This window comes from Ochrobactrum sp. A-1, assembly GCF_022488005.1.
Lineage (GTDB): Bacteria > Pseudomonadota > Alphaproteobacteria > Rhizobiales > Rhizobiaceae > Brucella.
Genome location: NZ_JAKVQC010000007.1, coordinates 288,357 through 346,027, shown reverse-complemented (window position 1 = coordinate 346,027; position 57,671 = coordinate 288,357). Strand labels below are relative to the sequence as shown.

Genomic DNA, 57,671 nt, shown 5'->3' with positions numbered 1-57,671 from the left:
TGAGCGATCCTTCATCAATATCCGCCAGAACCACGCAAGCGCCCTCGCCTGCCAGCCGTTCCGCTGTGGCAAAGCCGATGCCGCCAGCGCCGCCGGTAATGAATGCAATGCGCCCCGCGAGGCTCTTCGGCTTTGGCATGCGCTGCAGCTTGGCTTCTTCAAGCAGCCAATATTCGATATCGAAGGCTTCCTGTTCAGGCAGGCCCTGATATTCCGATACGCCGGATGCACCGCGCATCACATTGATAGCGTTCACATAAAACTCACCAGCGATGCGCGCAGTCGCCTTGTCGCGCGCGAAGGACAGCATGCCGACACCGGGGATCAGGAAAATCACCGGATTGGGATCGCGCATCTTCGGCGAATTGTCATGCTTGCACGCCTCGTAATAGCGCTTGTAATCGGCGCGATAGGCTTCCAGTGCACCCTCAAGTCCGGCAACCACGGCGTTGATATCGGGCTTGGCCGGATCGAAATTAACGACCAGCGGACGGATTTTGGTGCGCAGGAAATGGTCCGGGCAGGAGGTGCCGAGTGCCGCGAGCGGATGCAGCTCTTTCGAGTTCACGAATTCCAGCACGGCATCCTGATCATCGAAATGACCGAGCTTGCGCTCATCCTTGCCGATCAGTCCGCGAATTTCCGGCATCAGCCGCGCTGCAATGGCCCGGCGCTCGGAAACTGGGAGGCTCTGCGCGACAGCACCACCGAAAGCAGGCTTGCCTGCCGTCTTCTGGTCCAGCCATTCAATGGCCTTGTTGATGATGGCGAGCGTGGTTTCGTAACAAGTTTTCGCATCATTGGCCCAGGTGAAAAGCCCATGACTTTCAAGGGCAACACCCTTAGCGTTAGGATTTGACTTCACGAAGGCTTCAAGGTCGAGACCAAGCTGGAAACCGGGACGACGCCACGGCAGCCAGCCGATCTCATCGCCGAAAACCTCGGCCGTCAGTTCACGGGAGTTTTTGGAGGCGGCGATTGCGATGATCGCATCGGGATGCATGTGGTCCACATGCTTGAAAGCGACAAATCCATGCAGCGGCGTATCAATGGAAGCGGCGCGCGGGTTGAGATTGAAGGTGCAGTGCGGCAGGAAACCGACCATGCGGTCCTCGTCCTCGACACCCTTATAGATGCCTTTCAGCGCGTCGAGCTTGTCCTGATAAAGCGTGGCGAAGCCGTCGAGCTTGATCGTGCCGACATCGCCGCCCGATCCCTTGACCCAGAGAACCTGAACCTTTTCGCCGGTCAGCGGGTCGGCTTCCTCGACCTTTGCAGACGTGTTGCCACCGCCGTAATTGGTGATGCGCTTGTCGGAACCGAGCAGATTGGAGCGGTAAAGCAGCTTGCCGGGTTCATCCATCGTTGCCGCCTTAGCGTCATCCCATCGGTTTTCGAGAAGCCTGCTTTGGGCCACCATGTCATCCTCCCAAGTCTGTTATGGTCAACCGCAATCCGCATATCCGTCCCATGCAAAAGCGATCATGTTGCGGCAGATATGACGTATCAAACGAATTGCTGTCAATCACAAACGATCATAATCAATCATTAATGTGATTATTGTGCACCTTTGTGATTGTTTGTGATTGACAGGCGCGACATTTATGCCCGATACAAAGACAAGGAGGAGCCATGCACGAAAGAGAGCGCCACCGTATCATCCTGAGTGCTGTTCAGGAAAAGCCGGTGATTACCATTCAGGATCTGGTGGAACTGACGGAGGCGTCGGAAGCGACACTTCGCCGGGATATTGCGTCGCTCCATATGCAGGGCAGGATCAAGCGCGTACGCGGTGGTGCAGAGGCTATTCATCCGCCGCAGTTCGGCAATCTTGCGGGCCGTCCTTTCAAGGTTTCGGAATCGGAAAATGCAGATCGCAAGCGCGCAATAGCTCGTGAAGCGGTTGCGCTGTGCGAGGAAGGCGACAGCATCATCATCAATGGCGGGTCCACGACTTTCCAGATGGTGCATTATCTTGCTCCGCGCCGCCTTCAGGTGCTGACTAATTCGTTTGCCATTGCTGAACATCTTCTGCGCCAGTCGAAAAGCACAGTGATCGTGCCCGGCGGCGCGATCTATCGCGACCAGAGCCTGATCCTGTCGCCATTCGATAATGACGTCATCCGCAATTTTTACGGACGGCGCATGTTCATGGGCTGTCAGGGTGTCAGCCCGCTTGGCGTGATGGAATCCGATGCGCTGATCATCCAGAGCGAACAAAAACTGATGGGCCAGGCGGATGAACTCGTCCTGATGGTCGATTCATCGAAATTCACACGCCGGTCCAGCCTCATTCTCTGTCCTCTCGACCGGGTCAGCACGCTGATCACTGATGATGGCATTTCCGATGAGGCGCGGCGGATGGTGGAAAATGCGGGTATCCGGCTCATTGTGGCGCAGGTTTCCGCAAATACCGGCAAGGGCGGCGAACAAGGGGATTCTGTCGAGGTTGCCTGAGCCGGAACAAGCGAAACATATGTCTTTATACTGGGAGGAACGAGACATGAAACTTTTCAAGAAACTCGCATTAGGCACTGCGCTGGCTGTCGCCTTCATGGCTGCCCAAGCGCAGGCCGCCGATATGAAGATCGGGCTTGTCGCAAAATCGCTCGGTAACGGCTTCTTCGAAGCCGCCAACAAGGGCGCGCAGGAAGCTGCCAAGGAACTTGGCGGCGTAGAAGTCATCTATACCGGCCCGACCACCACGACGGCGGAAGGTCAGATCGAGGTCATCAATTCCCTGATCGCGCAGGGTGTGGACGCCATCGCCATTTCGGCCAACGACCCGGATGCTGTCGTCCCTGCCCTGAAGAAGGCCGCACAGCGCGGCATCAAGGTGATCTCGTGGGATTCGGGCGTCGCACCTGAAGGTCGTATCGTCCACCTCAACCCGTCTTCCAACGAACTGATCGGCAAGATGTGCCTCAAGCTCGCAGCCGATCACCTGCCGGATGGCAAGGGCGATTTCGCGATCCTGTCTGCTACCACCACTTCGACCAACCAGAATATCTGGATCGGCGAGATGAAAAAGCAGCTCAAGGATTTTCCGGGCCTCAATCTGGTGACGACCGTTTATGGTGACGACCTGGCCGACAAGAGCTACCGCGAAGCGCAAGGACTGCTGACTTCAAATCCGAATGTGAAGGTCATCGTGGCACCGACGACCGTTGGCGTCCTCGCTGCCTCGCAGGCCGTGAAGGATGCAGGCAAGATTGGTGATGTCTATGTGACCGGCCTTGGTCTTCCGTCCGAAATGGCCGGCGCCATCAAGTCGGGCGCAACCAAGGAATTCGCCATCTGGAACCCGATCGACCTTGGCTATTCGGCAACCCAGATTGCCTATCATCTCGTAAAGGGTGATGCCGATGGCAAGCCGGGCTCGGAAATCGAAGCCGGGCGCATGGGCAAGATCAAGATTGGTGACAATGGCGAAGCCGCAATGAGCGATCCATTCGTCTATGACGCGTCGAATATCGACGAATTCTCCAAGGTCTTCTGATCGGTAAGCGCGTCCCGAAAAGTGGAAACCGGTTTTCGGAAAAGATGCGCGTCCAAAAAAAGCGGCATTGGATATGCAACCCCCAATGCCGCCTATCGTTTTCCAAACCCGACTTCAGGTATCTGCGATGAATGCAGCCTTTCAATCCAGCGGCCCATCCGGCGGAGAGCCGACGCTTGCCGCCACGGATCAGCCCATTCTGGAAATGCGCGGCATAGCCAAGACGTTTCCGGGGGTGCGTGCGCTCGATGACGTGAACATCGCGCTTTATCCCGGCAAGGTGACGGCCCTGATCGGAGAGAATGGCGCTGGCAAGTCCACGCTTGTGAAAATCCTGACTGGCATCTACCAGCCCGACGAAGGCGAAATCCTTATCGACGGCAAGCCGGTGCATTTTGCAACCGCACAGGATGCGACCGATCACGGCGTAACGGCCATTCATCAGGAAACCGTGCTTTTCGACGAATTGTCGGTGGGCGAAAACATCTATCTCGGCCATGCGCCTCGCACGAGGTTCGGTTTCGTCAACTGGAAGGCTGTCTATGCCCGTTCGCAGGCCTTGCTGTCCTCGCTGGAAACGACGGTCAATGCGCGCATCAAGTTGAAGGAACTGTCCATCGCCCAGCGCCATCTTGTCGCCATTGCCCGCGCGCTGTCGGTGGATTCGCGCATCGTCATCATGGACGAGCCGACTGCAGCCCTGTCGCGCAAGGAAGTGGACGACCTGTTTCGCATCGTGGCGCGCTTGAAAGCACAGGGCAAAGCCATCCTGTTCATCAGCCACAAATTCGATGAAGTCTACGAAATCGCCGATAATTATGCGGTTTTCCGCGACGGGCACGCCGTCGGACATGGCACGCTTGCCGATACGCGGCAGAACGATATTGTGCGCATGATGGTCGGGCGGTCTGTCGAACAGGCTTTCCCCAAGCAGGATGTCGCCATCGGCAAGCCGGTGCTCAAGGTCGAAAATTATTCGCATCCAACCGAATTTCGCGACATTTCCTTTGAGCTGCGCAAGGGTGAAATCCTTGGCGTCTACGGTCTTGTCGGCGCTGGACGTTCGGAATTCGCACAATCGCTGTTCGGCATTACCAGGCCTTCCCATGGCCGCGTGACGCTCGAAGATCGCGAGATCAGCATTCACCGCCCCGGCGATGCGGTGGCGCATGGCATCGTCTATGTGCCGGAAGAGCGTGGGCGCCACGGCGCCGTGCTGCAACTGCCGATCTTCCAGAATGTATCGCTGCCGTCGCTCGCCCGCACTTCGCGCAATGGCTTTCTGCGCATGGCGGAAGAACTGGCATTGGCGCGCAAATATGCCGAGCGTTTTGACCTGCGCGCCGCCGCACTTTCGGTCCCTGTAGGCACCCTTTCCGGCGGCAACCAGCAGAAGGTCGTCATCGGCAAGTGGCTTGCCACCAAGCCGAAGGTCATCATTCTCGACGAGCCGACCAAGGGCATCGATATCGGTTCCAAGGCTGCTGTCCACGCCTTTATCAGCGAACTCGCCGCCGAGGGGCTCAGCATCATCATGATCTCGTCGGAACTGCCGGAAATCATCGGCATGTCTGACCGCGTGATGGTCATGCGCGAAGGGCTGATGGAAGGCGTCTTCGAGCGCGCCAACCTCGATGCGGAAGTGTTGGTGCGCGCCGCCACTGGAAACACGGAGTAGATGATGAAACAGTTGCTCAAGCAGCGCGAACTCCTGCTCCTTGTCATTATCGCTCTTCTGGTGGGGCTGTTCGCAAGCCGCGCTCCGGGCTTTGCCAGCGTGCATAATCTGGCGAATATTTTCAACGATACGTCCATCCTCATCATTATCGCACTTGGACAGATGGCGGTCATCCTGACCAAGTCCATCGATCTGTCGGTCGCCGCCAACCTTGCCTTTACCGGCATGGCCGTGGCGATGCTGAATGCCACCTATCCGGGCCTGCCGCTCGTGCTTCTGATCGTGCTGGCAATTGGCATCGGTGCGGTTCTGGGCGCGATCAACGGCATTCTGGTCTGGAAACTCAACATTCCGGCGATTGTCGTCACGCTTGGCACGCTTACCATCTATCGCGGCATGGCCTTCGTACTCTCCGGCGGCGCGTGGGTGAATGCGCATCAGATGACCGCGCCATTTCTCAACACGCCGCGCACGCCTTTTCTTGGCCTGCCGCTTTTAGGCTGGACGGCGATCCTCATTGTTGCGCTCGTCTATGTGCTGCTGACGCGGACATTCTTCGGACGTGCGCTTTATGCCTCCGGCGGCAACCCGACCGCCGCCGTCTATACCGGCATCAATGTGGGCCGCACGCGCTTCTTCGCCTTCGTGCTTTCGGGGGCGCTTGCTGGGCTTTGCGGCTATCTCTGGGTGTCGCGCTATGCCGTCGCCTATGTGGATGTGGCCGCCGGATTCGAACTTGACAGCGTTGCGGCCTGCGTCATTGGCGGCATCTCGACACTTGGCGGGATAGGTTCTGTCGCCGGTGCGGTTCTTGGCGCCCTGTTCCTCGGCGTCATCAAGAACGCCCTCCCCGTCATCAACATATCGCCCTTCTGGCAGATGGCGATTTCCGGCTCTGTCATCATCTTGGCCGTTATCTTCAACGCAAGGCAGGAAAAGCGGCGCGGACGCATCATCCTGCGCGACAAGGCTGCAAAGACTTATGAGGAGGTTGCGGCATGAACAACGAACAGCGCCGTCACATTCCGGACCGGCTCGGAACGCCCTTCTCGCGCATCTTCGCAAGCTGGGAAATGCTTCTGCTTGGTGTCGCGATTGCGATTTTCATCGCCAATTCCTTCGCCTCGCCCTACTTCCTCAATGCGTGGAACCTGTCGGATGCCACGTTCAATTTCACCGAAAAGGCATTGATCGCCTTTGCGATGACGCTGCTTATCATCTCTGGCGAAATCGACCTTTCGGTCGCAGCCATTATCGCGCTTGCCTCGACGGCCATGGGCGCGGCGGCGCAAGCAGGTGTCGGTACCCCAGGCCTCGTGATGATCGGCATCGGCACCGGTCTTGTCTGCGGCGCGATCAATGGCGGGCTGGTTGCCGGGCTGAAACTGCCGTCCATCGTTGTGACCATCGGCACGATGAGCCTTTTCCGCGGCATTTCCTATATCGTGCTGGGCGATCAGGCCTTTGGCGGTTACCCGGCAAGCTTTGCCTATTTCGGACAGGGCTATGTGTTCTGGGTGATCTCTTTCGAATTTGCGCTGTTCGTTCTGTTTGCCGTGCTGTTCGGGGTGCTGCTGCACTGGACCAGCTTCGGACGCCGCATCTATGCCATCGGCAACAATGAATTCGCGGCGCGCTTTTCCGGCATTCCGGTTGAGAAAACCAAATTCGTACTTTTCCTGATGACGGGCGTGATGAGCGGCATCGCCGCCGTCTGCCTGACCTCGCGCCTCGGCTCGACGCGTCCGTCCATTGCGCAAGGCTGGGAACTGGAAGTCGTTACCATGGTCGTGCTGGGCGGCGTGTCGATCCTCGGCGGTTCCGGCACTATCGTCGGCGTGGTGATCGCCGCTTTCGTGATGGGCCTCGTGACCTTCGGGCTCGGGCTTCTCAACGTGCCGGGCATCGTCATGTCGATTTTCATCGGCCTCCTGCTCATCGTCACCATTTCTCTGCCGATCCTCTTCCGGCAGTTCAAGGGGAGACGCGCCGCATGACTGGCGAACGCTACGCATTCCGCATGAAGCTCAATCCGGGCATGGAGATGGAATATCGCCGCCGTCATGACGAGATATGGCCGGAACTGGTCGAACTTCTGCACGAGGCAGGCGTGTCGGACTATGCCATCTATCTCGATGAAGAGACCAATAACCTGTTTGGCGTTCTGACACGTAAGTCCAACCATGGCATGGCCGCCCTGCCCGATCATCCAGTGATGAAAAAGTGGTGGGCGCATATGGCAGACATCATGGCGACAAACCCGGACAATTCGCCGGTTTCCGTGGACCTCAAGCCAGTCTTTCATATGCCATGAAGCGCATCGCCATTCTCGATATCGGCAAGACCAATGCCAAAGTCGTGGTGCTCGATGCGGCAAGCGGCGAGGAGATCGTTGCAAACCGCATGTCCAATACGGTGCTGCGCGATGGCCCCTATCCGCATTATGACATCGAGGCGCTGTGGCGTTTCTTTCTGACAAGTCTCGCGGAATTTGCGCAAGAGCAGGGCTTTGATGCGATCTCCATCACGACGCATGGCGCAGCGGCGGCTCTCGTCGCAGAAGATGGCACATTGGCGATGCCAGTTCTCGACTATGAACTCGACTATTCGGCTGAAACCCACGCAGCCTATGCCGCGATCAAACCGAATTTCCGAGATACATTTTCGCCGACCCTGTCGCTCGGCCTCAATCTGGGTGCGCAGCTTCACTATCTGAAGATGACGTTTCCCGATGATTTTGCGCGCACGCATTTCATATTCACTTATCCGCAATATTGGGCCTGGCGCCTGACCGGAGTTGCCGCAACGGAGGTGACGTCACTTGGTTGCCACACCGATCTATGGCTGCCGAAGAAAGCCACCTTCTCGCCCCTTGTTGACCGGCTGGACATTCGCGACAAGTTCCCACCGCTTCGCTCCGCCTTCGATGCACTCGGTAACCTGCTTCCGGAAATTGCACAGGAAATCGGCCTGAAAATGCCTGTTCCGGTGCGTTGCGGCATTCACGACTCCAACGCATCGCTGCTCGCGCATCTGATGGATCGGGAAGGCCCGTTCTCGGTCGTCTCAACCGGGACGTGGGTTGTTAGTTTCGCCGTTGGCGGCAATTTTGATGGGCTGGACCCGGAACGCGATACGCTGGCCAATGTCGATGCCTATGGACGTGCCGTTCCATCCGCCCGTTACATGGGCGGGCGTGAATTCGACATCATGACCGATAGACTGGCTGTCCCACCGGTCACCGACCTGCCCGAAATTGTAACAAAGGTTCTGGCGCAGCAAACCATGGCGTTGCCTTCAGCCGTACCCGGTTGCGGCCCCTATCCAAATTCCAATCTTCACTGGATCAATGCCGATACTGCCAATGATGCGGAGCGCTATGTTGCCGCTTGTATCTATGCGGCGCTGATGACGGAAACCTGCCTTCACCTTTTGGGTGCTGATGGGCCAGTTATCGTCGAAGGGCCGTTTGCCGGAAATTCAGTCTATCTTGAAGCGCTGGCAAATTTTACGGGACGTGATGTCGAAGCCGTATCAGGATCAACTGGCACGTCGCTTGGTGCCGGATTGCTGGCGGGGGCAGCCGTGCCGGAAAAACACGGACGGATTTTCAGGCCGGGCAACGACGTCTATACCGCCTACCGAAAGCAATGGATTAGGAATACATTGTAAATTACTGAAATAAGAACGAATAAGCCCGGAAGATGCGAACGCTTTCCGGGCTTATTTTATTCAGCTTAGCGCCTTCTGCCGCGTCTCCACATCAATGAAGAAGGCGATAATACCGGCCAGCGCCAGAAGTCCGGCAAACAATGCCACTGCAACATAGAAGCTCTGGCTGATGACGAGCGCCAGCGCGGAGGGCGCAAGCAGGCCGCCGAGGCGGGCCATGGCGCCTGCCGCTCCCATGCCGCTTGCGCGCAATCCTGTCGGATAAAGTTCCGGCGTGAAAGCATAGAGTGCGCCCCATGTGCCAAGCAGGGCAAAGCTCATGATGAGAATGGATGCACCGACGACGGCAGAGCTGTTGGCCACTGTAAAGAGAGCGCAGGCAGCGGCGCTGATGAACAGGAACGCGATCAGCGTTTTCTTGCGTCCCCATGCTTCAACGCCATAGGCCGCGAGTGCGTAGCCCGGCAATTGGGCCAGTGCAACCACGACAAGGAAGCCATAACCGCGGACGAAGCCGAAACCATCACCAGCAAGCTTGGCCGGAATCCAGGTGAAAATGCCGTAATAAGACACTGAAACGAGGAACCAGATTGCAAGCGTCGTCAGCGTGCGCTGGCGCAGATTTGGAGACAGAAGCTTTTCGCCTGTCACCATAAGGGGCGCTTCAAGCCGGGCCTTCGGCGGCAGCTCCGGCTTGCCGTTACGGCGAAGCACGCGGTTCATCACCGATTTGGCTTCTTCCGGGCGTCCCGACTTCAATAGATGCATCGGGGATTCCGGCACCCAGAGGCGCAGCCATATGCCGATAAGGGCGGGCGCTGCCGTGACAACGAAGATATAGCGCCAAGCATCCTCTACGCCTGCAAGGCTGGTGGCCCATGCCGCAAGGGCGATGATAACAGTGCCGACCGCCCAGAAACCTTCGAGCATAACCAGCCATCGACCGCGATTTTTGGCCGGAAGGAATTCGGCCATCATCGCATAGTCAACTGGCAATGTTCCGCCGACTGCCACGCCGGTCATGAAGCGCAGGGCGAGCAAAATACCGAAACTTGGCGCAAATGCCGAAAGCAGTCCGAATATCGCATCGCAGGCGACAGTGATCAGAAGCACGCGACGGCGACCATATTTATCGGCCAGTCGTCCGAATACGGCTGCACCGATCAGCATGCCAAGGAAGAACAGCGTTCCGGTCTGCAATGCCTGTGGAATAGTCAGCCCAAATGTCTTTGCAATGGCTGCGCCGGTAAAGCCTACGGCCAGCACCTGCATGGCATCGGCGGCCCAGACAAGACCGAACACACCCAGAAGACCGCGTTGAAATGCGCCCGCACCTGCCTGATCGAGCGTCTGTTCGATGGTAACTTTCATGCCGCGATGTGTCCCCTGCTGCCGGCTGAATATATGCTGCCTTTTACAGCGCCGACGATGGGCTGCTGTCAATCGCCCTTTTCAGATATTGCCCGATCTTTTGCCTGCAAATATTCCCAGAAGCTCTCGGCATGGGCTGGAAGTGCCGCATCGTGACGATAGATGCGGACCTCGACCGTGAAATCCCAATAGGGATCAGTTGAGGCCGGTACGAGTTCGCCGCGCTGCAGTTCATCATAGATGAGGCTTTCGGGCAGCCAGGCCATCCCCCAGCCTGCAAGCGCCATGGCCTTCAGACCGATCGACATGGTGTTTTCGTGCACCACCTGACGCTTGAACGCGGTACCGGATGCAAATTTCTGCGACAGGGCAGCGCCAAAGAAGGAAAAGTCGCCATAGCTCAGATATGGCAGCGGTTCCCCGCTGGCGACCGCGTGATCGAGGATCGGGCCTGTCGGTGATGGGCGTGAGACCGGCATCAGCCGTTCGGTGCCGAGCACGATATAAGGAAATTGCGTGCGGTCGATCAGGATGGGCACGAAATTATGCGCATAGGTCAGGAAGAAGTGAACCTCTCCTTCCGTCAGCGTCGCGATAGTATCCTCAAAACCGCCGCGATCCGGACTGAGCAGGGAGCGGATGCCGCCAACATCGTCGTCGATTTGTTTCAGCCAATGCGGAAAGAACGTGACCGTCAGCGTGTGCAGCGCTGAAAATGTGAGGACGGGATTCTGAACTTCACGGCTCGGCTGCAGCGCCTTGCGCGTGTTGTAGAACTGGCGAACCGTATCCTGCGCGACAGGCAGGAAGGTTCGTCCCTCGCGGGTAAGCTCGGCAGGAAAAGTCGCGCGATTGACGAGTGTAACACCCAGCCAGAGTTCAAGCTGTTTGATGCGGCGGGAAAATGCGGATTGCGTCACATGACGGGCATCTGCCGCGCGCGAGAAACTCGACGTTGCCGCCAGCGCGATGAAGTCTTCCAGCCATTTCAGTTCCATTGGGTCGGGCCTTCTCTAGGGGAGTAGGGGAATAAGGGAATAGGTGAGTAGAGCATCAGAGGGGAATTCGCTGCCCCACATACTCCCTAACTCACCTATTCCCCTACTCCCTTACCCCTTATGCAATTTCTGCATAGTGATTGCAAAACATAGCATTGGCGGCTCCAAAGGTTTTTCCCTACCGTCGCACCAGGGCTTGTTAAACGCGCATCTGTTCCGAAAATTGCTTCACGCTTTTCGGGGTGCGCACAATCAATCACATAGATGTCCGAGGACGTGTTTTGGCCAGGGTAATTTATTTGAACGGCGCTTTCGTTGCTGAGAACGAAGCGAAAGTGTCGGTGTTCGATCGCGGCTTTCTTTTTGGTGACGGGATTTACGAAGTCAGCGCTGTCATCGATGGGCGTCTTGTCGATAACGAGCTTCACCTCGCCCGTCTGGAGCGTTCCGTCAAGGAACTCGGAATTCCATTGCCTGCTTCGCTTGACGACATTCGTGCGGCGCAGATCGAGCTGATGAAACGCAACGAACTGCATGAAGGCGTCGTCTATATGCAGGTGACACGTGGCGAAGCCGAGCGCGATTTCGTTTATGCCGACGGCATCAAGCCGAATTTCGTCATGTTCACGCAGGCCAAGAACCTCGCCAACTCGCCATCGGTCCAGAATGGCGTGCGCGTGGATGTTGCGCCCGACACGCGCTGGGCGCGCCGCGACATCAAGACCGTCATGCTTCTCGCGCAGGTGCTGGCGAAGAAACAGGCCAAGAGCAAGGGCTATCATGAAGTCTGGCTGGTCGAAGACGGTTTCGTCACTGAGGGTGGCTCATCGACGGCGTTCATCATCACCAACGACAATGTGCTGGTAACGCGGCCGAATTCACACGCCATCCTGCCCGGCTGCACGCGCCGCGCCGTCATCAAGATCGCGGAAGAACAGAACCTTCGCATCGAGGAGCGCCTGTTCACGGTCGAAGAGGCGAAGGCCGCCAAGGAAGCATTTCTCACAAGCGCATCAAGCTTCGTGACGCCGATCATCGGCATTCAGGATCACGCGATCTCCGACGGCAAACCGGGGCCAATCACCCGCCGCCTGCAGGAGATTTACATGGATATGGCTCGCACGGGCGCGGAGCCGGTACTTCAACCTTAACCTCAACAAAAGAAAGCAAGAGGGGACAATGACAATAAAAAGACTACTAAAACAGACGGCCTATGGCGCAGTTTTCGCCAGCGCAGCGGCGCTGGCAGGTGCGGGAGCCGCATCGGCAGCAACCGAAGGCTACGGCGATTGCCCGCTGACGGGTGAAAAGGGTTCGGCCAAGATCAATCCGGCGGTTGAAGGGCAGTTTACTGTCATCATCAACCTGCCTGCCCTTGGCCAGTTCAACGGCGATACGCCGGACAGCATCAAGGACGGCTATGAATTCTGCATGGCGGTCAACATTGCGCATCGTCTGGGCCTCGACAAGGTAAAGCTCGTCAACGCCTCGTTCGACTCCATTGTTGCCGGTCAGAACAAGGATTACGACATCGCGCTTGCGCTGATCTCGGTTACCGAGCCGCGCAAGAAGGTCGTGGATTTCTCCGTTCCTTACATGAATTCCGATTACGGTGTTGCTGCACGTGCCGACAAGCCGGTTACCGAAGCCGACATGAAGACCGGAAAGATCGGAACACAGGCCGGTACGACGCTGGTTCCTTTCGCACAGGATACGCTGAAGGTCGCAAGCCTCGACGTGTTCGACGATACGGCTTCCATGTTCACCGCTCTTGCCGCTGGCAAGGTTGATGCCGTGATGACCGACCTCTCGATCATTCTCGGACAGGTGCAGAATTCCAACGGCAAGCTGGCAGTTGTCGGCAAGTATACGTCCGGCGGCGAGACCGCAGGCATCTACCCGAAGGGTTCGGAAAATAAGAAGGTCATCGACCAGCTTATCGAGGACATGAACAAGGATGGCACGCTGAAGAAGCTTGAAGCTGCCTATCTGCTTCCGTCCTGGGGAATGTCGCCTTCCGACGTTCCGCTCTGGAAGCCATGATCTGACGGTTTTCGGGTCGCAATCGCAATGCCGGTTGCGACCCGGACTGATCGGCACTCAGTATCCGATTTTTGCGGCTGGCGTTCCCGATCGTCGGGACCGTTTCCCCATCTGTTTCAGCGAGAATAAACCATGTCTTATCCGGCACCGGATGCAAGCGCGGAACGCGCGCGGCAATGGCGTGTCCGAAACAAGGTTCGCACCCATGGCGGTCGTTCCCTGTTCGCTTTTGTCTTTTCCTTCCTTACCCTTCTGGCCTCGGGCCAGACGGTCTATAGCGTTTCGAGCTATACGATCTCGCAGGGCTGGCCTGAATTGCCCGTTGTGGCAGTCGGCATAGTGCTGCTGCTGGCACCGCTTGCTGTCCTCTGGTTTGCCTGGCGTGCCGTGCAGATTTCGGGCGAAGCGGGAAAGAGCGCCGATATCTACCGTGGACGCGAGCTCGGCGCACGGGCGTCCGATCTTTCCTGGCAGGTGATTTCCTATGCGGTAGCGGTTCTTATCATCTGTGCTGGCGCGTGGTTCATGATCGTCAATGACGCAGCCGTCAGCCGAACCTTCTTCGACGTCAGCCTGATCGTCAAATCGGCAGGTACGGTGCTGAAAGCCTTCGGCACGAATATCGTCATCTTCTTCGTATCGGCCATCCTGATCCTCGTCTGGGCGCTCGTCATCGCCATTGCGCGCACGCTGCCGAGCAAGGCTGGCAAGCCCATCCGCGTGCTTGCAACGCTCTACAGCGATCTGTTTCGCGGACTTCCGGCCATCATCACGATCTATCTTATCGGTTTCGGCCTGCCTCTGACCGGCCTGCCGATCCTGAAGGATCTGTCCTCCAACGCCTATGCCATCATTGCGCTGACGCTGACCTACGGCGCCTATACGTCCGAAGTCTATCGCGCGGGCATTGAAAGCGTACATCCAAGCCAGATCGCGGCAGCGCGTTCGCTCGGCCTCTCCTATGCGCGCACCATGCGCTATGTGGTCGTGCCGCTTGCCGTGCGCGGCATCATTCCGCCGCTGATGAACAATTGCATCAGCTTGCAGAAAGACACAGCACTGGTCGCCATCATCGGCACAATCGATGCCTTCAACCAGTCGAAGATCATCGCCGCGAACTATTTCAACCTGTCGGCTGTCACCACCGTCGCCATTCTGTTCATCGTCATCACCATTCCGCAGGCCCGCTTTGTGGACCGCCTGATCGAACGTGATCGCAGAAAAATGCGCTCGAGCATGTAAGGGGGACGGATAATGGCACTCGTAGAAATCGACAAGGCAATCAAGCGCTACGGCTCGCTGGAAGTTCTGTCCGGCATCAGCCTGGACATCGCGGAACATCAGGTCGTGTGTCTGATCGGACCTTCCGGCTGCGGCAAGTCCACGCTTTTGCGCTGCATCAACCGGCTTGAGACCATCGACGAAGGCGAAATCCGTCTGCATGGCGACAGGGTCACCGGAGCGGGCGTGGACCTCGACATATTGCGTCGCGAGATCGGCATCGTGTTCCAGGGATATAATCTGTTTCCGCACATGACGGTTATGGAAAATGTCACGCTGGGGCCAACAAAAGTACTGGGCATGCCGGTGAAGGAAGCCGAGGAAAAGGGTCTGGCGCTGCTGGCGCGTATTGGCCTCGATCACAAGGCAAAGGAATATCCGGATCGTCTGTCCGGCGGACAGCAGCAGCGTGTGGCGATTGTGCGCGCGCTCCTGATGGACCCGACGCTCCTGCTGCTCGATGAAATCACGTCTGCGCTCGATCCAGAACTGGTGTCGGAAGTGCTCGACATCGTGCGCGACCTTGCCAAGAAGGGCATGACGATGGTGCTCGCCACGCATGAAATGGGTTTTGCCCGCGAGGTTGCGGACAAGGTCTGTTTCCTGCAAAACGGCAAGGTCTATGAAGAAGGCCCACCGTCGCAGATTTTCGGCAATCCGCAAGGCGAGCGCACGCAGGCTTTCCTCAAACGCATTATCGAGGCCGGGCGTCTCTGACGCCCTGCCCCCAACTTCTGACCGGGAAAGACCATGACAGGCAAGGCACGCGACTACGGCATCATCTGCGGCATCATGCAGCCGGGCGAACAAAACGCCATAACCGATGTACCGGGCGTGCGCGTGGGGCACCGCACCTTGCGCAACGGCGATATCAATACCGGCGTGACGGCAATCATCCCGCATGACGGCAACATGTATCGCCGCAAGGTGCTGGCGGCCTGTGATGTCATCAACGGTTTCGGCAAGAGCACTGGCCTTGTGCAGGTCGAGGAACTGGGCACGCTCGAGACGCCGATCCTGCTCACCAACACGTTTGGCGTCGGAACCTGCGCCAATGCGTTGATCCGCGAGGCGATTGCGGGCAATCCCGATATCGGGCGCACCACGGCAACCGTCAATCCTGTCGTTCTGGAATGCAATGACGGTCCGCTCAATGATATTCAGGCGATGGCCGTCACGGAAGCTGACGCGCAGGAAGCCTTGAAGATTGCCGGAACGGATGTTGGCGAAGGCAATGTCGGTGCGGGAACCGGCATGAGCTGTTTCGGCTTCAAGGGGGGCATTGGTACCTCCTCACGCCGGTTCGAACTTGATGGCAAGGTTTATCACCTCGGCGTTCTGGCGCTGACCAATTTCGGTCGGTCCGGTGATCTGGTTCTTCCAGACGGACGCAAGCCCTCGCCGAAAGCAGACGATCAGCCCGAAAAGGGCTCGGTCATTCTGGTGCTTGCGACCGATGTTCCGATGGAACACCGCCAGCTCAAGCGCGTGACCCGTCGTTGCGGCGCGGGACTGGCGCGTCTCGGTGCATTCTGGGGGCACGGTAGCGGCGATATTGCCATCGGCTTTTCAACAGCAGTGACCTTCGATCATGACGAAGCGCGTGATGTGGTCGAGATTGCGGTGCTCAACGAAAACCGTATCGATACGTTGTTTCGCGCAGCAGTTGAATCCACGCAGGAAGCCGTCCTCAACTCCATGTGCATGGCTGAAGCGATGCGCGGACGCGCCGCAAGTCGTCGCTCCCTTGCGGACTGGCTGGAGAGCCAACCGGCGTAGGCGCCCTGGACGCCGATAGTTTCCACACAAAACCCTGATATTTTCTGTGCATTGTCACATTTGACTTCGATCATTCACTGATGATCGGGAATGAAGGATGGCATTATGCTCCCAATCCGCGACTCGGCGCGACCCATGGCATACTCCCACTACCTTGGACTGCCTAGGCACAACCGTTGCAGGTATAAAGGCGCTTCGTTTTCGGAGCAGTCATATGCTGAATCGATGACAGCTCGGAAATTTCAGGACCAACTTTTTGACGATATCACTTGTTCGCCTGACTGTATTGGGAAGCATCCTGCCATTGCTGGCGGCATGCGTTACCGTTGGTCCCGACTACCAGAAACCGAATGTGGTGACGCCTGCCGGATGGAACAGCAAGGCTGACAAACGCGCCCCGCTATTGGGCGACTGGTGGAAAAACCTGAAAGACCCGGTTCTGGATCAGCTGATAGCTGATGGAATTGCTGGCAGCCCGGATGTGGCAACTGCGAAGGCAAAGGTGCGGCAGGCCCGGGCCAATTATACCTCGGCGGGCGGCACGCTTTATCCGCAACTCAATGGTGACGGAAGCTACAAGCGGTCGGACGGCCCCAATGTGACGGCTTCAAACCAGTCAAGCATGGGCTTCAACACGACGTGGGAACTCGATCTTTTCGGCGGCAACAAGCGCGGTGTGGAAGCGGCTTATTACAATGTCGAATCCGCAAATGAGCAATTGCGCGCAGCGCTTGTCACGCTGATCGGTGACATCGCCACCAATTATGCCAATTTACGCGGCACGCAGGCCAGTATCGCCATCGCACAGCGTAATGCTGCATCGCAGCGGCAGACAGTGGCGCTGACGCGCAGCCAACTGGAAGCCGGACAGATTTCGCAGGTCGATCTTCTGAACGCCGAGACACAAGCCGCGACGACTGAATCGCAGGTTCCGGGACTACGGATCAGCTACGCGCAATATCTCAACCAGTTGTCGGTCTTGACCGGCCGGTCTTCGTCGGCGCTGGCGAGCGTTCTGGACAAGTCGCGTCCGATCCCATCAATCCCGCGCAAGGTTTCTGCCGGATTGCCTGCCGACCTGTTGCTGGGCCGCCCGGATGTTCGCGCTGCAGAACGGGACTATGCAAGCTCCAATGCCAGTGTCGGCCAGAAGCAGGCCCTGCTCTATCCGAGCATTTCGCTCACCGGAAACATCAATACGGGTGGTACCAATTTCGGTGATCTTGGCAGGCTGTCGACGATCAGTTGGGCCTTCGGTCCCAGTTTGACCGTTCCGATCTTCCAGGGCGGAAAATTGAATGCCGATGTGGACGCGGCGCGCGCAGCGCGCGACCAGTCGTTCATCGCCTATCGCAAGTCCATTCTGACAGCGCTCAGCGAAGTTGAAAATGCCAGCGTATCGCTCAATCAGAACCGTCTGCGCGTTGGCCAGTTGCAGAAAATCGTCAGCAACAGCCGCAAGATCAATGAGCTAACGCTGGAGCAATACAGGGCAGGTACGAAAAGTTTCGTGGATGTGCTGACTGCACAGCGTGATCTCTTAAGCGCAGAAACCAATCTCAGTCAGGCCCGGACCGATCTTGTCCTGAATTATGTCGCCCTGCAGAAAGCATTGGGCGGCGGCTGGAACGGCCTTATTGACGTCGCGAAACCTGAGGTCATCGATGGCTACACAGGTCCCCGCGTCGTCAAGACGACGCCCCTTCCTCCGCTGACAACCGATAAGAGACCACTATGAAACCCAAGTCGAAACGGCGTTTTCGCTGGCGTCTATGGCTGGCCATCCTCATCGCATTGCTGATCGTCGGCTATTTCGTCGTACGTTCCCTGACGAAAGAAGAACCTTTGCCCGCTACGACCGTAATCAAGCGGGGCGACATCGAAAGTTCGGTTCTTGCCACTGGCACATTACGACCGAAAAATCTGGTTGCTATCGGCGCGCAGGCAACCGGTCGTATTCTTTCTCTCAAAGTGAAGCCGGGCCAGCAGATCAAGGCTGGCGACGTCGTTGCGCTGATCGACTCGACCAACCAGCAAAACGAGTTGAACAAGGCTCAGGCATCGCTGCGCCAGAATGAAGCCACGCGCGCCCAGAATCTGGCCGACCTTGAACTTGCCAGACTGGATCTGGCCCGAAACGAGATGATGATCGGCAAGAATGCCGTCGCACGCGCCGAATACGACAAGGCGGTCAGTACCGTAAAGTCGAAGGAAGCGCAGGTTGCCAACAGCGAAGCGGCAATCGCCGCGGCGAAAGTCGACGTTCAGATCGCCGAGACCAACCTCGCCTATACCCGCATCACCGCGCCGATTGATGGAACGATCCTTGCGACGGTGGTTCAGGAGGGACAAACCGTCAACGCACAGCAGAGTGCGCCGACGATCGTCATTCTCGGCCAGCTCGACACGATGACCGTCGAGGCGGATATATCGGAAGCGGACATCACGCAGGTTCGCGAGGGAATGCCGCTTTACTTCACCATTTCCGGACAGAACCTCAAACGTTATGAAGCCAAGCTTGAGAAGATTGAACCGGCGCCGGATTCCATCGTGAGCGACAAAAGCTTCACGACAACAGCCGCGAGTTCTTCCAGCGCGGCGACCGCTTCGGCCATTTATTACAAAGGTATTTTCAGCGTCCCCAATCCGGACGGCCTGCTCAGAACCTATATGACAACCGAGGTTCACATTTTGCTTGCCAAGGCGGCAAACGCATTGATCGTGCCGGTGACGGCCCTCAAGGACACGAACAAACCCGGCAAGTACACGGTTCGCCTGGTGACTGCTGCCAACAAGATCGAGGAACGAACGGTTGAAACCGGCATTACCGACAAGATCAACAGCGAAATCCTTTCAGGCCTGAACGAGGGGGATAAGGTTGTGACTGACAATCAGGTTGTCACGCCTGCCCCAGCCGGTATCTGACATGAGTGATGCGCCGCTGCTCTCGCTCAAGGGCGTTTCACGACATTACCCGTCGGGCGACGACTTCACGACGGTCCTGAACCATGTGAATCTGACCATCGAGCGCGGCGAGATGGTAGCAATCATCGGCGCGTCCGGTTCGGGCAAGTCCACGTTGATGAACATTCTTGGCTGTCTGGATCGTCCGTCGGAAGGTGAATACCTGATCTCCGGTCGTGCGACTTCGGAGCTTGAAGCGGATGAGCTGGCCCAGCTGCGGCGCGAGCATTTCGGTTTCATTTTTCAGCGCTATCATTTGCTCGGTGAACTCGATGCCATTGGCAATGTCGAGATTCCAGCGATTTACTCGGGTCAGAGAAAAGACGAGCGGCGGAAGAAGGCAGAAATGATACTTCAGCGGCTCGGTATGGGTGACCGCACCCATCACCGGCCAAGCCAGCTCTCCGGTGGCCAGCAGCAGCGTGTATCTATCGCCCGCGCGCTCATCAACGATGCAGATGTCATTCTGGCGGACGAACCGACCGGCGCACTCGACAGTCATAGTGGCGAGGAAGTCCTGGGAATTCTTCAGGAGTTGAATCGTGAAGGGCGCACCATCGTCATCGTTACGCATGACCGGCAGGTTGCCGCGCGGGCACAGCGCATCATCGAAATCCGCGATGGTGAAATCATTTCCGATACGAGAAATGGGGAGGCTGAGCGGTCAGTGACTTCCGTACCGGTTGAGCAGGAACCTGCGAGACCAAGTTTGCTTGCCGGAATGCGCGACCGCTTCAACGAGGCTTTCGCGATGGCGCTTCGCTCGATGAATGCGCATCGGCTCCGCACATTTCTGACGATGCTCGGCATTATTATCGGTACGGCATCGGTCGTTTGTGTTGTGGCGCTCGGGCAAGGATCACAACAGCAAATTCTGGAACGGATCAGCGATCTTGGCACCAATACGCTCTACATCAGTCCCGGCAGGGGATTTGGCGATCTGAAAGCAGCCCAGATTACGACGCTCAATCTGGGTGATGCCGACGAGATCGCAAAACTGCCCTATGTCGTGGCTGCGACTCCATCCGATACGACCAGCTCCACCATTCGCGTTGGTGACAAGGAAGTCAGTGTCTCTGTCAATGGTGTCGGTTCGGAATATTTTGCCACCCGCAACAGCAAGCTGCTCGAAGGTCGCTTCTTCGATCAGCGCAGCGTTGACGATCTGGAACAGGTCGCGGTTGTCGATGAAACTGCCAAGACGACCCTTTTCCCGCATGAGGTCGGCTCTGTGATTGGCAAAATTATCCTTTTGAAGCAAGTGCCGGTGCGTATCGTCGGGGTCGTCAAAGCCGAGGACCGGGGACCGGGCTCGGCACAGACTCTGGAAGTCTACCTGCCCTATTCGACCGTTAAAACGCGCATGACCGGTTCGCGCTCATTGCAGATGATTGTGGTTCGCGTTGCCGACACGATGGACCCGTCCGAAGCCGAAAAACTGATTACGGCATTTCTGACCAAGCGACATGGTGAGAAGGATTTCTCCGTTTTCAATACGGATAGCCTGCAGAAGACCATTCAGGCCACAACTGCAACACTTGCCCTTCTGGTATCCAGTATTGCAGGCATATCGCTTTTCGTCGGCGGCATCGGCGTGATGAACATCATGCTTGTGGCTGTTTCCGAACGAATCAACGAGATCGGTGTCCGCATGGCAATCGGCGCGCGCCAGAGCGATATATTGCAACAGTTCCTGATCGAAGCGGTTCTTGTCTGTCTCATCGGTGGAGTGCTTGGGGTTCTCATCGCGGCAGGATTCGGCCTGCTTTTCGCGCAGTTCAGTTCGATGTTTCAGCTCATCTATTCACCGACATCCATCGTGATTGCGCTTGTCTGTTCAAGCCTGATTGGCATTGGATTCGGTTTCATTCCGGCCCGCAATGCCTCCAGGCTCGACCCGGTTGTGGCGCTTGCCCGAGACTGATCATTGAGTCTGCCAACCTGAGTCCCTTCTGCGGTCAGGCCGCACTTTCAGGTCGCCGAATTAACAGGCGGCATAAACTACCTTTGATTGTTGTTTTGCGCATAAATTAATATAAGAAATTACTTTATCATGTTGATAATAATGGAAATAGACATGCAACCGAGGGTGTTTATATCTCGGTTTCGGCTCTTGTGAGAATGCAGGTACCGCAAGAAATTTCTGTCTTTTAGGTCGTTTCGGAAGGGGGTTGTTAACCTTCATTTTTTATTACTTGGGCTCATTCAGGCGACAGTATCTATGGTTCAGGTATCATGCGTAATTTGAGAGAAAATTTCCCCCAATCGACAGGAAATCGTGCAGAGAACGCCCAGGACCCGAAGCTGCCTCGCGGCCAGACGGGAAGTCACAATCCGGCCAGTGACGATGCCTGGAAAGTTCATTTTTCGCTCGGCGCGAATGTTCGCTTTACCCGTACGCCGGAAGTCGAGCTTCTGCGCCGTCGCGGCGAGGAGCTTCCGAGCATCAATGAGCGCTCACAGACGAACGCGGCCGAAGCTACGCCTGCCATCAGCGTTGGGGAGGTTGCCGAGGCCCAGCCCATGGCTGTCGCAGAACTCCAGAAGACCGTGTCGCAGGGCATGGTTCGTTCGCCGGTCGCACCGGTGCCACCTGCGATGCCTGCAGTTACCGTCGCTGCCGCCGTTGCTCCGGTACAAACCGTTTTGAAAGCAGCTCCAGTCGTGGCCGAAACTGTAAATCCAGCTCAGCCATCGGCCTTCGCCTATCTTTCCGATTTCGCTTTCTGGGAAGGCTGCAATATCGATACGGCACTTGTGCCTGCGGAGCCGCTCGTTTCTGCCGTTCCGGCAGAGCCTCGCAAGCCTTTGCCTACTGTTGAATCCATTCTGGCACAGTTCCGCATTCGTGAATGGAACAAGCAGCCAGAGCTGGTTGCCGTGGCTCCTGTTCAGCCAGTCGCAGAAACCCCGGTCGTCCCTGCAGCTTCCGCACCGCAGGAGATCGTCGCACCGGAACCTGTTGCCGCAGTCGAGATCGAAACGCCTGCTCCGCAGCCGGTTGTGGCCACGCCTGAGATTGCTCCCGAAGTTGCCGGTGAAGCTACCGAAGACGAAGTCGTGCTCACCGTTGCGGAAGCCGAAGAGCATGTTGTCGAGGAAGTAGTGGCTCCGGAGCCAGCCATCGAAAAGCCTGCTCCGGTCAAGGCAGCGCCTTCGATTGCATTGTACCAGCCGCAGCCCCTCCCCCGCGCGGAAGCGCCGGTGATGCATGGCGAGTATGAATTCCCCCCACGTGATCTCCTGCAGATGCCGCCTGAACAGGACGGAAATGTCATCACGCAGGAAATGCTGGAACGTAGTGCGGGATTGCTGGAAAGCGTGCTGGAGGATTTCGGCGTGCGCGGCGAGATCATCCATGTCCGCCCCGGTCCCGTCGTCACGCTCTATGAGTTTGAACCGGCGCCTGGCGTAAAATCCTCGCGTGTCATCGGCCTCGCCGACGACATCGCCCGCTCCATGTCGGCGTTGTCCGCCCGCGTCGCGGTCGTTCCAGGCCGCAATGTGATCGGCATCGAGCTGCCGAATGCCAATCGCGAAACCGTTTACTTGCGCGAAATGATCGACAGCCGCACGTTCGAGGCATCGAACTATCGTCTGCCGCTTTGCCTCGGCAAGGGTATCGGTGGTGAACCGATCATCGCAGAACTGGCCAAGATGCCTCACCTTCTGGTGGCGGGCACGACCGGCTCGGGCAAATCGGTTGCCATCAATACGATGATCCTTTCGCTGCTCTACCGCTTCAAGCCGGAAGAATGCCGTCTGATCATGGTTGACCCGAAGATGCTGGAACTGTCCATCTATGACGGCATTCCGCACCTTTTGACCCCGGTTGTTACCGATCCGAAGAAGGCGGTCGTCGCCCTGAAATGGGCCGTGCGTGAGATGGAGGAGCGCTATCGCAAGATGGCCCGCCTCGGTGTCCGCAACATCGAAGGCTTCAATGCCCGCGCCGCCTCGGCCAAGGGCAAGGGCGAAACCGTGATGTGCACGGTCCAGTCCGGCTTCGACAAGGAAACGGGTGAAGCGACCTATATTCAGGAAGAGCTCGACCTGACGCCTATGCCTTACATCGTGGTCATCATCGACGAGATGGCCGACCTGATGATGGTTGCAGGCAAGGACATTGAAGGTGCAGTCCAGCGTCTTGCCCAGATGGCCCGCGCCGCTGGCATTCACCTCATCATGGCCACGCAGCGTCCATCGGTCGATGTCATCACCGGTACGATCAAGGCCAACTTCCCGACCCGCATCTCGTTCCAGGTTACCTCGAAGATCGACAGCCGTACCATCCTCGGCGAAATGGGTGCCGAGCAGCTTCTCGGTCAGGGCGACATGCTGCATATGGCAGGCGGCGGACGCATCGTCCGCGTCCATGGTCCGTTCGTTTCAGACGAGGAAGTGGAAAAGGTGGTCAATCACCTCAAGGAACAGGGACGCCCGGATTATCTGGCGACCGTGACGGAAGACGAGGAAGACGAAGACGCAACGCCGGAAGCGACTGTTTTCGATGCTACCTCAATGGGTTCGGAAGATGGTGATGATGTGTATGAACAGGCAATCAAGGTCGTGATGCGCGACAAGAAGTGCTCCACGTCCTATATCCAGCGCCGCCTCGGTATCGGTTACAACCGCGCCGCCTCGCTCGTGGAGCGGATGGAAAAAGACGGCCTGGTCGGCCCTGCCAATCATGTGGGCAAGCGCGAGATCCTGACAGGGAGCCGGGACTGATCGCCGCCAAATCCAGGTTAAAGAGTGGCCGGATTGCAGATGCGATCCGGCCTTTTGCTGCGCCTTGCCAATGGCTTAGAAACTGTTGCAGCAATGCGCTTGTCAAGATGTAAAATTTGGTTAATACTTAGTTCATTCGTACATTCTTGATAATCGGTCGAGACAGCTTCGAGAGTTGTTTCGCGCCCAGAAAACAGGGAGAATGATCGATGAAAAGCATTATTATCGGTCCTGCCACGAGTGAAAAGGATCGTACTGTCACACAGCAGATTTTGCTGCGTATCCATGAGCAGATGCCAAAGCCCTCAGAAGACAAGACTCAGGTTTGCAACGTGTTGCGCCTATCGAAGGGCGGCTACTCTCACCGTAGACGCAGAATTCATAAACTTGCCTGATAACGAAGCGATATATTAGAAAACCTGCTCAGCGCCACGCATTCAAAGCGAATGCGGTAGGCGCTGTAATTTTATCATCACAAGATAGTCAGTGCTGAAGATCGAGTGCGCGATAAAGCTCGGTATCCTTTGCTTCCCCGCTTATACGTTCAGCGAGAATCCGCCCCGTCGTCGGCCCGAGTGTAAACCCTTGATGACCGTGCCCGAAATTCAGCCACATGCCCTTGTGTCGCGGAGCCTCCGCAACGACGGGCAGCATACGGGGCATACAGGGGCGACTGCCGAACCACGACGTCTTTTCCGTAGGAGCGCCGATGTCGAAAAGCTCGTTTATGGCCTTGATAGACCTGTTAAGCTGCTGATGGCGAGCCACGCTGTTCAAAGGTGTCAGTTCGGCCCCGGTCAGGATGCGCAAGCCCGCATCCATCGGCGTTGCCACTGTTGAATTGTGTACGTCGACGATTGGAACCTTCGGCCCGGTGCCTGAAAAATGCTGATGGTATCCGCGCTTGATAACAAGTGGAATTTTATAGCCGAAACCGCGAAGGACTTCCGGGCTCCATGGGCCCAGAGCAAGAACAACGTGGCGTGCGCGATGTGGCCCTTCGGTTGTGTCAACCTGCCAGCCGGAACCATCCTGCCGCAAACTGCGCGCATCGCCGTGCAGAAAGATTCCCCCGCGCTTTACGAAAAGGCCAACATAGGACTGAACGAGAGCGCCCGGATCGGAACAGGACCAGGGATCGGTCCAATGGATGGCCCCGGCCGGATCAGTCTTCAACGAGGGTTCAGCAGCGCGGACAGCCTTGCTGTCCTCAATGATGCTCGCAACGCCGAACTCCTGTTTTTTTCTCTCCGCATCACGCGCGGAAATATCAAACGAACGGGCGGAACGATGCAGCTCACGCAGTCCGGTCCGCCTTATCAGGGTCTCGGCTCCTGAAGCTTTGATCAATGGAGCATGATCGTCGGCAGCACGCCGGATCATACGCGCATAGAACTGCGAAGCTGTGCGGTGACGCCCCGCTTCCGAATTGTGCCAGTAGCGCGACAGGGCGCCAATCTGTCCCGGCATATCGCGAAGCCGCCATACAACCTGATTATTGGCACCGAATGCAGCCTTCAGCAGATCCAATGGGGCGCGTGGCAAGGCATAGGGGCTTACGGCTTCTGTCTGGATTATCCCGGCATTGCCATAACTCGTTTCGGTTCCCGGACCGCTTCGGTCGACAAGAAGAACGGACCAGCCCCTTTCCTGCAGGGCGAGCGCCGCGCCGACACCCACCATACCGGCACCAAGAACGATGCAATCCGTCATATCCAGCTACTTCTCAGAAATGGTACGATTCTCTTTGCGCCAGTATGTAAAATCCGGCCTGCGACTGACAAGTTCGATGATCACGTTCTTTTGTGGTCCAACCCTTTCTTGGCATTGAATTTTTGTTATAGAAGGCCACTTTCTGCATCAGGCTCTGCTGGCTGCCGTGATTGAAGGACAAGATGATGCCCTCCCCCGAAAATGAACAAACGGTCCAGAAAACTTCTTCCCGGTTCTTCCTTGTTTTGATGTCGGTGCTGGGGGCCATCTTCTTCATCGTTTTCATGGGGCTGGGCATCTGGCAGGTTGAGCGCCTGCAATGGAAGCTCGATCTCATCGCAAGGGTTGATGCGCGTGTTCATGCCGAGCCAATTGCAGCGCCGGGTCCGGACGATTGGGCCAATGTCAACCAGAAGGATGACGAGTATCGTCATGTCATGCTGACCGGCACCTATCTGAACGACAAGGAAGTGCTGGTTCACGCGCTGACCGAACGAGGCGCGGGCTATTGGGTCCTGACGCCGATGCGTTCGCCCGATGGCGCGCTGACTTTCATCAATCGTGGCCTGGTTCCAAACGACAAGCGCGATCCGTCATCGCGGCAGGAAACGCAAATTGCCGGTGAAACGACCGTGACCGGCTTGCTACGTATGCCGGAACCGGATGGGTTCTTCCTGCGCCCGAACGACCCGGCGCGCAATGACTGGAATTCGCGCGATGTCGCGGCCTTTGCGCAGAAGGAAAATCTGGGGCCGGTTGCGCCCTATTTCATCGATGCCGATGCAACTGCCAGCGCAGGAGCGCTTCCCATCGGTGGGCTGACGGTCGTGAAATTCCGTAACAGCCATCTTTCCTATGCAATCACATGGTTTGCGCTTGCTGCCATGGTTGCGGGTGCCGCCATTTTTCTCTGGCGGCACGAGCGCAAGTCAAAAGGTTAGATGTGTAACGCGTGGCCGAGAGCTTTCATGCTGGCTTCAGCAAAGCCCTCGCTCAATGTCGGATGTGCGTGGATCGTAGCGGCGATGTCTTCCAATCTTGCCCCCATCTCCACCGCTTGCGCGAAGGATGATGAAAGCTCGGATATGCCGACGCCGACAGCCTGAATGCCGAGAATGAGGTGATTATCCGCACGTGCAACGACGCGGATCATGCCATCTTCGCGTTCGATGGTCATCGCCCGACCGTTGGCCTGAAACGGGAAAATACCGACCTGAATTTCATGACCAGCCTTGCGGGCTTCCTCCGGCGACTGCCCTACAGTGACGATTTCCGGATCGGTGAAGCAGACGGCAGGAATGCAACGCTTGTCCCAGACCTGATTTCCACCTGCGATAATTTCCGCCACCATCTCGCCCTGTGCCATGGCACGATGCGCAAGCATTGGCTCGCCGGTCACGTCACCGATGGCATAGACACCGCGCATGGAGGTGCGGCAGCGCTCATCGATACGGATGAAACGTCCGTCCATATCGAGGCGGATTTCGCTCAAGCCCCAGCCATCGGTCTGCGGCTTACGGCCTACTGTAACGAGTATCTTGTCGGCCTCGATGGACTTCGTAGCGCCATCGGCGGTGAGAACTTCTAGCCCCGTCTCATCCTTTGATAGCCCCTTGGCCGAAGTGCTGGTCAGGACTTCAACACCGAGTGCCTTCAGGCGTGCCATGACCGGACGCGTCAGTTCGGCATCATATTGCGGCAGGATGCGATCCGTCGCTTCCACCACAGTAACCTTCGCGCCAAGCTTGGCAAAGGCCGTGCCGATTTCCAGCCCGATATAGCCGCCGCCGACAATGGCGAGCTTTTCCGGAATTTTTTCCAGTGACAGCGCTTCAGTGGACGAAATGACTTTTCCGCCAAATGGCAACGCCTGAATTTCGACCGGGACCGAGCCGGTTGCGATCACGATGTTTTCGGCATGGATCGTCTGACGGCCTGTATCGGTTTCGACGAGAACGGTCTTCCCGTCGAGAAAGCGAGCTTGCCCATGGAACATGCGCACGCGCGACCGTTTGAGGAGGCCTGCCACGCCGCCATTGAGGCGGCTCACGATACCGTCTTTCCATTCTAGCGTTCTGGCAAAATCGATGGCCGGATTTTCTGCCGAAATACCGAGTGCGCCCTTTGACGCGAAGACAGAAAGCCGGTGGAATTCGTCGGCTGCGTGGATCAGCGCCTTGGACGGGATGCAGCCCACATTGAGGCAGGTGCCACCCAGCCGTGTCTTTTCCACTAGCACTGTGTCGATGCCAAGCTGGCCTGCCCGGATGCCGCATACATAGCCGCCGGGGCCGCCGCCGATAATCAGGAGTTTGCAGGAAATCTCACTCATTCGATCAGCCTTCTACAAAAATCATGGCAGGCGTCTCCAGAAGGCTTTTCAGCTTCTGCACGAAGACCGCTGCATCCCAGCCGTCGATCACGCGATGGTCGAAACTACAAGACAGGTTCATCATCTTGCGCGGCACGAACTGTACGCCGTCCCACATCGGACGAACGGCCATCTTGTTGATGCCGACGATTGCGACTTCCGGGCGATTGATGATAGGCGTCGTGGCGATTGCGCCGAGCGGCCCAAGCGATGTGATGGTGATGGTGGAACCGGTCAGTTCCTCACGCTTCGCCGTGCCGTTGCGCGCCGCGTCGGTAACACGCGACAATTCCGAAGCCGCCGCGAATACACTCATGCTTTCCGCATGGCGCACGACCGGCACGATCAGGCCATTCGGCGTTTGCGTGGCAATGCCGATATGCACGCCACCAAACTGGCGGATGATGTCGGCCTCGTCATCGAAATGCGCGTTTAGGCCGGGCTGTTCCTTCACGGCTTTCACGATCGCGCGGATGATGAACGGCAACAGCGTGAGGCGCGGACGGCCTTCCTTCTGCTCGTGATTGAGCTTGGCGCGAAGCTCCTCGATCTGGCTGACGTCGACTTCTTCAACGATAGTAATATGCGGAATATGGCGCTTGGCCTCGGCCATACGTTCAGCAATCTTGCGGCGAAGGCCGATAACCTTGATCTCGTTGACCGAACTATCGGCTGCGTAACCTGACAGAGCCGGTGCTGCGCCTGTTTCCTGCTGGAAAAAGAGGTCGAGGTCTTCATGCGTGATACGCCCCGCCGGACCTGTTCCGCGAACACGACGCAGATCGACACCTGCATCACGGGCCCGCAACCTGACAGACGGTGTGGCTAGTGGCCTTTCGCCCTCACCGCGTATTGGGCCAGCGCCGGTGAATGGTCGACCTGCACTCTCACGCTTCGGCGCAGCGGGCTTAGGAGGAACCGGCGTCTGCAACAGAACCGGTGTTTCAGGAGTTGGTGCTGGTTGCGGCTTGACCGTTTCCACGGTCGCTGGAGCCGGATTTTCCCCGGTTTTTTCGACGGGCTTTTCTTCCGTCGCACTGCCCTCGATCTCCAGACGGACGAGTTCGGAACCCACGGCGATCTTCTCGCCGACTTCGCCATTGATGGCGATGACCTTGCCGCCGCGTGACGATGGAATTTCCACCGTTGCCTTGTCGGTCATGACAGCTGCGAGAAGATCATCCTCACGCACGACATCGCCGACCTTCACATGCCATTCGACAAGTTCGGCCTCGGCAACGCCTTCACCGACATCGGGGAGCTTGATTGTAAAATGTGCCATGCTTCCCTCCCCCTCAAGATTCCATGATGGATGTTAGCGCGCGACCTACCCGGTCCGGACCGGGGAAATAGGCCCATTCCTGCGCATGCGGATAAGGCGTATCCCAACCGGTAACGCGGAGGATTGGCGCTTCCAGATGATAAAAGCAGTCGCGCTGGACGAGTGCGGCAAGTTCTGCACCATAACCGCAGGTCAGCGTCGCTTCGTGCACGATAACGCAGCGCCCGGTCTTCGTCACCGACGCCATGATCGTGTCCGTATCGAGCGGGAGCAAGGTGCGAAGATCGATAATCTCCGCATCGACGCCGGTTTCCTCGGCGGCTGCAAGCGCCACATGGACCATGGTGCCATAGGCAAGCACCGTCACGTCATTGCCCTCGCGGCGAATGGCAGCCTTGCCGAGCGGCACGGTATAATAGCCTTCCGGCACATTGCCGAGATCATGCTTCTTCCAGGACGTCACCGGACGGTCGTGATGCCCGTCGAAAGGACCGTTATAAAGCCGTTTCGGTTCGAACATGATGACGGGGTCAGGGTCTTCGATGGCCGCCAGCAGCAACCCCTTGGCATCGGCAGGTGTAGACGGCATAACTGTCTTCAGGCCCGACACATGGGTGAAAAGCGCTTCCGGGCTCTGGCTGTGCGTCTGGCCGCCATAGATACCGCCGCCGGATGGCATACGGATCACGATGGGACAGGTGAATTCGCCCGCCGAACGATAACGCAGGCGCGCAGCCTCGGAAACGATCTGGTCATAGGCCGGGTAGACATAGTCCGCGAACTGCACTTCGATGCAGGGGCGAAGGCCGTAAGCGGCCATGCCGATAGCGGTGCCGACAATGCCAAGCTCGCTGATCGGCGCATCGAAGCAGCGTTCCTTGCCGTATTTCTTCTGGAGGCCAGCCGTACAGCGGAAAACACCGCCGAAATATCCGACATCCTCACCGAACACGACGACTTTCTTGTCGCGTTCCATGGCGATATCGTGGGCGTTCTGGATCGCCTCGATCATGGTCATTTTGCTCATGGATTAAAACCCCGCTTCCTGACGCTGGCGGATGAGATGCGGCGGTGTTTCAGCATAGACATCCTCAAACATGTCGCGCATCGACGGCTTGCGACCGTCATGCAGCGTACCAATGGCTTCCGCTTCGCGCTGTGCGGCAACCACGAGGTCCATCACTTCGGCCTCTGCCTGCTTGTGACGTTCATCCGACCAGACGCCGCGCTTGATAAGATGGTTCTTGAGCCGCAGGATGGGGTCGCCGAGTGGCCATGCATCGCTTTCGGCCTTGGGCCGATAGGCGGAAGGATCATCCGAGGTGGAATGTCCGCCGGCGCGATAAGTCACGTATTCGATGATGGTCGGTCCGAGATTACGCCGGGCGCGTTCTACAGCCCATTTGGCAACCGCATGGACGGCCAGATAGTCGTTGCCGTCAACGCGAAGCGCCGGAATGCCGAAACCGTGCCCACGAGCTGCGAAAGTGCCGGAGCCACCGCGCGCAATGCCCTGAAAAGTGGAAATTGCCCACTGATTGTTGACGATATTCATCACTACCGGGGCTTTGTAGGTCGAAGCAAAGACCAAAGCTGCGTGGAAATCGCTTTCGGCGGTGGAACCGTCGCCAATCCATGCGGCTGCGATCTTCGTGTCGTGGCTGATAGCGGACGCCATGGCCCAGCCGACGGCCTGCGTATATTGCGTCGCGAGGTTGCCGGAAATGGTGAAGAAGCCATGTTCCTGTGACGAGTACATCACCGGAAGCTGGCGCCCTTTCAACGGGTCTTGTTCGTTGGAGAAAATCTGGTTCATCATCGTGACGAGCGGGTAATCGTCGGCAATGAGCAAACCCGCCTGACGATAGGTCGGGAAATTCATGTCACCCTTGCGCAATGCCTTGCGGAAAGCGCAGCTGACCGCCTCCTCGCCCAGATGCTGCATATAGAACGAGGTTTTGCCCTGACGTTGCGCCATCATCATGCGCGCATCGTAAGCGCGCAGGATCATCATGTGGCGAAGCCCGTCTTTCAGCTCATCGTCGGTCAAGGTGCCTGCCCAGGGACCAACCGCCTCGCCTTCGCGGTTCAAGACGCGGATGATGCTGAAAGCCAGATCGCGCATTGCTTCCGGCTTTTCATCGATTTCCGGTCTACGAACGCTTCCCGCACGCGGGATTTTGACATGGGAGAAATCCGGTGCATCGCCAGGCCGCCATTCAGGCTCGGGAACATGCAGGGATAGTACGACATCATCGCTCATGCGGGTAACCCTCGAAACTGGCCGCGCAACTGGCCTCGGGAACTTACAGAATGTCGAACGGGGGAATATTGGATTGGTTCCGTGCGTTTCGGAACCCCTATTGCCGGCACTGTTGTTCACATCTGCCGACCTTGCTCCTCCCATGCGACATGGCGCCGATTTCCTCCTTCGGCACCATCCACTTTCAGGGTGGAACGGGTTCAAAAATAAAGCAAGATTATTTTTCGACCGCTTCGGCACTCTTTTGTGAAACCGGTTCGCTCTTGCTTGGAGGAGAAGTAAGGTGCGCCGGACGAAACAAGCTTATTTCCGTGATTTAAATGGGATTTTAAGTGGAATGTTTCGCTGCCATATACCGCAATAATATTGCTTTTGATTGACGATAGCGTCAGTACCTGTTGGTACTGTTTCAGCTGTTTTGAGCGCGGTTTTCGTTTCTGACAGATTCAGCATGAGGCGTTTTGTCCATATATCCCGGCATGAATAGCAGCCATCGGACGATATCGATTCTTCAAAAAGAAAGCCGCACCCAGAGGGTACGGCTTCGAATGGATCTATGAAATGTTCGGTTCAGCGGATCGCTTTACCGTCCGCATTAAATCGATGCACCTTGCTGTCATCAGGCGTAATGAAGATTACGTCGCCTTCATTGTAATGATGTTCGCCAAAGAGCCGTACCGTTATCAGACCAGCAGCTTCAGTTTCGACGTAAAGGATCGTATCGGCGCCGAGATGTTCAGCATGGATGACCTTGCCTTTCCATTTGCCGCTCTCGCGGCTGACGGAAATGTGCTCGGGGCGGATGCCGACAGTCTTCGCTTCAGTGTCACCAACACGGGTGCCGTCCACGAAATTCATCTGCGGCGAGCCGATAAAGCTCGCGACAAAGAGATTGTCCGGCTTGTTATAGAGTTCCATCGGCGAGCCGATCTGCTCGATGCGACCGGCATTGAGGACGACGATGCGGTCGGCGAGCGTCATCGCCTCAACCTGATCGTGCGTGACATAAATCATCGTCGCCTTGAGCTCGCGGTGCAGCTTGGCGATTTCGAGCCGGGTCTGAACGCGAAGCGCAGCGTCGAGGTTCGACAGCGGTTCATCGAACAGGAACAGTTCCGGTTCGCGTACCAGTGCACGACCGATGGCGACGCGCTGGCGCTGTCCACCCGACATTTCAGCGGGGCGGCGACCCAGATAAGGGTCCAGCGCCAGCATTGCCGAAGCCTTGGAAACGCGCGTTTCGATTTCCGACTTGGGCGTGCCTGCCTGCTTGAGACCAAGCCCCATATTGTCCTTCACCGTCAGGTGCGGATAAAGCGCGTAGGATTGAAACACCATAGCGATACCGCGCTTGGACGGCGGCGTGACGGTTACGTCCTCACCATTGATGAGCACCTGACCGGAAGAAACGTCCTCCAGACCCGCGATGGAGCGCAGAAGCGTTGACTTGCCACAGCCGGAGGGGCCGACGAAGATGATGAACTCGCCGTCCTGCACTTCAAGATTGATATCTTTCAGAACTTCCTGTGCACCGTAGCGCTTGTGTATCGATTTGAGTAGCAGCGATCCCACGTAACAAATTCCCTTAGAGCATTTCCAGCAAAAGTGCGAAGCGGTTTTGCGTAGGATAATGCGTGAAAACAAAGAGATAGAGCGGTTCCACGATTCCGTTTTAACTGGAACCGCTCTAAATTCTACCGGCTTACAGTTTGACAGGCTGGCCCGAGCGCACGCTTTCATCTGCCGCAAGGCAGATGCGCAGCGATTGCAGCGCGTCATCCATATGTCGGTTGAGATCGATATCTTCAGCTATGGCCTTCAGCATGTAGGCCTGCTCGCGCTCACACAATTCCTGATGTCCGGGCTCGTCGGCCATGGAGAGGTCCGTATCCGGTTTCAGGAACTTGCCGTCCGCCCCGCGCTCTGCACGATGAACACGGATTGTCGAGGTCTTGGTGTGCGCGTCCACATCGTCGGATTTTGTCACGGCCTCGTTCATCACGATCGACACGCAGCCATTCGGCGAGATGACATCCTTCACGAAGAAGGCTGTTTCCGACATCATCGGTCCCCAGCCTGCCTCGTACCAGCCGATCGTACCGTCATCGAACAACACCTGAAGATGGCCGTAATTGTACATGTCCGGCTTGATCTCGTCGGAGAGCCGCAAGCCCATGCCGCGCACTTCCACGGGCTTGGCATCCGTGATCTGGCACATGACATCGACATAATGCACGCCGCAATCAACGATAGGCGACGTGGTGTTCATCAGGTTCTTGTGCGTTTCCCAGGTTGGGCCGCTGGATTGTTGGTTGAGGTTCATGCGGAAGACGTAAGGTCCGCCAAGCTGGCGTGCTTCGGAGATAAGCCGCATCCAAGATGGATGGTGGCGCAGGATATAACCGATCACGAGCTTGCGTCCGTTGGCCCGTGCGCAGTCGATCACCCGGCGCGCATCCTCAACCGTCGTTGCCAGTGGCTTTTCCACGAACACATGCGCGCCCTGCTCAAGCGCCGCGACGGCATAATCCGCGTGGCTTTCCGAATAGGTGGCAACGCAGGCCAGATCGGGCTTCAGTTCCTTCAATGCTTCATGGAAGGAAGGATGGATTTCATAGCCTGCCAGTTCATCGGGCACGGCAACCTTGGTGCGATTGACGAGACCAATAATCTCGAAGCCGGGATTGCGGTGATAGGCGAGCGTATGGCTGCGGCCCATATTGCCGAGGCCGGCGGAAAGAACACGAACAGGATTTTGCATTGCAGAACTCATTTTACAGCCCCCGCGGTGATGCCGCGGATCAGCTGCCGCGAGAAGATGACATAAAGGATGAGGATCGGGAACATCGCCAGCGAAAGGGCCGAAAGGACGGCATTCCAGTTGGTGACGAACTGACCGATGAACAGCTGCGAACCGAGCGTCACCGTCTTGGTGGCTTCACTTGGCGCAAGGATCAGCGGGAACCAGAGATCGTTCCAGATCGGGATCATGGTGAAGACGGCTACAGTAGCCATGGCAGGCCGGATCAGTGGCAGCACCAGCTTGAAGAAGATCGCATATTCCGACATGCCGTCTATTCGCCCGGCATTTTTCAAATCGTCGGAAACGGTTCGCATGAACTCCGACAGGATGAAGATCGCCAGCGGCAGGCCTTGTGCAGTGTAGACGAGGATCAGCGCTGTCAGCGTATTGACCAGACCCGCAGCCACCATGCCCTGCAGCAATGCAACCGTGCCAAGCCGGATCGGGATCATGATGCCAATGGCGAGGTAAAGTCCCATCAGCGTGTTGCCCTTGAAGCGGTATTCGGCAAGCGCAAAGGCTGCCATCGCGCCGAACAGGATTACGAGAAAGATGCTCACCACAGTGACGATGGCGCTGTTCTGAAAATAGGTCAGGAAAGAACCCTGCTTCAGAACCGTTTCATAACCGATGAGGCTGAAACTTTCGGGCGTTGGAAACTGCAACGGCGTGCGGAAAATCGCATTGCGGTCCTTGAACGAATTGATCAGCGTCAGTGCCACCGGAAACACGGCGATCAGCATGTAGAAGATCAGGGCCGCATGGACGAGAGTGGTGCGAATGGGCGATGTACGTGCTTTCGACATGGTCTCGTCCTTCAGAACTGATAGCGGCGCATACGGCGCTGGATGCCGAACAGGTAGAGCGACACGCCTGCCAGGATGATGAGGAACATCACGGCGGCGATGGTTGCGCCCATGGACGGATTGCCAAGCTGCAGCTGGAAGCCGAAGAAAGTACGATAAAGGAACGTGCCCAGAATATCAGTCGATTTGTCCGGACCAGCAAGCGCGCCCTGCATCGAATAGACGAGGTCGAACGCATTGAAGTTGGCAACGAAGGTCATCACCGAGATCAGGCCGATGGACGGCAGGATCAGCGGCAGCTTGATCTTGAAGAATTGGCTCCAGCCGGTGATGCCGTCGCATTCGGCCGCTTCAATGATTTCATCGGGAATGTTCAGAAGGGCTGCATAGATCAGCATCATTGGAATGCCGACGAACTGCCAGACCGAGACGAGCGACACAGTGACAAGGGCGGTATCCGCCTTGCCGAGCCATGGACCGAACAACCATTTGAGACCGACGAGGTCCATCATCCACGGTGCGACGCCCCAGATCGGCGACAGGATCAGTTTCCAGATAAAGCCGACGATCACGAAGGACAGCAGCGTCGGAAGAAAAATCGCCGTGCGATAGAAGGCAGCAAAACGCAGCTTCGGCAGTGACAGCATGGCTGCCAGCAGAATGCCGATCGGGTTTTGAACAAGCATGTGAATGCAAAAGAATATAACGTTGTTTTTTAACGCATTCCAGAAATCGCGCGACCAGTTAGGATCACCGAAAAGCGCCTGGAAATTCGCGAACCCCACAAAAGCGCGCTGTCCGTCGACGACATTGAAGAATGCCTGCCGCAAGGTCTCGATCAGTGGCAGCACCATTACCGCCGTATAGATCAGGACACAGGGCAGAAGAAATACAAGTATATGCCAACGCCTCGGGCGCTTGTGCACGATACCTGTCATGTCGGCAGATTGGCTCATATAGGCATTCGCTCTTCAAGAGCATTTCCAGCAAAGGTATCAACCGTTTGCGTTCGGAAATGCGTAAAACCGATGGTTAGCGTTCTCGTTCACGAGAATGCGTGCAAACCGGGAAACCATATTTCCCATCCCTGCCCGCTCGCGTCATTTTAAACTGACACGGAATGCACCGATTGCAAAACAGCATGTCGATGCGTCAGATGAAAAGATATGGGCGGCGCGCCCCCGCGATCGCCGCCCATATTATCCCGCGTTTTTTACTTCGCAGGCTTGTACCAGCTATCCAGGCCTTCCTGCAGCTTCTTCGCGGCATCTTCCGGCGTCACAGTGCCGTTGATGACGTTGGCCGACTGAACCCAGGTTTCATTTTCGAGGTTCGGCGTGCCACGCGACAGGATCTGGTAGGTCGAACGAATAGTCGGCTTGCACTTTTCGCGCCAGGAAACGAATTCCTGCGCCAGTGGATCGCTCATCTTCACAGCCGTAGAGTTCAGGCTGAAGAAGCCCGGCAGCGCATTGGCGTAGATTTCAGCGAATTCAGGCGAAGACACCCAGTTCAGGAAAACCTTTGCCTGTTCTGCGTGCTTGCTCGAAGCATTGAGGCCGAGACCGATATCGTTGTGGTCGGAGATGTAGCAGGTATCGCCTGCATTCTTGACCGGCGGCGGGAAGGCACCCATCTTGAACTGTGCCTGCGTGTTGAACAGGCCGATTTCCCACGAGCCAGCCGGGTAGATGGCAGCACGACCGAGCGTGAACAGGTTCTGGCTGTCCGGATAGGTCTGTGCTTCGAAGCCGTCGCCCAGATAGTCCTTCCACTTGGCAAGCACTGCAAACGGCTCGACCCATTGCGGATCGGTGAGCTTTTCGGTGCCTGCGATCAGAGCCTTGCGGCCTTCTTCGCCCTTCCAGTAGGTCGGTCCGATATTCTGGTAGCCCATGGTCGCGGCTTCCCACATATCCTTCGTGCCCATGGCCATCGGGATGTAGTTGCCGTCAGCCTTGATCTTGTCGAGCATCGCAAAGAATTCAGCCTCGGTGGCCGGCGGCGTAATGCCGAGCTGGTCGAAGGCGTCCTTGTTGTAAATGAAGCCGTGAATGACCGAAGCCATTGGAACGCAGAAAGTCTTCGACCCGTCGTCGGTGGTCCATGCGGACTTGGCGACGTCCGAGAAGTTCTTCATGCCTTCGAGATCGGTAAGATCGGAGAGCTTGCCCTTGTTGAACAGTTCGAGTGAGGTGTCGAACGGACGGCACGAAATCAGGTCGCCGCCTGAACCGGCGTCGAGCTTGGCATTGAGGGCCGCGTTGTATTCAGTCGGCGCGCTCGGTGCGAAATTGATCTTGATGCCAGGGTTTTTGGCTTCAAAAGCTGGAATGATCTTTTCCTGCCAGATTTGCAGATCGTCGTTACGCCAGCTTTCAACCGTCAGCGTGACGTCTTCGGCAAGCGCAGCCGATCCCGACGCCAGAAGCGTGGAACCCAGCAGCATGAGTTTCAACGTATTACGAACCATTTGACCTTCTCCCGTTTTTAGAGCGCAGATGCGCAAAAGAGGCGAAAGTACGCCAGACCGTTTCGGTACGATCGCTCCTCGCGTTGCGGGAAAAGTACCGGCCCCCGCCGGTGATCTCCATCCCAAATCCGCGTGCTCCTCGCCCTCAGCGGCATTGCGCTCCCCTTCTGCTGAAATTAATGCCAAAAACGTACCAATTGTCCAGAGAAGTTTACAACTTTCGTGCAGAAAAATTTAAAATGGTCGTTTTTCTCGAATTTTATCAACGAATTAATCAAATTTTTCACAAGCCGACAAATCTGCTTGGTTAATGGTATTTTTTTGGTATCTTCAAGTCGGAGGTATCTTCATGACTGAATTCTTCATCGGCGTTGACGGCGGTGGCACGGGATGCCGCGTCTTGGTGGCGGATGGCGACGGTGCGATTCTGGGTTCAGGGCGCAGTGGTTCTGCCAATATCGTCACCGATCCGCAGACGGCGCTGATTAATGTGATCGCGGCGATCGACAACGCTTTTGACAATGCCGGGCTGGACAAGGCGCATTATGCGACCAGCCATGCGGTTCTCGGTCTGGCAGGCGGTAATGTCGAGGGTGCAGGCACCCCGATAGAACGTGGTCTGCCCTTCGCGCACTCCAATGTGGAATTTGACGGCGTGATCGCCCTGCAAGGCGCGCTTGGCGATCAGGACGGGATCGTCGCTATTCTCGGCACAGGCACGGCCTATATCACGCGCCGAAACGGTCGCATCCATTCGGTCGGCGGATGGGGCTTCCCTTTGAGCGACCTTGGCAGCGGTGCACGGCTCGGCCAAAGCCTGTTGCAGGAAAGCCTGCTCGTGCATGATGGCATTCATCAGCGCACACGCCTGACGACGGACCTTTTGAACGAGTTCGACAACAATCCGGATAATCTGGTCGAATTTGCCTGGACTGCGAAGCCCGGCGATTTCGGCAAATATGCTCCGCGTGTTTTCCAATATGCGAGCGAAGGCGACGAAACCGCACGGATGTTACTGGAGCGCTCCGCTGCCTATATCAGCGAAACGCTCGACGTGCTGATCAAACAGGGGGCAGAACGCATCAGTCTGCTGGGCGGCATGGCGCCGCTTTATGTGGAATGGCTGCCGCCACACCAGCAGAAGCTTCTGGTCAAGCCTGCGGCTGATGCCTTGACCGGCGCCCTTCAGCTTGCCCTCAAGCGATATGGGCCGCAAAATGGAAAGGCGCGCGAATGAGTGGAAATTTCAGCGCTTTCCTGCCCAAGAACCTGCAGGGTTCTGCGCCGTCCTCCGGCGGGCCGCTCTATATGCAGCTACGTCAGTCGCTGGAGGCTGCAATCCGCGCCGGACAACTGATTGACGGCGAAGCCCTGCCGCCGGAACGCGACATTGCGGAATATGCCAATATCAGCCGCGTGACAGTACGCAAGGCAGTGGACGATCTCGTCAAGGCCGGGCTTCTCGTGCGCCGTCATGGTTCGGGCACGTTCGTCGTACGCCCAAGCGAGCGCGTGCAACAGTCACTCTCCATGCTTACTTCGTTCACCGAGGATATGGCGCGCCGCGGCATCACCACGCAATCCCGGTGGCTGGAACGTGGTCTCTATTACCCCTCACCCGAAGAGATGATGAAGCTGGGTGTTTCTTCAGAGACGCGCGTTGCCCGCCTCGGGCGTCTGCGTATTGCGAGTGATATGCCGCTGGCCATCGAACGAGCAAGTCTTTCAAGCGAAATCCTGCCCGATCCAGATGCTGTAAAGGGCTCGCTTTATGCTGAACTGAGCCGTACAGGGTTTCGTCCCGTTCGCGCTGTCCAGCGTATAGCGGCCTGCAACATCAAGGATCCCGACGCACGTATTCTGGGCGTCAAGGAAGGCGATGCGGGTCTGTCCATCGAGCGACTGTCCTATTTGCCGTCAGGTCGTGTGGTGGAGTTTACAAAATCGCTTTATCGCGGCGATGCCTATGATTTCGTGGCTGAACTGACAATACCGCAATCTTGAACGACAGGTTCATCAAGGAAAACGGCCCGTTTTCGGGCCGTTTCTAAATTCGTGTCAATGGTGTTTCTTGCCTTCACGTGCCAGATCAGCCGTCGGATCAGCCGCCAGGCGCTTGCGCGCCCGGTCGTCCATCAACTCGTACCACATGGCATTGAGCACGGCGAAAGCCGCCGCAAGCGGAAGTCCCAACAACCAGGAAAAATACCACATATCGCTTTCCTTTCTAGGTTGGTTAGAGCGCATGAATAAGATGCGCGGTGAAACGAAACTTATAGAGCGGCGATCTGATGTAATCAGATCGCAAAGCGCTCTAATAAGCGTGATTACTATCGTCTTCGACCATTTCCTTATCCACCTTGCCCCACAGGACCTTGTAGACCCAAGACGTGTAAATGACGATCAGCGGCAGGAAGATGAGCGACACAACCAGCATAATGAACAGCGTCATATGGCTGGATGACGAATCCCATACAGTCAGGCTTGAACGCGGATCGAGCGACGATGGCAGAATGAACGGGAACATCGACACGCCCACCGACGAAATAATGCCGAAGATCGATAGTTTTCCGAACAGCAGCGGCATGAGTTCACGACGGCTGCGCAATGCGATGAAGACTGCAAGTGGTCCCAAAATGCCAAGCGCCGGGGCGATCAGCAGGACAGGATAGTTCACATAGTTAGCGAACCATGCACCATGATCCAGTTCAACAGTCTTGCGTAGCGGATTGGATGGCCCGTCTGTGACGATAGCACTTGTGATCCGATAACCCGAAATCCAAAGCCAGCTGACGACGCCAGCCAATACATAGAGCACAATCGTCAGAACAGCCGCGATACTGCCGTAGGACCGGGCACGCGCCTGAATATCACCGGTCGTTTTCAACACCAGCCACGAAGCGCCGTGCATGCTGAGCATAGTCACCGAAAGCACGCCGCAAAGCAGTGCAAACGGATTGAGCAGACCGAAGAACGAACCTTCATAGAAAATCTGAAGATCGTCGGCGAGACGGAACGGAACGCCTTGCAAGACATTGCCTACAGCAACGCCGAAAATGAGGGCGGGAACGAAACCACCGATAAACAGCGCCCAGTCCCAGCCTCTCCTCCAGGCCTCACTGTCTCGCATAGACCGATATTTGAACCCGACCGGGCGCAGGATAAGCGCGAACAGGATGACGAACATCGCCAGATAGAAGCCCGAGAAAGACACCGCATAGAGCGGTGGCCAGGCTGCGAAAATCGCACCACCCCCGAGGATCAGCCAGACCTGGTTGCCTTCCCATACCGGGCCGATCGTATTGATGATGATGCGTCGCTCGATATCGGTTTTACCGATGACGGGCATGAGTATGTCGACACCGAGGTCGAACCCATCCATCGCGGCAAAGGCGATCAGCAATACACCGAGCAGTACCCACCAGATGATGCGCAGGGTTTCATAGTCCAACAAATCGCTGAGTATCATGATCCTTACTCCGCAGGTGCAATGCTTGCCGGGGCGAGAATTGCTTCCGGCTTGCTGTCGGGTTCAGGTCCAGCCTTAATGGCACGGATCATCAGGGCCATCTCGATGATGAAGAGAACCGTATAGATGGCCACGAAACCGAGTATGGTCAGCAATACGGTAGATGCACCGAGATTGGAGACACCTACCGCTGTCGGCAATATGCCTTCGATGACCCAAGGCTGGCGACCGAACTCTGCAACGATCCAGCCCATTTCGGCTGCGATCCATGGCAGCGGTATCGCAAACACGGCGATCCGCAACAGGAACGGGTAACGGTCGAGTTTACGACGAGCGGACAGCACAAAGAATGTGCCCGTCAGCAGAATCAGGAAGAAGCCGATGCCGACCATGATGCGGAAGGCCCAGAACAAGGGCAGGACGCCGGGAACGGTGTCGTTTGCGGCCTGCGTGATTTGCGCATCGGTTGCCTGACGCGGATCATCGACATAACGCTTCAGCAGAAGCGCATAGCCCATCCACTGGCTGTTATCAGCAAAGACGTCCTTGACTTCCTGCGGTACGGCGTTCGTATCGCCAGCCGCGCGGATTTTCTGCAAGGCGTCATAGGCGACGATGCCGTTGCGGATATGGTTTTCCGCGTTCTGGACAAGATCATTGATGCCCTGGATAGGGGTCGTGAGAGAACGAGTACCGATCAGGCCCATGACCCAAGGAATATGCACTGCGAAATGGGTTTCACGCGCTGCCTGGTCCGGGAAGCCGAATACGGTGAACGAAGCCGGAGCAGGTTCTGTTTCCCACATGGCTTCGATAGCAGCGATTTTCATCTTCTGGTGTTCATTGGCCAGATAACCGCTTTCATCGCCGAGCACGACAACAGACAGCGAGGCCGCCAGACCGAAGGATGCTGCAATAGTCAGTGAACGTTTGGCAAGCTCTACCGAACGGCCCTTGAGCAGATACCAGGCCGAAACACCAAGGACGAAAATGGATGCCGTGACATAACCGGCGGAAACCGTATGAACGAATTTGGCCTGTGCGACCGGGTTCATCAGCACCGCGAAGAAATCGGTGATTTCCATACGCATGGTTTCGGGATTGAATGCTGAGCCAACCGGATTCTGCATCCAGCCATTGGCGATCAGAATCCACAAGGCCGAGAAATTGGAACCAGCCGCGACCGCGTAAGTCGCCATGAGATGCCCGACTTTCGACAGGCGGTCCCAGCCGAAAAAGAACAGCCCCACGAAGGTCGCTTCAAGGAAGAAGGCCATGAGGCCTTCGATGGCCAGCGGTGCGCCAAAGATGTCGCCGACATAATGGCTGTAATAGCTCCAGTTCATGCCGAACTGGAATTCCATCACGATCCCCGTTGCGACGCCCATGACAAAGTTGATGCCAAAAAGCGTACCCCAAAATTTCGTCATCTGCCGCCAGATGAGTCGCCCCGTCATAACGTAAACGGTTTCCATGATGGCAAGCAGCACGGAAAGACCCAAGGTCAGAGGTACGAAGAGGAAGTGATAAAGTGCCGTGATTGCAAACTGCAATCGCGACAGGGAGACAATATCGAGTTCCATCTCTTTAAGCCGGTAACCCGGCCCTCCTGGTGTTATGAGCTACGCTTCCAGCGCGGCCCCCTTTTGAACGCGGCGGCTTCTTAGAACCCGTACTCCGCTTCAACTTCAAATATCGGTCCAGATATGGACACGGACTTCAAATCATTCTCCATGCCCGCGCTGCTCACCTCATGGTCTGGAGGATTTCGCCAAAGCGCGGCGAACTCTTACCTACGGACTCAACTAGAGCGCCTTGATTTAAAACAATGATCCGTTCGCAAATTTGCGCTTCGCGGCGGATATGCGTGGCTATCAACAATGTGCGTGAACCTGCCTTGATCTTGAGGCGCTCAAGAACATCCCGTGCTGTCGCAGCATCCAGACCCTCGGTCGGCTCATCCAGCAGCCAGAGCGGAACATGGGTCAGAAAAAGGCGGGCCAGAGCCAGACGTCGCGCCTGTCCGCCCGAAAGCCCCAGACCACCCTCGCCCAGCATTGCATCCAGCCCGGCAGGCAATTCGGCGATGAACGCGCCAAGGCCTGCGGCTTGCAATGCATCCACCAGTTCCTGATCGCTCGCATCAGCGCGCGCCAGCCGGAGATTGTCGCGAAGACTGTCCTGAAAAAGTTCGGTTCGTTGCGTGAGGAGACGGGCTGGCACAACTGCGACACTGCCCTGATCAGCCGGAATTTCCCCGGCGAGGAGATTGAACAAGGTCGACTTGCCTGCACCGCTTGTACCGACAATGGCAACACGCTCGCCCGACGCAATATCGAGATCGAGGTTTTTCAGCGCATCGCGGTCGGCGTCATCGTGACGAACAGACACGTTTTTCAGGTGAACGGCCGTGCCATTCTCCGGCTGCTTGGGCGCCGCCAATTCGACATCGTCGTGCAACTGCGGGGCGACGCGCTTTGCAGCGAGTATCGTGCGTCCAAGTTCCATCGCACCGCGCCGCAAGGCCGAAAAAGGTTCCATAGCCCCAAGAATGATAAGCATTCCGAGTGCTGCGACGGGCGCGCCGATACTGCCTGCCTGCATCAGCAATCCAACGGCGATGAGGCCACCTGCCAGTAGTGCCGCGTGAACAATACCGAAACCGGCGCCGGTAACAATCTCTATGCGATTAAGCTTGCGATCCGAAGCGGCGACATAGCCGTCTGCACGCACCAAGGCCAGTTTCTGATCTTCGAGACGTCCCGCCATAAGAAGTTCAGTCTGACCGGCAACCAGATCGACGGTGCGGGCGCGCAGCGCTTCCGTACCCTTTGCGCGCTGTCGCATGGATTTTTCGGACCGGCGAGCTGCCGAAAGCGGAATGCCAAGACCTGCACCGAGCAAAACAAGCGCTACCAGCAGTCCGAATAACGGGCTCATCAGACCAAGCGCGATGCCAGCCACAAGCGCTGTCGCAAGTGCGGCACCGACAGGCACCACCACACGCAGATAAAGAGAGTCGAGTGCATCAATATCTGCCGTTAGGCGGAACAGGAGACGCGCGGGACGTTTCAATAAGGCGTTTGCAGCACTCGGGCGCGCCCAGCTACGGAACAGCTTTTCGCGTAATGCCGCAAGGATGGCGAGCGTGGCATCATGGGTGACAAGCCGTTCCAGATAGCGGGAACCGGTGCGCAGGATAGCCAGCAGCCGAATACCGGCGGCGGGCGCAAACACGTCGAACACAACGGCTGTCGCGATACTCAGGCCAGCAATCGCCGTTGCCGTTATGAACCAGCCTGACAGGCCGAGAAGAGCAATACCGGCGAGGACCGTTGCGGTTGCTGCAGCAATACCGGCAAGGAGCGCCATCCCCTTGGTCCGGAAGAAAAGCCGCAAGATTGGCTGCAATGATTGGAAACCGTTCACTCAGCTGCCCTCCTCTGCCAGACCGGATCATTATCGACGCTGCGATCCAGGCGGACGATGCGATCCATCCTGCGGGCAAGGGTTTCATCATGGGTTGCGACGATCAACGTCTTGCCTTTGGCGAGCCTGAGAAGACTGTCGGCAATGATCTTTGCCGTTTCCTGATCCAGATGAGCGGTGGGTTCATCGGCCAGAATAATATCTGCATCCGGATCGACAGCCGCGCGGGAAAGCGCTAGCCGCAGGGCTTCACCGCCCGAAATTCCGGCACCGTTCTCACCAATCAGGCTGTTGCCGGTGACGCCAAGAACATGGCCGAGCGCCATGTCATCGATGATGGCTTTTGTGGCTTCCGCTTCGGTTTTTCGACCAAGCGTGATGTTTTGACGGGCAGATCCGGCAAAGATATGCGGCTTTTGGCCGATCCAGCTCATCCGCAGCCGAAGCGCGGTTGCAGTTTCGTCGCTAAGTTCAATCCCTCCGATTTCTATCCGCCCCGCTTGTTGAGCCGTCAGCCCTGCAATGAGCGCCAGAATGGTGGACTTGCCGTAGCCACTCGGTGCCAGTAACGCCACGTGTTCGCCTGCCTCGATGTCGAGGTTGAATGCATTGAGAACCTTGGTTCCTGTCCCATAACCGAAGTCGATATTGTGCAAAGTGACTGCAGGTGCATCGCCAATCGCTGTTTGACTTCCACTCTTGCCAACAATTGGCATCGGATGCTCAGCGAGCTTTTCCAGCGCGTCGACAGAGGCTTCGCCTGCCGCACGATCATGCCAGACGGCTGAAAGATCGCGTAACGGTTCGAAAAATGCAGGAGACAGAAGCAGGACGAAAAGACCTTCGGCCAAACTCAACTTATGGCCCCATGCTCCGAAGTTGAGCTGGCCCAGCAGATGAAAGCCGATATAGACCGCGACCATGGCGACGCCGATGGCAGCGAAAAGCTCAAGCACCGCCGAAGACAAAAATGCGATACGCAAGACAGACATGGTCTTCGAACGCAAGGTTTCGGCATTTTCGCGCAAGCGGTTCGCCGTAGAATCCACGGCATGGAAAGTGCGAATGGTTGTAAGGCCCCGCAGGCGGTCGAGCAGAAAGCCATTCATACCACCAAGGGCAGTCAGTTGCTTTTCGCTGGCAGCCTTAGCACGCCAGCCGATCAATGCCATGAAGATCGGTATCAGCGGTGCAGCGACCATCAGGACGAGAGCTGCAGCCCATGAATACCAGAGCACGACCGCAAGTATCGCAAATGGCACCAGCATCACGCGGATGCGGACCGGCACGAAGCGCGAGAGATAGGGAACGACCATTTCCGCCTGTTCGGCGAGAATGCTTGCCGCCTCGCCGGATGACGGGCGTGTCACGTCAAGCGGTGAGCGTTGCGCAAGCGCTGAGACGGCAATGACCCGCAACCGCGAGAGCTCCTGTCGGGCGGCATCGAAAGCTTTTGCCGCGCCTGCGCTGTCCAGAATGCTACGCAGGCAACCGAGAGTGAAAATGCCTGCCGCACTGTAATAGATGGAGTTATCGAAGCCTGTATCAGCCAGTCGCCCGATGGCATAAGCGAGAATGCCGGCTTGCGGCAGCCAGAGAAGTGCGGCCAACGTCTGAAGATATGCCCCCCGCTTCAGCAAAGACGGAACAGGACGACGTTGCTTGCTGCGCGAACTTTGTTGGTCGCCTGCCGCTTCGCCGTCTTCTGCCGTCAATGTTTCCGTTCGGGGGACAACGGATGTCACTCTCGCTTAGGCTCCTTTTTGGCCGATGTTCGCCCACGTCCGAGCGCCACGATCCTGTCCGTGGTTTCAAGGAAGCGGGTCACCTTGGCGCCAAGCGCCAGAAGACTAGTCAAACGGTCGGTATCGAGGCGCTTGACGTCGTCGTACCAGTTGGTCAGCCGTTCGATCAGGCCATACATGTCCTTCATGCGATCTTGCGCATAAAGATCGCTGTCGCCTTTCGGCTGCTCCATCAGGATTTCGCGCAAAACGGAGAGCGTCGGATCGATCTCACGTTTCTTGCGCTCCTCAGCGAGCGTACGCAGAATCTGCCACACATCGTCGGGCGTCGTAAAAAAATCACGACGATCGCCGGGAATGTGTTTCAGCAGCACCAGATTCCAGCCCTGCAATTCGCGGATGCCCATGGACACGTTAGAGCGTGACACACCGAGAGCATCGACTATCTGGTCAGCGCAAAGCGGCTCAGGCGAAATGTAAAGCAGTGCGTATATCTGCCCCACAGTGCGATTGATGCCCCAACGGCTGCCCATTTCTCCGAAGTGGAGCACGAACGACTGAACGATTGGCGACAATTCCAAAATTCTCTCTCCCGTAAATTCTGAATTTTCAGAAATTACTGAAATTCAGATAATTCAAATGGCCTCATCCTTCAATCCGCTTGTCCCCGGCGAAAGCCTGAACGGACAATTGGCCGCAGCCCTGAGCACTCCTCCAAATGCCCGAAAACACGATAGGCCGCCGCTTCCACTCCGCAGTCGGTGGGCAGTCGGGCCAAGGATTCGGCAAATGGCAGATAATGTTTCCGGTCGGCAGGATAGCCGGTCTTGGAGCGAACTCCAAAACAGGTCTCCGGTCAGACCGGAAGCGACAGCTGCTGCTTCCATAGTGAAGCGGCAATTTTCCCCATTTGGTGCAACGGAAAACGCAAGTTTTCCGCCCTCTCCGCACCCTCAAGCATGATACCTACAGACCTATGACGGGTCGGAAGATGAAGGCAGCTCCTTGCTGTCCTGCGTTCTGTCGCGATGGATCACGGCGCGGCTGAGCAGCATGAGCGTTACCGGCGTTGTGACAACCACAAAGACGGTAATAAGCACTTCATGCAGAATCGGCTTCGATTGCAAGATGGAGAAAAATATGATCGATGCGATCAAGATTCCGCCAGCTCCGAATGACGAGCCAAGTGTGGGAGCATGAACGCGTTCATAAAAGCTTTTGAAGCGGACAAGCCCGATGCATCCGACGAGCGTGAGGAAAGCGCCGGCGACCAGAAAAAAAGCAATGACAATAGCTGCCCATACGGGAAGTTCGCCAGCGTTGTTCATTCGATCACCTCCCCGCGCATGAGGAATTTGGACAGCGCCACGGTGGCGACGAAACCCAGAAGAGCGATAATCAGCGCCGCCTCGAAATAGATTATGCTGCCCGTACGGATACCAAACGTTATGAGCAGAAGCAGCGCATTGAGGTAAAGCGCGTCAGTCGCAAGAATGCGATCCTGCGCGCGCGGACCGACCAGAAGCCTGTAGACCGCACAAGCCATGGCACCGAGAAGCATCAGCTGAGCAGCAAGCAGGGACCAGAAGATGATAACTGCGCTCATGCGGACTTCTCCTCTTCCACAATATCTGCCGCTCCGAATATCTTGATGAGCGGCTGCTCATATCTTCCCTTGATCGTGTCCCGCCAGGCTTGCGCATCATCCAGATCGAGCACATGGATGGTCAGTTCGCGCCTTGCGGCGTTGTAATCGACCCAGGCCGTGCCCGGCGTCGCAGTGATTATGCAGGCGAGGACAGCAAGCGCGGTCCGGTTTTCCAGATCGAGCTGGATAACGACGAAGCCCGGACGCCGTTTGCGTTTGCGTGACAGAATGATGCCAGTCACCGCGATGTTGGATTGCAGGATGTCGTAGCTCATGGTGCCGAACAGCCAGAGCATCGTCGGGATCGAACGAATATGGTTCTTCTGCGGTTGCAGAGCCGTCATGATCAGACACGCCACGAGCGCGATGATCGCGCCAAGCAGAAGCTGTGCCCGCGTAAAGCCGTTCAAAAGCAACCAGAACAGGAGCAGCGAGGCGAACAGAAGCGGGTAAGGCAGGATTTTTTTCACTGTGCCCCCTCCGTTCCGGTGCCTGCGCGCGGCGTATTGAGGACACTGCTGATATAGGACGCCGGATTATGCAGCGAACGCGCCGTTTCATCCATGTAGCGCATGGCCGGACCGGCAGCGATTGTAAGGGCCAAACAGATTGCCAGGAGCCCTGCAATCGGCACGACTTCCCGCACCAGAACGCGCGGCACATTGCCTTCGAGAGACGCCCAGAAAGTGCGAATGCCAGTACGTGTCATTGCGATCAGCGCTGAAAGACCAGACAGTAGAAGGAGCGCGACCAAAGCCCAGCTTGCCGGGCTGACGGGCATTGCGAGCTGCGGTGTCGGGCCATCACCGTTGAAAACGGCGGCCAGGATCAGGAACTTGGCGATAAAGCCGGAGAACGGCGGCAGCCCGATCAGCAATATCGCGCAAATGCCGAAGAATGTTCCCAGGACTGCAAGGGTTGCAGGCAGAACCGCACCGATCTCGTCCTCGTCTTCCTCCTCCTCGTCATCGCCATAGGCTTCCATGGTAACGGCAAGAACGTTTGCAGCAGCGTCCTGTCCACGTTCGATCAATTCGATCAGCAGGAAAAATGCTGCGATGGTCAGCGTGGAACTGACCATATAGTACAATGCCGCGCCGGTCATGGCGGTGTTACCGCTGCCAATCGCCGCTAGCAACGTGCCGGAGGACACGAGGATACTATAGCTGGCGAGGCGGCCCATCGCTTGCGATGCGACAACTCCGATCAGGCCAAAGGCAAGCGTGACCATTCCGCCGAAATAGAGCCAGTCGTTGCCGAAGCCATAGGAGGAACCGGCACCGATACCAAACATCAGTGGCGACAGGCGCAGAAGAACATAAATGCCAACCTTGCTCATGATGGCGAAGACCGCCGCCACCGGTGCTGCAGCAGCCGTATAGGTTGGCGCAAGCCAGAAATTGAGCGGCCACATGCCCGCCTTAACGAGGAATGCAACGCCCAGAACTGCCGCCCCTGCTTCAAGCAGCATACGGTCTTCAGCCGCGACCTGCGGAATTCTCTGTGCAAGATCGGCCATATTCAATGTGCCCGTCACGCCATAGATCAGGCTGACGCCGATCAGGAACAGTGAGGAAGCGACAAGATTGACGGCAATATAATGCATGCCAGCCTTTACGCGTGCCGGGCCAGACCCATGCAGCGCCAGGCCGTAGGATGCCGCCAGCATGACTTCGAAAAAAACGAAGAGGTTGAACAGATCGCCAGTCAGAAATGCGCCGTTCAGCCCCATCAGCAAAAGCTGGAAGATTGTATGGAAATGCGGGCTGGCCTTATGCCATTGCGCGAGTGCGAAGCTGAGTGAAGCCATGCCAAGCAGGCTTGTCAGCATAAGCATGAGAGCCGCGAGGCGATCCAAAACCAGCACGATGCCGAAAGGTGCTGGCCAGTTGCCAATCAGATAAACCAGAGCGTCGGGCGCCTTGTCGCTCGCCATACCGGCAAGCGTGATGGCAATTGCAATCAATCCCAAGGTCGAGATGGAGTTGATGGCCATCTTGAGCTTGCGCTTGCGCTCATCGAACAACAGCAGCACAGCAGCCGTGACGAGCGGCAAGACGATTGGAGCAACGATGAGGTGCGTTTTCCAGTCCAACATCAGTTCTCCTTGCCGTCCACGTGGTCCGTACGCGTCAACCCGCGCGAGGCGAGCAGCACGACAAGGAAAAGTGCGGTCATTGCGAAACCGATGACGATGGCGGTCAGAACGAGCGCCTGTGGCACCGGATCGGTATATTGTGCGGCCTGAACGTCAACACCGTTGTCGAGCACCGGGGCAGCATTGATGCGCAGGCGCCCCATTGAAAAGATGAAGAGATTGACTGCGTAGGAAATCAGCGACAGGCCAATCGCCACCTGAAAAGTACGAGGGCGAAGAATGAGCCAGACGCCGGATGCCATCAACACGCCGATTGCCAGAGCAAGAACGAGTTCCATCAGTTCTCCTCCTTCGTTGCGGCGAGCTTCTCGACACGATGTTTACGAAGCGATTGGTGCGCGAGAGCGATCAAAACAAGGACGGTAGCGCCGACCACGAGGGTGAAGACACCAAGATCGAACAGCAGGGCGCTGGCCGTCGGCATTTTTCCGATATGCGGTATTTCCGTATATTGGAAGAACGTGGTGAGGAACGGATAGCCGAAGAACCACGATCCTGCGCCTGTTGCAGCTGCAAACAGCAAGCCCAACCCGATCCAGCGCAAGGGCAGAATGCGCAGGCGATCTTCTACCACACGCGCGCCTGACGCCAGATATTGCAGGAGGAATGCAATTGCGAGCGTGATACCGGCCGCAAACCCGCCACCCGGCAGGTCATGACCGCGCAGGAACAGATGTACCGCCAGCACGATGATGACCGGGAAGAGCCACTGCATGATAACCGAAGGCACGGCCAGATAATCGGCCAGTGTTTCACCTGCCTTGCGGTCGGGTGCTGCCTCGTCATAAGCATCCTGAATCTTCTGCTGGGCAGTCGATCCGGTTGTGTCGGGCGCAGGACGGAAACGGCGCAGGAGCGCAAAGACCGTAAGCCCCACAATGCCGAGGACGGCGATTTCGCCAAAAGTATCGAAAGCGCGGAAGTCGACCAGAATGACGTTCACGACATTTTTGCCACCGCCGCCTGAATAGGCGTTTTCGAGGAAATAGTCGCCAATGCTGCTCGGCGATATCCGGGTCATCACCGCATAGGCGATCACGGCCACGCCTGCCCCGCTGCCGATTGCAAGCAGCAAGTCGCGATAGCGGCGGATCCGTGGGCCGATTTGCACCGGAATCGGGTCGGGATCCTCCCAACGCTTCGGGAGCCAGCGAAGCCCGAGAAGGAGGAGAACGGTCGTCACGATCTCGACCAGCAACTGCGTCACGGCAAGATCGGGTGCGGAAAGCCAGACGAAGGTGATGCAGGTAATAAGCCCCGCCCCGCCGAGAAGGATAAGTGCGGCCAGCCTGTGATACTTGGCCTGATAGGCCGCGCCGATAGCGCATGCTCCACCGAGTATCCAAAGACCGGCAAAGATCGGGTCTACAGGCTGAGCGCCGAGCGAGCCAGACTGCAGGCCGGAAGCGAAAATCGGCCAGGCGGCTGCAAGAACGGCTACCGCAACCACGATACGGAGCTGCGGCTGCAGACGGCGTGTGCTGAGGAAAGCTTCAGCCTTACGCGCCCAGTTCCATGACAAGGTTACCAGAACGCGCTCGAAAATGCGCTGTCCCTGCAGATGCCGGAAGAACGGCGGGCCGTCTTCACTGGTCGCAAGATAGTTCTTCAGCATCCAGTGCAGAAGAATGCCGCCGATCATGGCAACGATACTCATCATCAATGGCAGGTTGAAGCCGTGCCAGACCGAGAGACTATATTCAGGCGTGGCTGTGCCCAGCACCGACAGAACGGCCGAATGCAAAAATGGGCCGATGGAAAGGCTCGGAACAATGCCAATCAAAAGGCAAAGAAGAACCAGAAGCTCGATAGGACGACGCATCCAGTGCGGGGGCTCGTGCGGCTCATGCGGTAGGTCGTGCGGTGGCGGCCCGAAGAACGTCGAATAAATGAAGCGCACGGAATAGGCGACTGTGAAGATACCGGCAATCGTCGCCACGTAGGGCGTGATGGTGTCGAGCCACGACGCCATGTGCGTTTCCACCGCTTCGGCAAAGAACATTTCCTTGGAAATGAAGCCGTTGAGCAGCGGCACGCCCGCCATGGCCGCACTCGCCACCATGGCAAGTGTTGCCGTATAGGGCATGGGCCGCAACAACCCGCTCAGCTTGCGCATGTCGCGTGTGCCGGTCTCATGGTCGATGATACCGGCAGCCATGAACAGCGACGCCTTGAAAATCGCATGGTTGACCATGTGGAAGATCGCCGCGACGGCGGCAAGCGGACTGCCAAGACTAAGCAGAACGGTGATCAGGCCAAGGTTGCTGATCGTCGAATAGGCAAGCAGTCCTTTGAGATCCTGCTGGAAAACCGCGAAGAAACTCGCAATCAGAAGCGTGATCAGACCGGCCGAACCGACGATCCAGAACCACTCTTCTGTTCCGCTAAGAACCGGCCACAGGCGCGCGAGCAGGAAAACGCCAGCCTTCACCATGGTTGCCGAATGGAGATAGGCCGATACAGGCGTCGGTGCCGCCATGGCATTGGGAAGCCAGAAGTGGAACGGAAACTGCGCACTTTTCGTGAAAGCACCAAGCAGGATCAAAATAAGAGCCACGCTGTAGAGCGGATGGGTTCGAACGATGTTGCCCGCCGCCAGAACCTTGTCGAGATCGTAGCTTCCGACAATATGACCGAGGACGAGAACGCCAGCCAGCAGACAGAACCCACCGATACCCGTCACTGTCAGCGCCATGCGCGCGCCGTCGCGTGCACTGGCATTGTGATACCAATAGCCGATCAGCAGGAACGAGAAGATGCTGGTCAGTTCCCAGAACACGGCAAGCAATATCAGATTGCCGGACAGAACCACGCCGAGCATCGATCCCATGAAGGACAGAAGGAACGAGAAGAACCTCGGGACTGGATCTTCGGGCGACATATAGTAACGTGCATAAATGACGACCAGCAGGCCGATGCCCGTGATCAGCATCGCGAAAAGCCAGGCGAATCCGTCCATCCGGAAAGTGACATTCAGGCCGTAAGCCGGGAGCCATTCAACCGTGCCGCGAAGCACCTTGCCATCTGACACGATGGGATAAAGGCTGGCGGTGACGATAAAGGCGACGAGCGCAATAGCTGCCGTAAACCAGGCCGAACCACTACGATCCGCCCCCCTGAATAATCCGGTTATGGCGCTGCCGAGAAATGGTAGAAGGACAAGCAGGAAAAGCATTCTGCCGTCCATCGTCATGCGCCACAGGCCTCCTAGCCGAAATCAAGGTTGATCCGAAGCAGGCACCGCTCAAGAAAACAGCAACAGAATCGCTCCGGCAAGTTGTAGAGAGGAATCATATATTCCGATGGCGTTATTATGACCGGCCACGGAACATTATGGCAATAGCTTTCAATGGCTTATCGCATAGATTTGAATCATTTTATCGTCCCCTGCGCCAGAAAATCTATAATTTATCGACGGCTATGAACCGCGATACCTGGCTGTCGACCATACTGACCTGAAAATCTTTCAACCTGATGACACAAAACTGGTCATGAATTTTGCCGCTGAAACGGCTTCATCCTTCGAGCAAGACGGCCGACAGCCGCTCTGCTTGAACGCGAATGTCCGGAACGGCAGTAACCTCCCAGAACGCGCCTTTCGTAACCGGCCCAATAGCGAAAAACGGACCCGATGGTTCTCCTCGCGCATTGAGAACCTGCAGATCACGCGTGACATCGAAACCGAGATCGAGTGCATCCGGTCGGGCCAGCCCATGTTCCATGAGACCGATCAGCGCTGCATTGCGGGTTGTCGAGAAACGCGGATTGCCGCCACGGCAGTCGATAACGGTCGTCACATGCAGTTTCTCGACCTGTTTGCCGCGTCGCGGGCGATAGCGGACTTCAATTCCGTTGTCTTCATCACGGACGGAAACCAGGTGGCCTGCTGCGATTTTAAGTTGGCCGCTGTTCATGGCGCCCTCGATGCGATCCGCAACAGCCGGTGCCATGCGATGTCGATGCACGTCCCACCACGGGCGCAGGTGGCGAAGGAAACTGCGACGCTGCGACGTCGGCAGCCCCGCCCAGATATGCTGTGTATGCGGGCGTAAACCATCCATCACGCCGCGCCAGCCGGAACCTGCTTTTTCCGCTTCAACCATCAGGGCGCGCACTCGCTGCATGAGCTTCGAAAGGCCCAGCGATACTGGCAGATCGTCCGCCGCGATTGGAAAAGCTTGTGCGGGCGCATGAGACGCGGGCAGAAGTCCACGGCGCGAAATCGCATATATTTCAGCATTATGGCCGTTATCGAGCAGCGACAATACGCTATCGACCATCGACAGGCCTGTGCCGAATATCGCAACCGGAGCATCTGCTGGCACGTCGAAATAGCCGTTGCTCGACCAATATTCCGTAATCTGATTGCCTGTTTTTGCGATGGCAGCTTCGTTGCCCGTTGCCACAATCACAGCATCGGCAATGAACTCATCTCCGGTCCCAGCGGTAACGGCTGGCCGGCCGTTCTTCAGCGCAATATCAATAATGCTGGCCTTTTCAACCGTCAAACGTGTATCGTCTTTGGAAAGATAAGGCGCGATCAGATGCTCCAAATAAGAGCGATAGAGCTTGCGTGGCGCAAAACTGTGCGGCTCCCACGAATGGCCGGTGGCGGCAATGTCGCCCGACCGCAGCCAGTTCAAGAAATGATCTGGCTGATCGGGATAGGCACTCATATTGCTGGCACGGACGTTGAGAAGATGGCTAGGGTTTTCCGTCGCGTAAGCTATGCCTGCCCCCAACTGGCCTGAACGCTCGAAAATTCGCACGTTTGATTCTGGCGAACGCCGAAGCAATTGTGCGGCCAGAATGATGCCGCTTGCTCCGGCTCCTATGATGATAAATGACTTCAAACTATCGTGACCTCTTCCCGTTTCACGAAAACGACGCGAAAAGCGCGTCGTCAATTTATCGATCCTAAATCCTACTATTTTAGTTAGATTCCATTAAACAATCGCTCTTGTAAACCCTATAAAGCCATGATGTTCCCAGCATTAATAGCCATTCTTTGAGGCCGCTCGGCTCAAAAACAAGGCCAAAAAGTAAACAGTAAAATCTGGTTAACTACGGATCGTTGACAGTGTGTTTCAGAAACGCGGGCTGGTTTCTGTGGTCTAGATGGCAATATTTCTACCAGCATCATTCATCGGGTGTCTTGAAAATCCCAAGCTGGACATCCCGTCAGACCGCTGAAACACAGGACAGAGTAATGAACAATTCCCTACTGAATTCTATCAAGAAGCGCCGCACTCAGTATGCTCTGGGCAAATCCCTTCCGCTGTCGAACGAAGACACGGCCGAGCTGATCCGTGAAGCGGTCAAGCACACACCTTCCTCCTTCAACTCGCAGAGCTCGCGCGCTGTAATCCTGTTTGGCGCCGAGAGTGACAAGCTGTGGAACATCGTGAAGGAAGCGCTTCGCCAGTTTGTCCCCGCCGACGCTTTTGCGCAGACGGAAGCCAAGATCGACAGCTTTGCTGCCGGTGCCGGTACGGTTCTGTTTTATGAAGACCAGACCGTTGTGAAAGGTCTTCAGGAAAACTTCCCGCTTTACGCCGACAACTTCCCAGTCTGGTCCGAACAGTCGGGCGGCATGGCACAGCATTCAGTCTGGAGCGCGCTCGCCAATGCAGGCATCGGAGCCAGCCTTCAGCACTACAACCCGCTGATCGATCAGGAAGTTGCCAAGACCTGGGATATTCCTGCATCGTGGAAACTTCGTGCACAGATGCCGTTCGGCTCGAACGAACAGCCTTTCCCCGAAAAGGCATTCATGGATGACGCCGACCGCTTCAAGGTGTTCTTCTAATCGCTCGATTGCACGCTATGACAAAGCCGGAGGAGAATTCCTTCGGCTTTTTTATTTTACCTCGTCGAAACTGAACGGCGGCAATTGTTCGAGTGCAGATTTCAGTGCCTCCGACCAGCTCTCCGATACAGTCTGGTAATAGGGGTCGGTGGCTTCGAACCGTTTGCGGGCACCCATTTTGAAGCTATCTGCTTCGTAGATCTGCATATCGAGTGGCAATCCAACGGACAGATTGGCTTTCAGCGTGGAGTCGAATGAGACAAGCAGCAGTTTCACCGCTTCCTCGAAACTCATCTGTTCCTGATACGCACGGACAAGAATGGGCTTGCCATATTTGTTTTCGCCAATCTGGAAGAAAGGCGTATCGGCTGAACTCTCGATGAAGTTACCCTCGGGATAGATATAGAAAAGCCGCGGCTGTCCGCCCCTGATCTGTCCGCCGAGAATGAATGACGCGCCGAAAGCATCGGCATTCTGTCCTCCGGTAGCAGAATTCTGGATCACTTCCTTGACGGTATCACCGACAAGACGTGCAACCTGAAACATTGACGGCGCATCGAAAACTGACGGATGCCGGTCAGCCGGAGCCTTCATGCGTTCTTCCAGAAGACTTGCGACTGCCTGTGTCGTTGCAAGATTTCCAGCCGAAAGCAGAACAATTACACGCTCACCGGGCTCAGACCAGCTCCGCATCTTCGTAAAGATAGAAATATTGTCGAGCCCGGCATTCGTCCGCGTATCGGACATGAATACAAGGCCGCGATCGATTTTCATTCCAACGCAATAGGTCATAAGCAGTATCCGGCAGGCAATTCGCTATCGAAAAAGATCACTGCCCTACATTGATGTGAACCGCAAGGCTTTCCACCGTACCGCCGAGACGGACCCCCGAAATCGGCGCTGCATCTCGGTAGTCGAGCCCGGTTGCAATCCGCACATAGCGATCATTCGGACAGACATTATTGGCGGCATCGAATCCGACCCATCCAAGGCCGTCGATATGGGCTTCGGCCCAGGCATGGCTCGCGGTTTGTTCCTCCACGCCTTCCATCATCAGATATCCCGATACGTATCGCGCAGGAATGCCTATCAGCCGGGCTGCGGAAAGGAATATATGCGTGTGATCCTGACAAACGCCTTTCCCGGTTTCCAATGCGCTTTCGGCATCGGTTGAAACGCTCGTCGTTCCCGGCATATAGGCGACCGCCTTGTGGATGGTGTTCATCAGATCGTGCATCAGCGCAAGCCGTTCCTGCCCGAGCGCGAGATCACCTGCCAGAGCCCTGACGCGTTCGCCAGGCGTGGTCAGCGGCGTCTCGCGCTCGAAAAGCCAGAGCGGAGCATAGCCATAGACAGGCCCCAATACGCCGACCCTGTCTTCCACATCGATACTGCCGCTGGCGGTTATGACAATCTCGCTGACATTGCGGGCGTGCTGGACCAGATCAGTCTTGTTGCCGAAGCCGTCGACATAAGAAACCTCCGGCTCGCCACCTTCGATTTTCAGTTCCCAGTGCCTGACTACCTGCCCCGGAACGGTTGGCGGACGCAGCCGCAACCTTTGCACCGCATAAGGAACCGGATGCTCATAGCGATAATGTGAAACGTGCCGGATGTTGAGCAGCAAGCGAAGACCTCAATAGAAATTATAGGCTTCAGCGATCTCGTTGCCGAGCCGGTTGTTGC

At 56.8% G+C, this 57,671-nt stretch carries 50 protein-coding genes (2 of these 50 cut by a window edge); 21 read left to right on the top strand and 29 right to left on the bottom strand.

What is annotated here, in order from left to right; all coding sequences use genetic code 11:
* Positions 1–1,420, bottom strand: partial view of a bifunctional rhamnulose-1-phosphate aldolase/short-chain dehydrogenase gene (locus MKS82_RS19555; RefSeq protein ID WP_109988735.1) — the 5' portion only. The gene continues 677 nt to the left of window position 1, outside the view; 1,420 of the gene's 2,097 nt are visible here — the first part of the coding sequence; it begins with the start codon at positions 1,418–1,420; the stop codon falls past the left edge of the window.
* 212 nt (positions 1,421–1,632) lie between these two features.
* Here MKS82_RS19555 and MKS82_RS19550 point away from each other — a divergent pair, with 212 nt between their 5' ends.
* The 7 genes from MKS82_RS19550 (at position 1,633) to MKS82_RS19520 (ending at position 8,849) form a co-directional block, all read left to right on the top strand.
* Positions 1,633–2,457, top strand: a complete 825-nt coding sequence (locus MKS82_RS19550; protein WP_109988736.1) for a DeoR/GlpR family DNA-binding transcription regulator — start codon at positions 1,633–1,635, stop codon at positions 2,455–2,457.
* Positions 2,458–2,503: 46 nt separating this feature from the next.
* Positions 2,504–3,499 carry a rhamnose ABC transporter substrate-binding protein gene (rhaS, locus tag MKS82_RS19545; protein ID WP_109988737.1) on the top strand — a complete coding sequence of 332 codons (996 nt, stop codon included), beginning with the start codon at positions 2,504–2,506 and terminating at the stop codon, positions 3,497–3,499.
* Positions 3,500–3,626: 127 nt separating this feature from the next.
* Entirely contained in the window at positions 3,627–5,177 is a 1,551-nt protein-coding gene (locus tag MKS82_RS19540; RefSeq protein ID WP_109988795.1) for a sugar ABC transporter ATP-binding protein, read from the top strand.
* A 3-nt stretch (positions 5,178–5,180) separates the two neighbouring features.
* Positions 5,181–6,179: an ABC transporter permease gene (locus tag MKS82_RS19535; RefSeq protein ID WP_109988796.1), complete on the top strand. Its 999-nt coding sequence runs from the start codon at positions 5,181–5,183 to the stop codon at positions 6,177–6,179.
* Positions 6,176–7,174: an ABC transporter permease gene (locus tag MKS82_RS19530; RefSeq protein ID WP_109988738.1), complete on the top strand. Its 999-nt coding sequence runs from the start codon at positions 6,176–6,178 to the stop codon at positions 7,172–7,174. The genes MKS82_RS19535 and MKS82_RS19530 overlap by 4 nt, the downstream gene beginning before the upstream one ends.
* Positions 7,171–7,491, top strand: a complete 321-nt coding sequence (rhaM, locus tag MKS82_RS19525) for an L-rhamnose mutarotase (RefSeq protein ID WP_109988739.1) — start codon at positions 7,171–7,173, stop codon at positions 7,489–7,491. Before MKS82_RS19530 ends, rhaM begins: the two co-directional genes overlap by 4 nt.
* Positions 7,488–8,849: an FGGY-family carbohydrate kinase gene (locus MKS82_RS19520; protein WP_109988740.1), complete on the top strand. Its 1,362-nt coding sequence runs from the start codon at positions 7,488–7,490 to the stop codon at positions 8,847–8,849. Before rhaM ends, MKS82_RS19520 begins: the two co-directional genes overlap by 4 nt.
* 60 nt (positions 8,850–8,909) lie before the next feature.
* On the opposite strand, the gene MKS82_RS19515 is transcribed toward MKS82_RS19520, so the two are convergent.
* Complete coding sequence (locus MKS82_RS19515) at positions 8,910–10,220, bottom strand: MFS transporter (RefSeq protein WP_109988741.1); 1,311 nt, start codon at positions 10,218–10,220, stop codon at positions 8,910–8,912.
* Positions 10,221–10,288: 68 nt separating this feature from the next.
* Positions 10,289–11,218 (bottom strand): LysR family transcriptional regulator, encoded by a 930-nt coding sequence (locus MKS82_RS19510; RefSeq protein ID WP_109988742.1) that lies wholly within the window; start codon positions 11,216–11,218, stop codon positions 10,289–10,291.
* 299 nt (positions 11,219–11,517) lie between these two features.
* Here MKS82_RS19510 and MKS82_RS19505 point away from each other — a divergent pair, with 299 nt between their 5' ends.
* The 10 genes from MKS82_RS19505 to MKS82_RS19460 all read left to right on the top strand — a co-directional run bounded on the left by MKS82_RS19505 (position 11,518) and on the right by MKS82_RS19460 (position 24,411).
* A complete protein-coding gene (locus tag MKS82_RS19505) occupies positions 11,518–12,369 on the top strand; it encodes a D-amino-acid transaminase (RefSeq protein WP_445558090.1) in 852 nt (283 codons plus the stop codon).
* Between the two features lie 28 nt (positions 12,370–12,397).
* Complete coding sequence (locus tag MKS82_RS19500; protein ID WP_109988744.1) at positions 12,398–13,261, top strand: ABC transporter substrate-binding protein; 864 nt, start codon at positions 12,398–12,400, stop codon at positions 13,259–13,261.
* Positions 13,262–13,393: 132 nt separating this feature from the next.
* The gene (locus MKS82_RS19495; protein WP_240579187.1) at positions 13,394–14,503 is read left to right on the top strand and encodes an amino acid ABC transporter permease; all 1,110 of its coding nucleotides are present in this window, start codon (positions 13,394–13,396) and stop codon (positions 14,501–14,503) included.
* A 12-nt stretch (positions 14,504–14,515) separates the two neighbouring features.
* The gene (locus tag MKS82_RS19490) at positions 14,516–15,259 is read left to right on the top strand and encodes an amino acid ABC transporter ATP-binding protein (protein WP_109988746.1); all 744 of its coding nucleotides are present in this window, start codon (positions 14,516–14,518) and stop codon (positions 15,257–15,259) included.
* Between the two features lie 33 nt (positions 15,260–15,292).
* Positions 15,293–16,321, top strand: coding sequence for a DmpA family aminopeptidase (locus MKS82_RS19485; protein WP_109988747.1), 1,029 nt, complete (start codon positions 15,293–15,295; stop codon positions 16,319–16,321).
* Positions 16,322–16,577: 256 nt separating this feature from the next.
* Positions 16,578–18,059: an efflux transporter outer membrane subunit gene (locus MKS82_RS19480; protein ID WP_146206494.1), complete on the top strand. Its 1,482-nt coding sequence runs from the start codon at positions 16,578–16,580 to the stop codon at positions 18,057–18,059.
* Positions 18,056–19,246 carry an efflux RND transporter periplasmic adaptor subunit gene (locus MKS82_RS19475; RefSeq protein ID WP_109988749.1) on the top strand — a complete coding sequence of 397 codons (1,191 nt, stop codon included), beginning with the start codon at positions 18,056–18,058 and terminating at the stop codon, positions 19,244–19,246. The genes MKS82_RS19480 and MKS82_RS19475 overlap by 4 nt, the downstream gene beginning before the upstream one ends.
* A 1-nt stretch (position 19,247) precedes the next feature.
* On the top strand, positions 19,248–21,209 hold the full coding sequence (locus tag MKS82_RS19470; protein ID WP_240579186.1) for a MacB family efflux pump subunit: 1,962 nt from the start codon (positions 19,248–19,250) through the stop codon (positions 21,207–21,209).
* A gap of 311 nt (positions 21,210–21,520) precedes the next feature.
* The gene (locus tag MKS82_RS19465; RefSeq protein WP_109988751.1) at positions 21,521–24,016 is read left to right on the top strand and encodes a DNA translocase FtsK; all 2,496 of its coding nucleotides are present in this window, start codon (positions 21,521–21,523) and stop codon (positions 24,014–24,016) included.
* Positions 24,017–24,225: 209 nt separating this feature from the next.
* Positions 24,226–24,411, top strand: a complete 186-nt coding sequence (locus tag MKS82_RS19460) for a hypothetical protein (RefSeq protein ID WP_105544423.1) — start codon at positions 24,226–24,228, stop codon at positions 24,409–24,411.
* Between the two features lie 88 nt (positions 24,412–24,499).
* Here the strand turns inward: MKS82_RS19460 and MKS82_RS19455 are convergent, their stop codons facing one another.
* Positions 24,500–25,729 carry an NAD(P)/FAD-dependent oxidoreductase gene (locus MKS82_RS19455; RefSeq protein ID WP_109988752.1) on the bottom strand — a complete coding sequence of 410 codons (1,230 nt, stop codon included), beginning with the start codon at positions 25,727–25,729 and terminating at the stop codon, positions 24,500–24,502.
* Positions 25,730–25,911: 182 nt separating this feature from the next.
* Between MKS82_RS19455 and MKS82_RS19450 the strand changes: the two genes are divergently transcribed.
* Positions 25,912–26,670, top strand: a complete 759-nt coding sequence (locus MKS82_RS19450; RefSeq protein WP_109988753.1) for an SURF1 family protein — start codon at positions 25,912–25,914, stop codon at positions 26,668–26,670.
* Here MKS82_RS19450 and lpdA read toward each other — a convergent pair.
* The 9 genes from lpdA to MKS82_RS19405 all read right to left on the bottom strand — a co-directional run bounded on the left by lpdA (position 26,667) and on the right by MKS82_RS19405 (position 37,727).
* Complete coding sequence (lpdA, locus tag MKS82_RS19445; protein WP_109988754.1) at positions 26,667–28,061, bottom strand: dihydrolipoyl dehydrogenase; 1,395 nt, start codon at positions 28,059–28,061, stop codon at positions 26,667–26,669. The two genes, MKS82_RS19450 and lpdA, sit on opposite strands and share 4 nt — an antisense overlap.
* Positions 28,062–28,065: 4 nt before the next feature.
* Complete coding sequence (locus MKS82_RS19440) at positions 28,066–29,382, bottom strand: dihydrolipoamide acetyltransferase family protein (protein WP_109988755.1); 1,317 nt, start codon at positions 29,380–29,382, stop codon at positions 28,066–28,068.
* Positions 29,383–29,395: 13 nt separating this feature from the next.
* The gene (locus MKS82_RS19435) at positions 29,396–30,409 is read right to left on the bottom strand and encodes an alpha-ketoacid dehydrogenase subunit beta (protein ID WP_109988756.1); all 1,014 of its coding nucleotides are present in this window, start codon (positions 30,407–30,409) and stop codon (positions 29,396–29,398) included.
* A gap of 3 nt (positions 30,410–30,412) precedes the next feature.
* Positions 30,413–31,645, bottom strand: a complete 1,233-nt coding sequence (locus MKS82_RS19430; RefSeq protein ID WP_012092949.1) for a 3-methyl-2-oxobutanoate dehydrogenase (2-methylpropanoyl-transferring) subunit alpha — start codon at positions 31,643–31,645, stop codon at positions 30,413–30,415.
* A 570-nt stretch (positions 31,646–32,215) separates the two neighbouring features.
* On the bottom strand, positions 32,216–33,217 hold the full coding sequence (locus MKS82_RS19425) for an ABC transporter ATP-binding protein (RefSeq protein WP_109988757.1): 1,002 nt from the start codon (positions 33,215–33,217) through the stop codon (positions 32,216–32,218).
* 130 nt (positions 33,218–33,347) lie between these two features.
* The gene (locus tag MKS82_RS19420) at positions 33,348–34,418 is read right to left on the bottom strand and encodes a Gfo/Idh/MocA family protein (protein ID WP_109988758.1); all 1,071 of its coding nucleotides are present in this window, start codon (positions 34,416–34,418) and stop codon (positions 33,348–33,350) included.
* On the bottom strand, positions 34,415–35,254 hold the full coding sequence (locus tag MKS82_RS19415) for a carbohydrate ABC transporter permease (protein WP_109988759.1): 840 nt from the start codon (positions 35,252–35,254) through the stop codon (positions 34,415–34,417). The genes MKS82_RS19420 and MKS82_RS19415 overlap by 4 nt, the downstream gene beginning before the upstream one ends.
* Before the next feature lie 11 nt (positions 35,255–35,265).
* Positions 35,266–36,210, bottom strand: coding sequence for a carbohydrate ABC transporter permease (locus MKS82_RS19410; protein ID WP_010658745.1), 945 nt, complete (start codon positions 36,208–36,210; stop codon positions 35,266–35,268).
* 257 nt (positions 36,211–36,467) lie between these two features.
* Positions 36,468–37,727: an ABC transporter substrate-binding protein gene (locus MKS82_RS19405; RefSeq protein ID WP_109988797.1), complete on the bottom strand. Its 1,260-nt coding sequence runs from the start codon at positions 37,725–37,727 to the stop codon at positions 36,468–36,470.
* A gap of 349 nt (positions 37,728–38,076) precedes the next feature.
* Here MKS82_RS19405 and MKS82_RS19400 point away from each other — a divergent pair, with 349 nt between their 5' ends.
* Together MKS82_RS19400 and MKS82_RS19395 are read left to right on the top strand one after the other, a co-directional pair.
* A complete protein-coding gene (locus MKS82_RS19400) occupies positions 38,077–38,964 on the top strand; it encodes an N-acetylglucosamine kinase (protein ID WP_109988760.1) in 888 nt (295 codons plus the stop codon).
* Positions 38,961–39,731: a GntR family transcriptional regulator gene (locus tag MKS82_RS19395; RefSeq protein ID WP_109988761.1), complete on the top strand. Its 771-nt coding sequence runs from the start codon at positions 38,961–38,963 to the stop codon at positions 39,729–39,731. Before MKS82_RS19400 ends, MKS82_RS19395 begins: the two co-directional genes overlap by 4 nt.
* A 54-nt stretch (positions 39,732–39,785) precedes the next feature.
* Here the strand turns inward: MKS82_RS19395 and cydX are convergent, their stop codons facing one another.
* The 13 genes from cydX to MKS82_RS19330 form a co-directional block, all read right to left on the bottom strand.
* Positions 39,786–39,941: a cytochrome bd-I oxidase subunit CydX gene (gene cydX / locus MKS82_RS19390; protein WP_029375948.1), complete on the bottom strand. Its 156-nt coding sequence runs from the start codon at positions 39,939–39,941 to the stop codon at positions 39,786–39,788.
* 100 nt (positions 39,942–40,041) lie between these two features.
* A complete protein-coding gene (gene cydB, locus MKS82_RS19385; RefSeq protein WP_109988762.1) occupies positions 40,042–41,196 on the bottom strand; it encodes a cytochrome d ubiquinol oxidase subunit II in 1,155 nt (384 codons plus the stop codon).
* 5 nt (positions 41,197–41,201) lie between these two features.
* Entirely contained in the window at positions 41,202–42,779 is a 1,578-nt protein-coding gene (locus tag MKS82_RS19380; RefSeq protein ID WP_109988763.1) for a cytochrome ubiquinol oxidase subunit I, read from the bottom strand.
* A gap of 163 nt (positions 42,780–42,942) precedes the next feature.
* Positions 42,943–44,625, bottom strand: a complete 1,683-nt coding sequence (gene cydC, locus MKS82_RS19375; protein WP_109988764.1) for a thiol reductant ABC exporter subunit CydC — start codon at positions 44,623–44,625, stop codon at positions 42,943–42,945.
* A complete protein-coding gene (gene cydD, locus MKS82_RS19370) occupies positions 44,622–46,370 on the bottom strand; it encodes a thiol reductant ABC exporter subunit CydD (RefSeq protein WP_109988765.1) in 1,749 nt (582 codons plus the stop codon). Before cydD ends, cydC begins: the two co-directional genes overlap by 4 nt.
* Entirely contained in the window at positions 46,367–46,951 is a 585-nt protein-coding gene (locus MKS82_RS19365; RefSeq protein ID WP_176036156.1) for a GbsR/MarR family transcriptional regulator, read from the bottom strand. The genes cydD and MKS82_RS19365 overlap by 4 nt, the downstream gene beginning before the upstream one ends.
* A 393-nt stretch (positions 46,952–47,344) precedes the next feature.
* Positions 47,345–47,698, bottom strand: coding sequence for a monovalent cation/H(+) antiporter subunit G (gene mnhG / locus MKS82_RS19360; protein WP_109988766.1), 354 nt, complete (start codon positions 47,696–47,698; stop codon positions 47,345–47,347).
* Positions 47,695–47,976, bottom strand: a complete 282-nt coding sequence (locus MKS82_RS19355) for a K+/H+ antiporter subunit F (protein ID WP_109988767.1) — start codon at positions 47,974–47,976, stop codon at positions 47,695–47,697. Before MKS82_RS19355 ends, mnhG begins: the two co-directional genes overlap by 4 nt.
* The gene (locus MKS82_RS19350) at positions 47,973–48,488 is read right to left on the bottom strand and encodes a Na+/H+ antiporter subunit E (protein WP_109988768.1); all 516 of its coding nucleotides are present in this window, start codon (positions 48,486–48,488) and stop codon (positions 47,973–47,975) included. The genes MKS82_RS19355 and MKS82_RS19350 overlap by 4 nt, the downstream gene beginning before the upstream one ends.
* Positions 48,485–50,113 carry a monovalent cation/H+ antiporter subunit D gene (locus MKS82_RS19345; RefSeq protein WP_109988798.1) on the bottom strand — a complete coding sequence of 543 codons (1,629 nt, stop codon included), beginning with the start codon at positions 50,111–50,113 and terminating at the stop codon, positions 48,485–48,487. Before MKS82_RS19345 ends, MKS82_RS19350 begins: the two co-directional genes overlap by 4 nt.
* Positions 50,114–50,115: 2 nt before the next feature.
* Positions 50,116–50,454 carry a Na+/H+ antiporter subunit C gene (locus MKS82_RS19340; protein ID WP_109988769.1) on the bottom strand — a complete coding sequence of 113 codons (339 nt, stop codon included), beginning with the start codon at positions 50,452–50,454 and terminating at the stop codon, positions 50,116–50,118.
* Positions 50,454–53,369, bottom strand: coding sequence for a monovalent cation/H+ antiporter subunit A (locus tag MKS82_RS19335; RefSeq protein WP_109988770.1), 2,916 nt, complete (start codon positions 53,367–53,369; stop codon positions 50,454–50,456). Before MKS82_RS19335 ends, MKS82_RS19340 begins: the two co-directional genes overlap by 1 nt.
* 322 nt (positions 53,370–53,691) lie before the next feature.
* Complete coding sequence (locus tag MKS82_RS19330; protein WP_109988771.1) at positions 53,692–55,029, bottom strand: FAD/NAD(P)-binding protein; 1,338 nt, start codon at positions 55,027–55,029, stop codon at positions 53,692–53,694.
* Between the two features lie 356 nt (positions 55,030–55,385).
* On the opposite strand from MKS82_RS19330, the gene MKS82_RS19325 reads away from it, so the two are divergent.
* Complete coding sequence (locus MKS82_RS19325) at positions 55,386–55,985, top strand: nitroreductase family protein (RefSeq protein WP_109988772.1); 600 nt, start codon at positions 55,386–55,388, stop codon at positions 55,983–55,985.
* 51 nt (positions 55,986–56,036) lie between these two features.
* Here the strand turns inward: MKS82_RS19325 and MKS82_RS19320 are convergent, their stop codons facing one another.
* The 3 genes in view from MKS82_RS19320 to MKS82_RS19310 are tightly spaced (at most 37 nt apart) and all read right to left on the bottom strand, a layout consistent with a single transcriptional unit that may run on beyond the window.
* The gene (locus MKS82_RS19320; RefSeq protein ID WP_109988773.1) at positions 56,037–56,777 is read right to left on the bottom strand and encodes a proteasome-type protease; all 741 of its coding nucleotides are present in this window, start codon (positions 56,775–56,777) and stop codon (positions 56,037–56,039) included.
* Between the two features lie 37 nt (positions 56,778–56,814).
* Entirely contained in the window at positions 56,815–57,612 is a 798-nt protein-coding gene (locus tag MKS82_RS19315) for a transglutaminase family protein (RefSeq protein ID WP_109988774.1), read from the bottom strand.
* A 9-nt stretch (positions 57,613–57,621) separates the two neighbouring features.
* On the bottom strand, positions 57,622–57,671 hold the final stretch of the coding sequence (locus tag MKS82_RS19310; RefSeq protein WP_240579185.1) for an alpha-E domain-containing protein. The gene runs 892 nt beyond the window's last position; only the last 50 of its 942 coding nucleotides appear in the window; its start codon lies beyond the right edge, outside the window — the gene reads right to left on this strand; it ends in the stop codon at positions 57,622–57,624.

Bases quoted from the DNA above. Each gene is read 5' to 3' on its own strand.
- MKS82_RS19550 (WP_109988736.1), top strand. From the start codon at position 1,633: ATGCACGAAAGAGAGCGCCACCGTATCATCCTGAGTGCTGTTCAGGAA.
- rhaS (WP_109988737.1), top strand. From the start codon at position 2,504: ATGAAACTTTTCAAGAAACTCGCATTAGGCACTGCGCTGGCTGTCGCC.
- MKS82_RS19540 (WP_109988795.1), top strand. From the start codon at position 3,627: ATGAATGCAGCCTTTCAATCCAGCGGCCCATCCGGCGGAGAGCCGACG.
- MKS82_RS19535 (WP_109988796.1), top strand. From the start codon at position 5,181: ATGAAACAGTTGCTCAAGCAGCGCGAACTCCTGCTCCTTGTCATTATC.
- MKS82_RS19530 (WP_109988738.1), top strand. From the start codon at position 6,176: ATGAACAACGAACAGCGCCGTCACATTCCGGACCGGCTCGGAACGCCC.
- rhaM (WP_109988739.1), top strand. From the start codon at position 7,171: ATGACTGGCGAACGCTACGCATTCCGCATGAAGCTCAATCCGGGCATG.
- MKS82_RS19520 (WP_109988740.1), top strand. From the start codon at position 7,488: ATGAAGCGCATCGCCATTCTCGATATCGGCAAGACCAATGCCAAAGTC.
- MKS82_RS19515 (WP_109988741.1), bottom strand. From the start codon at position 10,220: ATGAAAGTTACCATCGAACAGACGCTCGATCAGGCAGGTGCGGGCGCA.
- MKS82_RS19510 (WP_109988742.1), bottom strand. From the start codon at position 11,218: ATGGAACTGAAATGGCTGGAAGACTTCATCGCGCTGGCGGCAACGTCG.
- MKS82_RS19500 (WP_109988744.1), top strand. From the start codon at position 12,398: ATGACAATAAAAAGACTACTAAAACAGACGGCCTATGGCGCAGTTTTC.
- MKS82_RS19495 (WP_240579187.1), top strand. From the start codon at position 13,394: ATGTCTTATCCGGCACCGGATGCAAGCGCGGAACGCGCGCGGCAATGG.
- MKS82_RS19490 (WP_109988746.1), top strand. From the start codon at position 14,516: ATGGCACTCGTAGAAATCGACAAGGCAATCAAGCGCTACGGCTCGCTG.
- MKS82_RS19485 (WP_109988747.1), top strand. From the start codon at position 15,293: ATGACAGGCAAGGCACGCGACTACGGCATCATCTGCGGCATCATGCAG.
- MKS82_RS19475 (WP_109988749.1), top strand. From the start codon at position 18,056: ATGAAACCCAAGTCGAAACGGCGTTTTCGCTGGCGTCTATGGCTGGCC.
- MKS82_RS19470 (WP_240579186.1), top strand. From the start codon at position 19,248: ATGAGTGATGCGCCGCTGCTCTCGCTCAAGGGCGTTTCACGACATTAC.
- MKS82_RS19465 (WP_109988751.1), top strand. From the start codon at position 21,521: ATGCGTAATTTGAGAGAAAATTTCCCCCAATCGACAGGAAATCGTGCA.
- MKS82_RS19460 (WP_105544423.1), top strand. From the start codon at position 24,226: ATGAAAAGCATTATTATCGGTCCTGCCACGAGTGAAAAGGATCGTACT.
- MKS82_RS19455 (WP_109988752.1), bottom strand. From the start codon at position 25,729: ATGACGGATTGCATCGTTCTTGGTGCCGGTATGGTGGGTGTCGGCGCG.
- MKS82_RS19450 (WP_109988753.1), top strand. From the start codon at position 25,912: ATGATGCCCTCCCCCGAAAATGAACAAACGGTCCAGAAAACTTCTTCC.
- lpdA (WP_109988754.1), bottom strand. From the start codon at position 28,061: ATGAGTGAGATTTCCTGCAAACTCCTGATTATCGGCGGCGGCCCCGGC.
- MKS82_RS19440 (WP_109988755.1), bottom strand. From the start codon at position 29,382: ATGGCACATTTTACAATCAAGCTCCCCGATGTCGGTGAAGGCGTTGCC.
- MKS82_RS19435 (WP_109988756.1), bottom strand. From the start codon at position 30,409: ATGAGCAAAATGACCATGATCGAGGCGATCCAGAACGCCCACGATATC.
- MKS82_RS19430 (WP_012092949.1), bottom strand. From the start codon at position 31,645: ATGAGCGATGATGTCGTACTATCCCTGCATGTTCCCGAGCCTGAATGG.
- MKS82_RS19420 (WP_109988758.1), bottom strand. From the start codon at position 34,418: ATGAGTTCTGCAATGCAAAATCCTGTTCGTGTTCTTTCCGCCGGCCTC.
- MKS82_RS19415 (WP_109988759.1), bottom strand. From the start codon at position 35,254: ATGTCGAAAGCACGTACATCGCCCATTCGCACCACTCTCGTCCATGCG.
- MKS82_RS19410 (WP_010658745.1), bottom strand. From the start codon at position 36,210: ATGAGCCAATCTGCCGACATGACAGGTATCGTGCACAAGCGCCCGAGG.
- MKS82_RS19405 (WP_109988797.1), bottom strand. From the start codon at position 37,727: ATGGTTCGTAATACGTTGAAACTCATGCTGCTGGGTTCCACGCTTCTG.
- MKS82_RS19400 (WP_109988760.1), top strand. From the start codon at position 38,077: ATGACTGAATTCTTCATCGGCGTTGACGGCGGTGGCACGGGATGCCGC.
- MKS82_RS19395 (WP_109988761.1), top strand. From the start codon at position 38,961: ATGAGTGGAAATTTCAGCGCTTTCCTGCCCAAGAACCTGCAGGGTTCT.
- cydX (WP_029375948.1), bottom strand. From the start codon at position 39,941: ATGTGGTATTTTTCCTGGTTGTTGGGACTTCCGCTTGCGGCGGCTTTC.
- cydB (WP_109988762.1), bottom strand. From the start codon at position 41,196: ATGATACTCAGCGATTTGTTGGACTATGAAACCCTGCGCATCATCTGG.
- MKS82_RS19380 (WP_109988763.1), bottom strand. From the start codon at position 42,779: ATGGAACTCGATATTGTCTCCCTGTCGCGATTGCAGTTTGCAATCACG.
- mnhG (WP_109988766.1), bottom strand. From the start codon at position 47,698: ATGAACAACGCTGGCGAACTTCCCGTATGGGCAGCTATTGTCATTGCT.
- MKS82_RS19355 (WP_109988767.1), bottom strand. From the start codon at position 47,976: ATGAGCGCAGTTATCATCTTCTGGTCCCTGCTTGCTGCTCAGCTGATG.
- MKS82_RS19340 (WP_109988769.1), bottom strand. From the start codon at position 50,454: ATGGAACTCGTTCTTGCTCTGGCAATCGGCGTGTTGATGGCATCCGGC.
- MKS82_RS19335 (WP_109988770.1), bottom strand. From the start codon at position 53,369: ATGACGATGGACGGCAGAATGCTTTTCCTGCTTGTCCTTCTACCATTT.
- MKS82_RS19325 (WP_109988772.1), top strand. From the start codon at position 55,386: ATGAACAATTCCCTACTGAATTCTATCAAGAAGCGCCGCACTCAGTAT.
- MKS82_RS19320 (WP_109988773.1), bottom strand. From the start codon at position 56,777: ATGACCTATTGCGTTGGAATGAAAATCGATCGCGGCCTTGTATTCATG.